Origin of the sequence: Streptomyces sindenensis (assembly GCF_014649035.1) — a bacterium.
GTDB lineage: Bacteria > Actinomycetota > Actinomycetes > Streptomycetales > Streptomycetaceae > Streptomyces > Streptomyces sindenensis.
Window position 1 is genome coordinate 1 of record NZ_BMSG01000036.1, and the last position, 56,926, is coordinate 56,926.

The following is a 56,926-nucleotide window of genomic DNA, read 5'->3' on the forward strand; positions in this document are numbered from 1 at the left end:
AAGATCACCGCCGTCGACTACAAGCAGCAGTTGATCAGTTACCCAACACTTTCTGAGGCGCGTACCCCAGGCTGAGCCAGTAGTGGAGGCCTTCACTGCCGAAGAGACCGCCGAGCGCGCCGAGCGCCACATAACGCCGCCAGGGTTGCGCACCGCGCCTCGACCACGCGCCCGCGATGCCGAACAGCGGCCCCGCGACACACGCCATGGCGAGCCAGAGCAGCGGAAAGGTGAGAGAGCCCATGCCGTCCCGCCCGAACTCGGCGTACCCGTAATAGCCGACGACGAGCCCGATCTCCGCCAGGGCTCCGGCTGCCGCCAGAACGCGATGGTCGTCGGTTCGGTTCGCGAGGGCGACCCCGGCGACGAACGCGAACACCGTCCAGACCGCTCCGGAGTTCGCCAAGTTGTTCCACGCCCCAGGCAGCCAGCCCTGCGACAGGTTTGTCAGGATGCCCCCGACGAGCCCGGCGCCGAGGCACAGAACGGACGCGCCGGGGACATTCTTCAAGCGCGGACGGGGTGGGGCGATCGCGTGGGTAGCAGCCATGCCCCGACTATACACAGGGTCTATACGCGCGGTTTATACGCGTGGTGCATAGTCGGACAGCGGCCGGGGCGGATGACGCCAGGGGCCGATCACGGCCACGTCCGGGTCGACAGCACCAGCAGATAGCCGTCCGGGTCCCGGAGCGTGACGCCCCAGGTGTCCCAGTACGGATTGTGCGCGGGTACCCGGGTGCCGCCGTGCTGTTCGAGCCGCCGCACCAGGGCGTCCGGGACCTCCTCCCCGAGGTAGACCACCAGCAGGTCCTCGGGCGTCGGGCGCGGTTCGACCGGGGCCGACGGGTCGTGGACGAGTTCCAGGTGCCAGGCGGCGTCGGGCCAGCCGACCATCAGCAGCGAGTGGTGGCCGGGGGTGCCGTCCGCCTCGTGGCGGTACTGGACTCCGAGGCCGAGCCCCGCGACCCAGAAGCGTTCGGCCGCCGCGAGGTCGCGGGACGGGCGGGCGATGCGCACGTGGGCCGTGGCGTCTGCCGGCATCGGGGGACCTCCTGGTGGGGTGCGGGTCCATCGGTCGTGGAGGACCGCTCGTTCCCGGACCTTACGGAGCGAGGCGTCGCCTGCGCATCGGCCGGTCGCCCTACGACCCCGGCCGTAGATCGTGGTCGCCGATCGAGCGGCCGCGCGGGCCGACCCGTCGCCCGGAGGCGCGCGCCGCCCCCGTACGCGCCGGTCCGTCACCTCCCCGCGCGCTCGCCCGATTGCCGCGTCCCCTCGGCCCGGCCCTGTCGTTGTCGGGATGTGACAGCTGAAGTCTCGCAGAGAAATGTGCCGACCCCATGAACGAAGAAACCATCCTGCTCAGGGACTTCCTCGCCACGATGAACCGCTTGCAGGCGGATTTCGAACGGCGACTCGACGGCATCGAACGCGACGCTCCGCCGGGGGCGCCATCGCACGGCGACTCCCGCGCGATGGCAGATCCCCGGCAGCCCTGGAGCAGTCGCGACCTGGGCCGCCCGCTCGGACTGGAGGCCATCTGGGCCGATGCCCGCCGGTCGCCGGTGGCGCGTGCGGACGGCTCCGGAGCACGACCCCGGATGGAGAAAGCATTCTTCTCCGGCTACCCCGACTGACCGGCCGACCCCGGCCCTGCTGGGCGACCCCGACCCTGCTGGGCGACCCCGGCTCTACTGGGCGACCCCGCCCCGCCGGGCCGCTCCCCGCCGGGATTCCGGAGAAACGTTCCCGCCCTCGCGGGAGCGCCCCTCCCCCCGTCCGGTCAGACAGCACGCGGCTCGCGCCGCATCACCCACAGCACCGGGCCCCCGCCCGGCAGCGCCGCCTCGCCCAGCACCGTGAAGCCGAAGTGCTCGTAGAACGGCAGGTTGTCCGGCTTGGAGGACTCCAGGTAGACCGGCAGACCCGCCGCATCGGCCTGGGCCAGCCCGGAACGCAGCAGCGCCGCCCCGTGCCCCTGGCCCCGGGCGGCCGGGTCCGCGCCGACGACCGCCAGATACCAGTGCGGCTCCTTCGGGCCCTGCTCGGCGGCCGCCGCGACCGCGTCCCGGAACAGCGGCGCCCGGTCGCCGAGGATCTCCTCCAGCTCCGCGACCGTCTCCGCGTCGGGCACGGTCTTCTCCTGCCCCTCCGGCGCCACCCAGAACGCGGCCGCCGACGCGGTGCGCTCGCACACCCCGTGGCGGCCGTACTGCCGGGTGAAAATCGTGGTGAAGTACCGGACCAGGTCGGCCTCGCGCGAGGCCCCGCCGGGGAAGAACCACTCCATCATCGGGTCGTCGGCGAAGGCGCGGGCCAGGGTGCGGCTGATCTCCGGGGCGTCGTCGAGCGTGGCTGCCTGCGGAGTGTTCGTTATCGACATACAGGTCATTCTGCACGTTGATGATCTTGAGTCGGGAGGGGGGTCCCCGGCCCCGGACACCGTTTCCGGATTCCAGGGATAGCCTCGCGCCATGGATCGGCGACTGGCCGCGTACGCGGTGTGCATCAAGAACGGCCGGGTGCTGCTCGCGCTGGCCGTGGGCCCGGACGGCGACCGCACCTGGACCCTCCCGGGCGGCGGGGTCGAGCACGCGGAGGACCCGTTCGACGCGGTGATCCGGGAGGTCGCCGAGGAGACCGGTCTGGAGGCCGTGGTCGAGCGCCTGCTCGGCGTGGACTCACGGGTGGTCCCGGCGGGCGAGCGCCGCCGTCCGGGCGAGCCCGAGCTGCAGAACGTCGGCGTCTTCTACGGTGTCCGTGTCACCGGCGGCACGCTCCGTCCCGAGCCGAACGGCGACACCGCCGGGGCCGTGTGGACTCCGCTGTCCGGGGTCGCCCGCCTGCGCAGGTCGTCCCTGGTGGACATCGGGATCACCCTGGCGCAGAACCTCCCGCCCACCGGGCACGTGGACGCTGTCCCCGTCGGCGGGCTGGTTCAGCACTGAGGAGGACCGGGCGACGGTGGCGCGTGCCACGGAATCACCGCCCGGCCGGATCAGTGGCGGCTGGAGATCCAGGCCCAGATCGCCGCCACCACCACGCCCAGCAGGACCGCGCCCGCCACGACCGCCAGTAGCACCGTCAGCCCGCAGCCTCCCGCGATACCGGCATGCACCTTCGCCTTGAGCGCCTCGGCCTCGGCGTCCGGGTTCCGCTCGGACTCCTCGCCGCCGTACCAGTCGTATCGCCGCATCATCGCCCCCGGGGATCGAGGCCAGCCTAGAACCGGCGACCGGCACGGCCTCCTCCGGCCCTCGGTACGCGGGCGACCGAGCAGGCAGACGCCACAGGCCCCCGCCCGTCGGCCGACGGGCGGGGGCCTGTCTCGTGGGCCCGGAGTGGCGCTACGCCTTGCGCTGCATCGACGAGCGGGCCGGGTTGGCCTGCTCGGCCGCCTTCGGGTCCTTCTCGCCCGCCTTCGCGCGGACGCCCTCCTCGATGCGCTTGCCGATGGTGCCGTCGATGTTGGACCAGTACTGGAACGCCCGCTGGAGCACCGGCTCGGTCACCCCGTTCAGCAGGTGGCCGACCACGTTGTCCACCAGCCGGTCCCGTGCCGCGTCGTCCAGGACCTCGCGAACCATCGTGCCGGGCTGGCCCCAGTCGTCGTCCTCGGCGTGGTCGACGTAGGCCGCCCGGGTGATGTCCCCGTCCGCGTACCAGCTCGGCGGGGTGCCGTAGCGTGCCGTGTCGGCCGCCGGGCCGCCCTTGGAGTTGGGGGCGTAGACCGGGTCGGTGGTCTTCCGGTACGCCATCGCCCCGTCCTTGGAGTACGTGTGCACCGGCACGACGGGGGCGTTGACCGGCAGCTGCTGGTAGTTGCCGCCGATGCGGTGGCGGTGCGCGTCCGCGTAGCTGAACAGCCGGGCCAGCAGCATCCGGTCCGGGCTCGGGCCGATGCCGGGGACGAAGTTGTTCGGCTGGAACGCCGCCTGCTCGATCTCCGCGTGGTTGTCCGTGGGGTTGCGGTCCAGCGTCATCCGGCCGACCTCGATCAGCGGGTAGTCGCCGTGCGGCCACACCTTGGTCAGGTCGAACGGGTTGAACCGGTAGTCCTTGGCGTCCTCGTACGGCATGATCTGGACCTTCAGCGTCCAGCTCGGGAAGTCGCCGTCGCGGATGTGCTCGAAGAGGTCACGCGTGTGGTAGTCCGTGTCCGCCGCCGCCATCTGGTCGGCCTCGTGCTGCGTGAACGTCTCGATGCCCTGGTCGGTCTTGAAGTGGTACTTCACCCAGAACCGCTTGCCCTCGGCGTTGATCCACATGTACGTGTGCGAGGTGTAGCCGTTCATGTGACGCCAGGTGCGCGGGATGCCCCGGTCGCCCATCAGCCAGGTGACCTGGTGGGCCGACTCCGGCGAGAGGGTCCAGAAGTCCCACTGCATGTCGTGGTCGCGGAGGTTGTTGTCCGCCCGGCGTTTCTGGGACCGGATGAAGTGCTGGAACTTCATCGGGTCCTTCACGAAGAACACGGGGGTGTTGTTGCCCACCATGTCGTAGTTGCCTTCGCTGGTGTAGAACTTCACCGCGAAGCCGCGCGGGTCCCGCCAGGTGTCCGGGCTGCCCCGCTCGCCGGCGACGGTCGAGAACCTGATGACCAGGTCGGTCGTCGTGCCGGGCTGGAAGAGCGCGGCCTTCGTGTACGCGGAGACGTCTGCGGTCACCTCGAACTTGCCGAAGGCGCCGCTGCCCTTGGCGTGCGGCTGGCGTTCGGGGATGCGTTCGCGGTTGAACTGCGCCATCTGCTCGATCAGGTAGGAGTCCTGGAGCAGGATCGGCCCGCCCGGGCCGACGGTGAGCGAATGCTCGTCGCTCTCCACCGGGGCACCGGAGTCGGAGGTGGTCGGCTTACGGGTCGTGTCCGTCATGTCCTCGTGTCCTCTGGTCGGTCGTGCGCGGGCGTCGCGGCCTCGGCTCGGCTCTGCCCGACGGCTACCCTGTCGCGCCTTTGCCAATGTAGGCATATGCGGACGAATCGTCCCGTCGAGCCATCGCGGCCGCCGGGGTCATCGGGACCTGTTCCCCGCGATCAGGCGGTAGAGGACGAGGAGGATCACGGAACCGACGACTGCGGCGATCCACGTCGACAGGCTGAAGAACCCGTCGATCGAATCGACCCCGAAGATCACCTTGCCGAGCCAGCCGCCGAGCAGGCCGCCCGCGATGCCGAGCAGCATGGTGATCAGGCAGCCTCCCGGGTCCTTGCCCGGCATCAGCGCCTTGGCGATGGCGCCCGCGAGCAGGCCGATGAGAATCCAGGCGATGATGCCCACGAAAGTCTCCCTCTGTGTTTCCTCTCCCGGCGTCGTCGTTGCCCCGGGCACCCTCCGCGTATCCCACCGAACGGAACTCACACATCCACCGGGCGAAGTCCGTCACCCCCGCGGCCCGTCAACCGCCCGCCCCCGTTACGCCGGACGGGGGTGGGCCGTGGAGCCGCCCGCCCGCGCACGGAGCGACGTCACGCGGGGGCACCGAGCGGCGGGTGCTCCAGCACGCGGGGCTGGTACTCGACCATCTGGGTGCGGCCGTCGAAGGTCCGGTGCCCGATCATCTCCAGGGCGACGTCCGGATAGCCGTCGTAGATGCGCTCCGAGCCCGTGGCCCCGGTGATCACCGGGAACATCACGACGCGGAAGCGGTCGACGAGCCCGGCGCTCAGCAGAGACCGGCACAGCGTGAGGCTGCCGATGGTGCTGAGGAGCCCCGAGCCGTTCTCCTTCATCGCACGGACCGCCTCGACGGGGTCTTCGCGGACGAGCGTGCTGTTGGCCCACGTCAGCGGGTCCTCCAACGAGGAGGAGAACACCACCTTGGGCGCTCGCGTGAGCTGGTCGACGGACGCGTCCTCCTCGGCCCTGAAGTCGTCCTGTCCGCCGGGAACCTCACCGGCGGCGAAGCCGGACATCAGGCGGTAGGTCTTCGCCCCCATGAGGTAGGTGACCTCGGGCTGCTCACCGAGCCAGGCCAGGTACTCCGGGCCCTCCAGGCCCCACCACCCGGGCCAGCCCTCTCCTGACGCACAGCCGTCGAGGGAGGTGATGAAGTCGACGAGAAGCTCCGACATGGCGGTGTCCTTTCCTCGGATGACGACCCTCGGGCGCCCTGAACTCGCCCTTGGCCGTCATCAACCTCGGGTGTCACGTACGTGGACCGGTCCCGGGCTGCGAACTCATCGGGCCCGTTCGATTCTCGACGGCGGAGAGCCGCTACGCCCGCCGGGCCGCCACCGCCAGCCGGGTGTCCTCGGTGATCAGGTCTCCATTGACCGCGCTCGCCGCCATGAGGCCCGCCGCGGCGGCACCGATGACCTGCTCGGTGAGGCGGGTGACGTTGCCCGCCGCCCAGACCCCGGGGACCTCGGTCGCACCGGTCGGATCGGTCGGGATGTACGAGCCGATCACCGCCCCGCCCATCTCCTGCGCCACGGGCTCCAGCCCCAGCGACTCCAGGACCGCCGAGCGGGCGGTGAACCGGGCCTGCACGACCAGGGCCTCGCGCGGGACGACGCGGCCGGACGCCAGCTTCACACCGGTGAACCGGTCGTCCGCGACCTCCAGGCCCGCCACCTCTCCGTCCACGACCGCGACGCCCCGAGCGGCCAACTGCTCGTACTCCTCCTCCGTGGGCTCCGGGCCCGTGTGGAGGAAGAGGGTCACGTCGTCGCTCCACTGCCGCCACATCAGCGCCTGGTGCACGGCGAGCGGGCCGGTGGCGAGCACGCCGATCGGGCGGTCCGCCACCTCGTGGCCGTGGCAGTACGGGCAGTGCAACACCTCGCGGCCCCACCGCTCGGCAAGACCCGGCACGGGCGGCAGCTCGTCCACGAGCCCGGTCGTCACCAGCAGCCGGCGCGCCTCGACGCTCCGGCCGTCCTCGGTCACCACCCGGAAGCCCCGCTCTTCCCCGTCCCCGGGCAGCCGCTCGGCCGAGGCCACCCGGCCCTCGACGATCTCCGCCCCGTACCCGGCGGCCTCGCCCCGGCCGATCGCCAGCAGCTCGCCGGGCGGGGTGGACTCGCGGCCCAGGTAGTTGTGCACGTGCGAGGCGGGAGCGTTACGGGGCTCCCCCGCGTCGATCACCAGGACCGAGCGCCGGGCCCGCGCCAGGGCCAGGGCCCCGCTCAGGCCGGCGGCCCCGCCGCCCACGATCACCACGTCGTACCGCTGCTGCTCCATGTCGCTCCTCCTCCGTCACGCGGCATGACCACCGCTCGATGACGAGAGTGCGCCCGTACGGCCGAAACGACAAACATCCTTGCCGAAACAGCAAGTCATACGATGCTGAACTCGCACCACACGATCTTTCCGGGGTTCCGCTCGGCCACGCCCCACTTGTCGGCCAGCGCGGCGACGAGCAGCAGCCCGCGCCCGCCTTCGTCGTCGGCCCCCGGCAGCCCGTCCACCCGACGCACCTCGCCGTCACCGCTGTCGTGCATCTCGACGCGGATGATGCTCTCGACCCGCTCCAGGTAGATGTGGAGCTTGAAGCCACGCCCCGGGGGCACGCCGTGCCGGAGCGCGTTGGTAGCCAGCTCGGTCACGCAGAGCAGCACATCGTCGGCCCGCTGCTCACACTCCCACTCGACCAGAGCCTTGCGGGCGAACTTGCGTACGACGGGGATCGACCTGCGCTCACGGCAGTAGAAGGCGGCACGGAAGTACGGGAGTTGGGTTGTCTCGTTCATGCTTCCACGCTCACACGGAGTTACTACGCTGCAGCAGAGCCGAGAGACGTACAAAAGCTTTTGTACGGGTTCTGACGGGTTGACAGCGGGACCGGAACGGGGAGAGCCAGGTCATGCAAACCGGAAAGCAGAGCAGCATCAGGCGAGTTACGTCATGGCAGCTGGTCGGGGCGCAACTGCGCCACCTTCGCAAACTTGCCGGGCTGACACAGGCCGCGCTCGCAGAGCAGCTCGGGGTGGGCGAGGACACCATCGCCTCGATCGAGCAGGGACGGCGGGCCCTCCAACTCGACCTGGCCATCCAGCTCGATGAACTGCTGGAGAGCAAGGGCCTGCTGCGGGTCGCTGTGGAGAGGATCCCGCGAAAGGAGCGCTACCAGGCCCTGGCCAAGGACTTCGTGCAGTACGAGCAGGACGCGGTGAGCCTGTTCTCGTACCAGTCGCAGCTCATCCCTGGACTGCTCCAGACCGAGGCGTACGCGCGCTTCATCTTCGGCTGCAACTACCCACCGCTCGAAGAGGACGAGATCGAGAAGCGGGTGGCGGACCGGCTCGGCCGCCAGAAGATCCTGGAGCGCAAGCCCCGACCCATCCTGCACTTCATCCTGGAGGAGAGCATCCTGCACGCCCAGATGGGCGACCCCGACGTCATGCGGGAGCAGCTTCTCCACCTGCGGCGCTGCATGGATCTGCCGTTCGTCACCATCCAGATCATGCCGCGCAGCACTCCTCGGCACGCCGGGCTCGCGGGGCCGCTCGTTCTGCTGGAGACGCCCGACCACGACGGGCTCGTGTACGTCGACGGCCAGCTGCGCGGAGAGCTGTACGACGAACCCGCCGACGTCAGCGCACTTATGCAGAGGTATGGGATGCTGCGTTCCCAGGCGCTCACCGTCGCGGAGAGCACCCGGCTACTGGACGCACTGCTTGACGCACTGCTTGGAGAGACATGTCCCGCGCCGCACACCCCGCCCCCGGTCCTACCGCCCTCCACTGGTTCAAGTCCAGCTACAGCAACGGTGACGGCGGCAACTGCATCGAAGTCGCCTACCACTGGCGCAAGTCCAGCTACAGCAACGGCGACGGCGGAGACTGCGTAGAGGTAGCCGCCCACCCCGCCGCCGTCCACATCCGCGACTCCAAGGTGACCGACGGTCCCGTCCTCACCGTCGAGCCCGCCACCTGGAGCGCCTTCGTCCACGGCAGCGGCACGGCCCTCTGAGCGCCCTACGGTGAACCGCCCCGGTCGCCGTCGCGGCCGGGGCGGTTCACCGTCCGCCCGCTGCCTCAGTAGCGCACCCACAACTCGTACACGCTCGGATTGCCCGCGAACGGGTTGCAGATGAAGACACGGCTCCAGAGGGCGTTGTCGGCGCCGGCGTTCCCCACCGCCTGACACTCCGCCAGGCTCGCGTGGTGGCTGCGGAGCCAGAAGCCGGGGCCGGTGGCGGAGGCGGTCGAGGCGGTGCCGAGGAGCATCGCTCCGGCGGTCGCCACGGTCACCGCGAGAGCGGCCATTCGTCTGCGCATGTCGGTAACTCCCTTTTCAGTCGACGCACATGACTGTGTGTCAGTGAATGAACGAGTCGAGCCGATCCGAACAGCGCGCGCCGCCAGGAGAAAGCTAGCGAGCCGGGCACGCCCGCACAATAGGTCTGGACCAATAGGTCACCGCATATGCCCCATGGCCGTAAACCTCTGTCGTGCCGCATATTGCGCTCGGCACGTCAGCTTTCGGCCGACCGCTCCACCGGGATCCACAGCTCCGCCTCCGCCCGCTTGCCGTCCTCCGTCAGCCGCACGCGCAGGATCTCCGGGCCGGGCCGGGAGGCGTACGGGTTCGACGGGAACCACTGCGTGAACACGTCCCGCCAGAGGTACTGGAGGGCCTGCGGGAACTCGCCCTCGCTCTCGAAGACCGCCCACGTGCCCGCCGGTACGTCCAGGGCGTCCAGGCCCTCCGGAGGCTCGGCCGCGCTCACCACCCCGTGCCAGTAGTCGAGTTCGGTGCCCTCCGCGCGGCTCGGGTCGAGCTGGTCGCTCACTCCGACGATGCCCGCCGGCTCCTGGTCCGAGAGGGCCGCGATGCGGTCCAGCTCCTCCCTGCCGATGCCCCGGATGAACTCCGCGATGGCCGGATTCGGTCCCTCGTGGACGAGCGGGACGCGGGCCTTCCTCCCGACCACCCGGAACGCGTTCTTCTCCACCAAGCCGTAGCGCATGGCGCTACTCCCTTCGACGACGAGTCGGAAGGTCAGGCGTTGCTGGGACCGCAGAACCGCGCCCGTGCGGCGTGCCTCGCCGGGGCCGACGCCGTGCACCGCCCGGAAGGCGCGGGCGAAGCCCTCCCCCGTGTCGTAGCCGTACCGCGTCGCCACGTCCAGCAGCGAACGGTCGCGGTCGCCGAGCACCTCCGCTCCCGCGACCGTCATGCGGCGACGGCGGATGTACTCCGACAGCGGGAGCCCCGCCAGCGCGGAGAACATCCGGCGGAAGTGGTACTCCGACGTCATCGCGATCCGGGCGAGGTCCGCCGCCTCGATGCGCTCACCGAGGTGGGCCTCGATGTGCTCCATCGCGTCGTTCAGCCGTTCCAGCAACTCCTGGCTCCTTCCCTTGCCCGTTCACCGTAGGGACGGGCCGTCCTGCCGGACCCGACCGTCCGTGCCCGGTTCGGTCGGACCGGCAGGAGAGCGCGGCGAGCCCCGGGCTCTCGCCCGGCCCGGGAACGCGGACAGGGGCGGCCTTTCGGCCGCCCCTGTCCCTCTTCAGCCCGTTCAGCTGAGCTTGGCGTCTTCCACGGTGCTGGTGACGGTGCCCGCGGTGGAGGTGGTCGCCCCGGCCGCGCCGTCGACCAGCTTGCCGAGGTCGCCGACGTCGTCCAGCGCGCCCAGGGAGACGGCCGGTTCGGCCGCGTGCGCGGAGTCCGCGCCTCCCGGGTGCGGGGCGATGGCGGCGATGACCGCTCCGGTGGCGAGGGTGACGGCGGCGAGTACGCTTCGCTTCTTCATGCCCCGTTCAACGGCCGGAACCCCGCAAAGGGCACGCCCCGATTCCTGGCGGCCTCGCCGTACCGGCTGATCGCGTCCGATTCCGCCTGGGCTCCGGTCGCCCTGTGCTCGCTGCCGGTCCTGGGGGCGGTGGCCGCCTGGTGCGCGGGCTGGAGGCAGGGGCTCGCTCACGTCACCCGTTGCGCATGTTCTGTGCACAACTCCCCCACATATGAATAAGGTTGATCGCGTTCGCATCGCAGATGCGCACATCGGTCAACTGACAAGGGGGGTCAGGTGTCCCGACACCTGTACACGAACAGCCGCAGCCGGCGTACCGGACGGACCGCAGGAGCGGCCGCCGTGGCGGTGGTCCTGGCGGCCGGGCTCGCCACCGCGCTGCCGGCCACGGCACACGCCACCGGGGAGGGGGAGGCGGCCGAGGTCCTGATACCCGCGCCCGACGCCTTCGGCGAGGGGCCGGAGAAGATCCTGGCGACCGGCAGGTACGGCGTGCTGCACCGCGAGGGCGGCGACTACCTCTGGACGAACTCGTACAACAGACAGACCAGGGTCGTCACCGAGCTGGCGGGCGTGCCGGAGAACCTGCTCGTGGGGGGCCACGACGAGCACAACCGGGCGATCTACACCCAGCAGCGCGCGGACGGCGGGACGGACATCGTCCGGATCGGCATCGAGGACCCGGCCTTCACCCACACCTCCACCGTGCCCGCCCAGTACCGCAATCTCCGCTTCGCGGCCGGCTGGACGATCGCCACCGTCGACAAGGGCGACGGGACGTACGAGATGCGGGTGCCCCGCGGCGGGGACCCGTCGGCGGATCCCCTCGTGCGACTGCCCGCCGGAGCGACCACGGACGCCGTGCCCGTGGTGCTCGGCGGGCAGGGCAGCGAGGTCCTCATCGGCTACCGGCTGGCGGACGGCTCACCGGGCTACGGCATCCTCACCGCGTACGACGGCCGGGTGAAGCCGCTGCCGGTGACCGGTGACGCGAGCAGCTTTCGCATCACCCAGATGAACGTCAGCTGGTTCTCGCGGAACGGCAGCGGGGGTCAGGGCGTCCGGATCCTCCCGCGCAGCGGCACGGGCACGCCCGTGGTCGTCCCGCTGGACACCCGGTCCCCGGACAGCGAGGTCACCGCGTTCGTGGTGCGGGACAGCATCGTCTGGCACGAGGGCCTCGGCGGCGCTCTGCGTCTGACGCCCCACGCCGGCGTGGACACCGAGCGCACGCTCCTGCCCACCGTGGAGTTCGCCCAGCTCCGGGCCGAGGGGTACGGGGGCGTACTGGCCCTGGGCACGGACGCCGACGGCGGCCGGGCCATCCACTCCTTCAGCCAGGACGGCAGCGGAACCGTCTTCGACCTGGTGATGCGGGAGGTGCCCGGGGTCAAGACGGCGGACGGTGAGATCGGGGCGCTGAGCCTCGATCGGGGGCGGCTGCGGTTCGTCAACTCACTGGCCGGGAAGGACACGTTGCACGGCAAGGCGGTCGGGACCGGCCTCGACCCGGTGGAGGGCGAGCGGCTCGCCGACTTCCCCGGTCTCGCGGCGGGCCGGTTCGCCGACGGTACGGACGAGGGCCTGGCCCGGCTGGTCACCGACCCGGCCACCGGCAGGGACGCGCTGGTCACCGGCGACGACCCGGAGCAGCCGTCCGAGGGCCTGGTTCTGCCCGGCACGGGCGGCCGGATCCTCGACACGTCACCGGAGTTCGTGCTGTACGAGGCGGGCGGGCGGCAGTACGTCGTCGACATCGCCCGCGACCTCGTCGTCCGGGACCAGCGGGCACAGGGCGCGGCACTGTCCGGGGACCGGCTGTACAAGTCGGCGCCGGGCAAGCCCGGCACGGTGAACGTCGTCGACCCGCGCGCCGGGCGGGCGGTCGGGAACCATGATCTGGGCGTCGACTGCGTGCCCTCCGAACTCCAGGTCAGCGGCAGCCTCGTGTACTGGAGCTGTGCCTCCCAGGACGCGGCGGGCGTGTACGACACGGCGACCCACCGCGACTACCCCGCCCCGGTGTCCCGGGTCCTGCTCGGCGACCGGTTCCTGGCCGTGCGCGAGGCGTCCGGGGATCTGCGCCTGACCGCCCTGCGGGCCGACGGCTCCACCGCCGGCCTGGGCACCGTCACGGGTCTCAAGCCGTCCACGGACGACGACGGGCGCGGCACCACCTGGACCCTGGACCCGGCAGCGGGCAAGCTCGCCTGGGTCGGGACCGACGACACCATCCACGTCACCGCCCCGCAGCAGGCCGTCTCCCCGCTGGGCGTCACGCACCTCGCCGTTCCCGCCACCGCGGCGGGTGCGTGGCACGCCGCCTGGTGGCTGTCCAGGCCGGCCGCGTCCTGGAAGGTGACACTGGTGCGCCGCTCGACCGGTGAGACCGTCCGCACCTGGACGGGCGAGGACACGCGCAGCACGGTACGGGTCGACTGGGACGGTACGTCCGGCTCCGGCGATCCGGTTCCGGAGGGCGGCTACACCTGGCGGCTGACCGCCGCACCGGCGGACGGATCGGGCGACGACGTCACGGCGTCGGGCACCCTGCGGGTCACGGCGGGCTGAGCGGGTAAGGCCCGGGGGCGGCTGTCCGCCGCCCCCGGGGCCCCGTGAGCCCCGGACCCCGGGCCCCGGCTGAGGGGATCGACCGGAACCCGGGGCGCTGAGGGAAGACCGTGGCACCGGGGCGGCTGCAAAGACCCCTGGGGCCAGGGCGGCTGCAAAGGTTCCTGGCGCCGCGGCGGCTGCAAAGGTTCCTGGCGCCGGGGCGGCTGCAACGGTCCCTGGGGCGGGGGCCCGGGCCTCCGAGGGTCTCAGAACCCTCCGCCGTCGAAGCCGCCCCCGAAGCCTCCGCCGTCGCCGAAGCCGCCTCCACCGAAGCCGGAGGAGTCGAAGTCGGAGCCGGAGAAGTCGCCACCGCCCCAGTCGCCGCCCGCGCCGCCGTCGCCGAAGTCACCGCCGCCGTACTCGGAGGCGTACGCCGGGGTGGCGAGCATCGAGCCGAGCATGGTGCCGACGAGGAGGCCGGGGAGCAGGCCGCCGCCGAAGTAGCCGCCCGCCCAGGGGCCGTACGCCGGGCCCGCCTCCCAGTACGGGCGGCGGTTGCCGTCACCGACGTCGACCGTCCGGCTCATGGGGTCCTCGCCCCGGCTGAGGCGGACCTCGTCCGCGCCGCAGACCGGGACCTCGCGGGCCGCGCCGCCGGACGGGGTCCAGAGCACGTCGGTGACCGAGGGACCGTGGCGCGGGTCGAAGAAGCACGGCGGGCGGCGGGCGGGGATCGCCCTGCCGGTGCGGCGGGCCTCCAGGACCGCGAGGGAGTGGCGGCCGTCCTCCAGGGACTGGGTGACCCCGCGCACGTCCGAGGGGTGCGTGGCCCGGTCCATCCTGGTCTTGGCGCTCTCGTAGGAGTCCAGGGCCCGTTCGTAGTCGGCGCGCATGGTGTCGTCCGCGCCCTTCTCGGCCGGGTGGAAGTCCAGGCGTTCCAGGGTTTCGCCGTACGCGGTGATGTCCTCGTCGACGACCACCCGGAGCTTTTCGAGCGCGATGCGCTCCTCTTCCTCCTTGCGGCGCTTGTTGCGGCGGGAGATCGCGTACGCGCCGGCGCCGCCCGCCGCGACGAGTGCGCCGAGCGTGATCAGGCCGCCGACCGGGGTCCCGGGCCCGTCCGCCGCACCTCCGCCGCCGGACCAGGAGGCGGGGGCGGTGCCCCGGGCCTGTTCGACGGCGCGGTCGACGAAGGCGTTGAGCTGGGCGTCGGCGTTGCCGGCGGTGGTGGGGTTCTCCACGGCGGCGGTGAGGTTCTCGACCGCCCGGACCGGCATGACCTGCGGGTCCGCGCCCGCGTCGAAGCCGTCGCCGAGGCGGATGGCGTAGACGCCGGTGATGCCGGTGTCGCTGCGCAGGGTCCGGAGGAGGCCTTCCTCGGGGAAGGCGGGGGTATCGGGGAGGACGGCGACGAAGACCGGCTTGCCGGCGTTCGTGATCTTGTTCTCCAGGGCCTTCTCGTCAGCGACGGAGAGCTGATCACGGGCGCCCGGGTCCACGTACACCGGGTCGTCGCGCAGGGCCTGGGCGGCGTCCTGGACGGTGGCGGCCGGGGCCGCCGACGCGGGAGAGGTCAGGGCGAGAGCCGCCGCTGCGAAGATGAGCAGCAGGCCCGCCAGCAGCGCGGGGAAGAGCCTTTTCCTCATACTTCACGCTACTCCAGGCGGGCGACGAACGCCGTCGCCCGCCCGGAGAGCGGGTGCCTACGCGGCCCGGTAGGCCGTGCGCAGCTTGGCCACCGCGCCCGTCAGATCGCCCTTGAGCAGCAGGTGGTCCGCCTCCGCGAAGGGCCCCGCGACCGCCTGGCCGAACGTCCCGCCGATCTTCTGCTGGACCAGCAGCCGGGCCTGGTCCACGATCGCCTTGCCCGCCGGGGTCTTCCCCAGCTTCGCCTTCTCGGCGACCTGGGCGGCCACGGCGAGGGCCGTGAGGGTCAGCTCACCGCCGGCCGGGGGCTTCTTCAGGGTGGTCAGGCCCCAGCCGTACGGGAACTGCGGGTCGTATGTCCGGTCCCCCACGTTGATCGGGAGCTGGGCCTGTGACTTCGGCCAGGTCACCGGGAGCTGCCCGGTGAAGGCGCGCTTGCCGTAGAGCACGTCGGCCACCCCGTCGCCCTCGGAGCCGGGCAGCCAGGAGGCCACCAGGGCGTTGATCTTCCCGAGCTGGTCGCCGATGAGCTGCGGGCGGCCCGAGACGATGAGGACCGCGCACTTCATCGCCGCGCAGACCTTGTCGACCGCCGCCTTGTCGGCCGCCGTCAGCTCCAGGTCGTGGCCGTTGCCGACGTCCCCGATGCCTTCGGCGTACGGGGTCTCGCCGACGACCACCACACCGACGTCGTAGCCGTCCGTGGCGGCCGAGGCGTCGCGGGAGTACGTGACGGAGTCGGGGTCCTCCGCCGCCTTCCTCATCCCCTCCAGGATGGTCGTGCCCGGGGTGATGCTGCCGGAGGAGCCCTGCCAGCTGATCGTCCAGCCGCCGGCCTGGTTGCCGATGTCGTCGGCGTTGGACCCGGCGACGTACACCTTCTGGTTCGGTTCGAGAGGCAGGACCGCCCCGTCGTTCTTCAGCAGTACCTGGGACTTCGCGACCGCCTCCCGGGCCACCGCGCGGTGTTCGGTCGAGCCGACCTTGCCGAGGTGAGTGGTGTCCGCGTACGGCTTCTCGAAGAGGCCCAGGCGGAACTTCTGGGTGAGGATGCGGGCGACCGCGTCATCGATACGGGCCTCGCTGATCCGGCCCGCCGTCACCTCGTCCTTGAGCGTCTTGGTGAAGTCCTGGTACGCCGTCGGGACCATGATCATGTCGAGTCCGGCGTTGACGGAGGTACGGACGTCGCTCGGGTAGTCGCCGGGGATCTGGTCGATGGCCTGCCAGTCGCTGATGACGAAGCCCTCGAAGCCCATCCGGTCCTTGAGGACGCCGTTGATCATCTCGGCGTTGGCGTGCATCTTCACCGGGCCCTGACCGTCGCCCAGGATGTCGAGGGAGGAGTACGAGGGCATGATCGTGCCGACGCCCCGCTTCACCGACTCCTCGAACGGCGACAGGTGCACCGCCTCCAGCTCCTGGCGGGTGACCTTGGTGATGCCCTGGTCGGTCGTGTACGAGCCGGTGGTGGAGGAGCCGAATTCGGTGCCGCCGTCGCCGACGAAGTGCTTGGCGCTGCCGAGCACCTTGTCGTTGCGGTGCAGGTCTCTGCCGGACGGGCTGCCCTGCATGCCCTGGATGACCGTCTCCATGGCCTCGACGAGGGCCGGGTCCTCGCCGAATGCCTCGTACGACCGGCCCCAGCGCTCGTCGCGGGTGACGCAGACGCAGGGGGCGAAGTCCCACGGGACGCCGGTGGCGCGGACTTCCTTCGCGGTGATCGCACCCGTCTTCTCGGCGCTCCTCGGGTCGCGGCCCGCGCCGATGCCGATGTTGTGCGGCATGATCGTCGCGCCGACGACGTTGTTGTGGCCGTGCACCGCGTCCACGCCGTAGATCAGCGGGATCTGGAAGCGGGTGGCCTGGGCGCGCAGCTGGTAGGCGTCGACCATCTTGGCCCAGGCGGCCGCCGTGTTCGGGGTGGGGACCGAGCCGCCGCCGGAGAGCAGCGAGCCGAGGTCGTAGGCGGCGATGTCACCGGGGGCGCGGAGCGCGTTGCGCTCGGCCTGGGTCATCTGGCCGGCCTTCTCGGCGAGCGAGAGGCGTCCCAGCAGGTCGGCGACCCGCTGCTTCACCGGCAGCTTGGCGTTCTGGTAGGGGAGTCCGTGGGCGTCGATGACGACCTGCGGGTTCTCCCGGGGGGCCTTCGCGCCGGTGACGGTCAGCTCCAGCGGGATCGTCTTCGCCTCGGCGGGCTTCGACGCCTTCGCCGTGCGGACGGTGACCTTGTGGGTGGTGCCGGACGCGGTGCCCGCCGGGAAGGTGTGGCTGCCGGTGACCGGGGTGTAGTCCTTGCCGGCCTCCGCCGTGCCGCCCTTGGTGGTGTACGCGACGGTGACCGGCTCCTCGGTGGGGACGGAGCCGGTGGTGGCGACGGAGAGCGTCAGCTCGGCGGTCGCGCCGTTCCTCACCGGGCGTACGGCCGTGTCGGTGACCACGCTCGCGGTGAGTGCCGGCTCCGCCTTGCCGTACAGCTCGACCGCGTCCAGCGCGAATTCGCCGGGCGCTCCACCGGGGAGGGTGAGGGCGTAGCCCCACATCTCGTTCAGGCCGAGGACCTGGTCGATGCCGCCGACGGGCTGGTAGTCGGCCCGGTAGACGAAGTCCGCGAAGGGGATCTCGACGAGGTGCCAGCCCTCCCAGTCGTCGGTGAAGGAGGTCGTCCACAGTTCGGACGCGCCGCCGTTGGCGCCGCCGTCCTTGATCTCGAAGTTGACGCGCTTGCCCGAACCGGGCGGCAGGGGTGCGGTGTTCTGGCCGTACCACCAGAAGCGGATGCCCTTGTGGGCGGTCCAGTTCTGCGGCGGGGTGTCCACGGCGAACTCATGGCTGAACCCGCCGTAGGCGCTGATGTCGTAGGAGCCTTCGAGGACCTGCTCGCCCTCGGGGGCGTCCGCGCGTTCGGCCAGTTCGAGCTGCGGGTGGTCGTCCGCGTCGCCGCCCCAGGTGAAGATGGCGTCGGCGGGCGGGGTGTTGCCGAGCGGCACCTCGCCCTCGAAGCGGTCGATGAGGACGGGGGCGGGTTCGTCGGCCGCGGCCGCGGGGCCGGTGGCCGATCCGGCGAGCAGGGTGGCCAGGACGGCCGCGGCGGCGAAGGCGGCCGTCGCGGGTCTGCTTCTGCCCTTGCGGGGGCGGGTGTGCGGAATGCGGGGCATCTGTGGGAGCGCTCTCTTTCCGGTGTCGGGGGTGCCGGGCGTTGTTACGGATCAGAGGGGCGGGGTGTCAAGCGGTGTCGGCGTCGCGGGTGAGGCGGATCGTGTCGCGGTACCACTTGGCGCTGTCCTTGAGCGTGCGGGTCTGGGTGTCGTAGTCGACGCGGACGATGCCGAACCGCTTGGCGTAGCCGTAGGCCCACTCGAAGTTGTCCATCAGCGACCAGGCGAAGTAGCCCCGGACGTCGGCCCCTTGGGCACGGGCCGCGACGACCGCGTCGATGTGGTCGGCGAGGTAGGCCGTGCGGTCGGCGTCGGGGACGGAGCCGTCGGCGGCGACGGTGTCGTCGAAGGCCGCGCCGTTCTCCGTGATGACGGTCGGCAGCCCGTAGTCGCGCTCCAGCCGCACCAGCAGGTGGGTGAGTTCGGTCGGGGTGATCTCCCAGTCCATCGCGGTGCGCGGCAGGTCGCGGTCCACGGCCCGGACGACCGGGAGTCCTTCGGCGTCGAGCGGTGAGCCGTCCTCGGTGACGCCGGAGAACTGCATGCCCCGGTAGAAGTTGACGCCGAGCACGTCGAGCGGGGCGGCGATGGCGGCGAGATCGCCTTCCTGGACCGGGAGTTCGATGTGCTGGGCGGCCAGGTCGGCGACGATGTCCTCGGGGTAGCGGCCGTGGACGAGCGGGTCGAGGTAGAGCCGGGTGCCCATGCCGTCGGCGCGGCGGCACGCCTCGCGGTCGGCCTCGCTGCCGGTCTCCGGAGTCGCCGTGCCGAGGTTGAGGGTGATGCCCAGCTCCAGCGGGTTGCTCCCGGCCGCCTCGCGCAGCGCACCGGCGGCGAGGCCGTGGCCCAGGAGCAGATGGTGGACGGCGGCCATGGCGTCGCCCGGGTCGCGGCGGCCGGGGGCGTGGAGCCCGTAGGCGTAACCGAGCATCGCCGAGCACCAGGGCTCGTTGAGCGTGGTCCAGTGCTCGACCCGGTCGCCGAGGGCCTCGTACGCGAGGGAGGCGTACTCCGCGAAGCGCAGGGCGGTGTCGCGCGCGGGCCAGCCGCCCGCGTCCTCCAGCTCCTGCGGCAGGTCCCAGTGGTAGAGCGTGATCCAGGGGGTGACGCCGCGTCCCTGGAGTTCGTCGACCAGCCGCTTGTAGAAGTCCAGCCCCTTCCGGTTGGCGGAGCCCCGGCCGCCCGGCTGGATGCGGGGCCAGGCGAGCGAGAAGCGGTAGGTGTCCACGCCCAGGCCCGCGATCAGCTCCACGTCCTCGGGCATCCGGTGGTAGTGGTCGCAGGCCACGTCACCGTGCTCGCCGCCCTCCACCGCCCCGGGGACCCGGCAGAAGGTGTCCCAGATGGACGGGGTGCGGCCGTCCTCGGCGGCGGCCCCCTCGATCTGGTACGAGGAGGTGGCGACGCCCCAGCGGAAGTCGGCGGGGAGCCCGCGTACCGGGGCCGGGACGAGGCTTCGCTGAGGGGTGGTGGCGAGGTTCATCGGTCTCCGTACGTGGCAGGGGAGGGGCCGGGTCAGGCGTGCAGATGGCAGGCGACCGTCCGGCCGGGGCTGTCGGCGGGCGGGGCGAGCGGCGGGATCCGCCCGGCGCACGGGGCGAAGGCCTTGCCGCAGCGCGGGTGGAAGGCGCAGCCGGTGGGCATCGCGGAGAGGTGCGGCGGGGAGCCGGGGATGCCGGTCAGTTCGCGGCGCGGGCCGTGGAGCGCGGGGAAGGAGTGGAGGAGCCCGTCGCTGTAGGGGTGGCGGGGGTCGCGGTAGATCTCCGCCGCGCCCGCCTGCTCCACGATGCGGCCCCCGTACATGATCGCGATCCGGTCCGAGAATTCGATCAGGAGGGAGATGTCGTGGGTGATGAACACGACCGAGAAGTTGAGCTGTTCCCTCAACTGGACGAGCCGTCGCAGGATCTGCCGTTGCATGACGACGTCGAGCGCGGTGGTCGGCTCGTCCATGATGACGATCTCGGGTTCCAGGGCGAGCGCCATGGCGATCATCACGCGCTGGCGCATCCCGCCGGACAGCTGGTGCGGGTAGGCGGCGAGCCGGTCGGCGGAGATGCCGACGAGCTCCAGCAACTCCTTGGCTCGGTCCGTGCGTTGGCGCTTCTTCAGCTCGGGGCGGTGGGCGGCGAGGACGTCGGTGAGCTGACTGTGGACGGTGTGCACGGGGTTGAGGGAGTTCATCGCCCCCTGGAAGACGATGGACAGCTCCTGCCAGCGGAAGGCGCGCAGCTCCCGCGGGGCGAGGGAGAGGATGTCGACGCGGTCGCCGCCGGGGCGGTGGTAGTGGACCTCTCCCCCGGTGATGACGCCGGGCGGGGACAGGAGCCGGGTCACGGCGTAGGCGAGCGTCGACTTGCCGGAGCCCGACTCCCCGGCCAGGCCGAGGACTTCGCCCCGGTTCAGGGTGAGGTCGATGTCGCGCAGGGCGTGGACGGCGCCCGCGTCGGTGCCGTAGTCGACGTTGAGTCCGCTGATGGTCAGGACCGGCTCGGCGCTCATGGGCGCGGCTCCTTGCTGCTGTGCTCGCGGGGTCCGTCGCCGGTGGACTTCCGGGCGACCGGGGTGAAGCCGACGCGCATCCTCACCTTCCGGGAGGAGCCGGTGGCGGTGCGCAGGCGGGGGTTGACGAACTCGTCGATGCCGAAGTTGATGAGGGCGAGCGCGGTGCCCAGCAGGGCGATGCACAGGCCGGCCGGGACGAACCACCACCAGGCTCCCTGGGCGAGGGCCTGGTTGGACTGGGCCCAGAAGAGGACGGTGCCCCAGTTCCAGTGGGAGATGTCGGCGACGCCGATGAAGGCGAGGGTGATCTCGGTGAGGACGGCGAAGATGACCGTGCCGACGAAGCCGGAGGCGATGACGGCGGTGAGGTTCGGCAGGATCTCGAAGAGGATGATGCGCGGGGTCGACTCGCCCGTGGCGCGGGCGGCCTCCACGTAGTCGCGGCGGCGCAGCGACAGGGTCTGGGCGCGCAGGATCCGCGATCCCCAGGCCCAGGAGGTCAGGGCGATGGCGACGGCGATGACGAGGTCGCCGGTGTCGGGGACGAAGCTGGCGACGATGATGATCAGCGGGAGTCCGGGCAGCACCAGGAAGATGTTGGAGAGCGCGGAGAGGATCTCGTCGACCGCTCCGCCGAGGAATCCGGCGCTGACCCCGATCAGGACGGACAGCGCGGTGGCGATGGCGGCGGCGAGCAGTCCGACGACGAGGACGCCCCGGGTGCCGACGAGGATCTGCGAGAAGACGTCCTGCCCGGTGTGCGTGGTGCCGAACCAGTGGTCGGCGGAGGGCGGTTGGAGGAGCTGGTCGCTCATGGCGTCGGGGTCGTAGGGGGCGAGCCAGGGCCCGGCGATGGCCAGCAGGACGAAGAACGCCAGGATGATCAGGCCGGTGCGGGTCTTCCCGCCGCGCAGGAACCGGAGCCGGGCCCGGCGGGTGGGGGCCGTGGGCGGGGGCGCGTCGTCGAGGGCGGCGACGTCGGTGGCGGTGATGGACATGGGGCCTCAGGCCTTCCGGATACGGGGGCGGGCGGCGCGGACGCGGGTGGTGGGCACGGGGCTACGCCTCCTTCCGGGTACGGGGGTCGAGGGCGGCGTAGACGAGGTCGGCGAGCAGGTTCGCGGCGAGGACGGAGAGCGTGATGATGAGGAAGACGCCCTGCATCAGCGGGTAGTCCTTGGCGCCGACCGCCTGGAGCAGCTGGAAGCCGATGCCCGGGTAGGTGAAGACCATCTCGACGAGCAGGGTGCCGCCGACGATGAAGCCGAGGGAGAGGGCGAAGCCGGAGATGTTGGGGAGGACCGCGTTGCGGGCGGCGTAGCCGAACATCACGCGCCGCTCGGAGAGCCCCTTGGCCTGGGCGACCATCACGTAGTCCTCGGAGGAGACGGTGACCATCATGTTCCGCATGCCGAGGATCCAGCCGGCGACCGCGCTGAGGACGATCGTCACGCCGGGCAGCACCGCGTGGTAGAGGGCGCTGGAGACGAACGGCCAGTCGAAGGCCGGGACGAGCGCGTTGTCGTAGCCGCCGGAGTTGGGGAACAGCGCCCACTTCTCGGCGAACACGGCGATGGCGACGAGACCCAGCCAGAAGTAGGGGATGGAGGAGATGAAGGTGGTGACGGGCAGCAGCCCGTCCAGCCACGAGCCGCGCTTCCAGCCGCTGTAGACGCCGATGCCGGTGCCGAGGACGAAGCTGATGAGCGTGGTGGTGCCGACCAGGGCCAGCGTCCAGGGCAGGGACTGGCCGATGACCTCGCTGACCGGGGTGGGGAAGAAGGTGAAGGAGAGGCCGAGGTCGCCGTCGAGGAGGTGGGCCCAGTAGTCGGTGTACTGCTGCCACATCGACTGCTGCTCGTCGAGGCCGAAGAGGGCCTTGAGCGAGTCGATGGCCTTGGTGTCGAGCTGCCCCTGGTAGCGGCTGAGGAGGGCCTGTACGGGATCGCCCGGCATGAGCCGGGGGATGAGGAAGTTGATGGTGATCGCGGCCCACGCGGTGACGGCGTAGAACGCGAGGCGCTGGAGGAGGTACTTCACCGGGTGGCCTCCTTCGCAACCGTGCGGACCGCCACCGGTTCCGTGCCGTTCGCGGCCGCCCCCTCGTACAGCCAGCAGGCGGCCCACTGGCCCTGTGGCAGGTCGAAGCGCGGTGGCAGTTCGGTGCGGCAGCGCTCCATCGCCTGCGGGCAGCGGGGGTGGAAGCGGCAGCCGGCGGGCGGGGTGATCAGGGAGGGCGGTTCGCCGGTGCCGGTCTCCTCCTGTTCCTCGTCGGCGGCGATCCGGTCCGGGTCGGGCGCGGAGGCGATCAGCAGCTGGGTGTAGGGGTGGGCGGGGTGCTGGGTGACGCGTTCGCTGTCGCCGCCCTCGACGATCCGGCCCGCGTACATGACGAGGGTGGTGTCGGCGAAGTAGCGGGCCGAGGCGATGTCGTGGGTGATGTAGAGGATCGCGAGGTGGAGGCGTTCCTTGAGGTCGCGCAGGAGGTTGAGGACGCCGAGCCGGATCGACACGTCGAGCATCGAGACGGGTTCGTCGGCGAGGAGGACCTGCGGGTCGGCGCCGAGCGCCCGGGCGATGGCGACGCGCTGGCGCTGCCCGCCCGACAGTTCGTGCGGGAACTTGTCCAGGAACTGCTGCGGCGGGGTCAGCTGGACCCTGCCCAGCAGGGCGGCCAGGTTCTCCTCCAGCTCCGCCTTCCCGTTGCCCGCCCGGCCGTGGATCTTCAGGGCGCGGGTCAGGTGGTAGCGCACGGTGTGCACCGGGTTCAGCGAGGCGAAGGGGTCCTGGAAGATCAGCTGGACCCGGCGGACGTAACGGCGGAAGGACCGGCCACGACCGGCGGCCACCGGCTGGCCGCCGAGCCGTATCTCACCCGAGGTGAGCGGATAGAGCTGGGCGAGCAGGCGGGCGACGGTGGACTTGCCCGAGCCGGACTCCCCCACCAGAGCCGTGACGGTGCCGCGTCTCAGCCGGAGCGAGACGTCGTCGACGGCGTGGACGCTGCGGCGCTCGCGGGCGAACAGGTCGCGTGCGGTGCGGCGCAGGGGAAAGTGCTTGGTGACTCCGCGCGCTTCCAGCACCACGTCGGTGCCGGTGGGCGCGGGCTCGGAGCCGGTCCGCGCGTGCTCGGGCTGATCGCTGGTCATGGCCGGTTTCCCGTCTTCTTCCCGTCCGGTCTTTCCCCGTGCCTACTTGGTGGAGGGCTTGAGGTTGAGCACGATCTCCAGCGCGGTCCGCTGGGTGTGCTGCGGCGGGGCGTAGGGGTCCGCCTCGGTGGGCCAGCCGATCCAGTTCTTCGTGGAGTACTCGGCCCCGATGGGCGCGGCGGCCGTCGGGATCATGGGGGCCTGCTCGACGAAGATCTTCTGGAGGGTGTTGAGGGCCTTGGTCCGGGCGGCGTCGGTGGTGGCGCCCGCGTACTCCTTGAGCGCGGCCGTCGCCTCGGCGTTCTTGAAGCGGCCGAAGTTGCCCGCCTGGGAGCTCTTGCCGATGGGCTGGACGATCGCCCCGTCCATGATGTTCTGGTACATGTCGTAGGGCGTGGCGCCGCTGTTGGTCCAGTGCAGGGTGGCGTCGAAGTTGCCGTTGGCCACGTCGGTGCCCCAGGCCTCGGCGGTCTGGGTCTTGACCTTGGCCTCGATGCCGAGTTCCTTGATGTTGTCCTTGATGATCGCGAGTCCGGTGATGTAGTCGTTCCATCCGGCCGGGTCGGTGAGGGTGAGGGTGACCGGCTTGCCGCCGGGGTCCTTGAGCACGCCACCGCTGAGCTTGAATCCGGCCTCGGCGAGCAGCTTCTTGGCGCCGGCGACATCGGGCTTGGTGGTGGCGTTCTCGAACTCGGGGGCGAGGAAGGGCTCACCGGCGGGGAGCGGGATGCCGGTGGGGTTGGTGATCTCCGGGTAGAGCGTGGCCTGGGCCTGGACGTGGATGGCCTTGCGGTCGACGACCATCGCCATGGCCCGGCGCAGGGCCGGGTTGTCGAAGGGCTTGCGGGTGGTGTTGAACCACAGTCCGTGGACGCCGAGGCCGGAGGGGAACCAGAGGTGGTGGTTCTTGGGGTCCTTGTCGAGGAACAGCTGCTTGTGGTTCGGCATGAAGACGAAGGACCACTCCATCTTGCCGGTGGCCAGCGCTGTGGTGGCGGCGCTGTTGTCGTTGTAGGCGGTGTAGCGCAGCTCCTTGACCTTGGTCTCGCCGTTCCAGTAGGTCGGCGTGGCGGTCAGGGTGGTGGTCTGCGGGGTGAACGTCTTGAGCTTGTACGGTCCGGAGCCGACCGGGTTGCGGTTGGGCCAGGTCTCCGGGTTGTCGACCTTTTCCCAGATGTGCTTGGGCACGATGAAGGTCTGGATGATCTTGTTCTGGTTGACGAACTGGCTCTCCTTGAACGTCAGCACGACCTGCTTGCCCTTGACTGCGACCCCGTCGAAGGGGACGCCGTCGCCGTTGAGCGCCGGGTGCTTCTTCAGCAGGTTGAAGGTGAACTCGACGTCGGCGGCGGTCAGGGGCTTGCCGTCGGCCCACTCGGCCCGCTCGTCCAAAGTGAAGGTGACCTTGGTGAAGTTGTCCTCCCAGGTCCACTCGGTGGCGAGCCAGGGGTCGGCCTTCTCGGTGGGCCGGATCATGTTCGTCATCGCCAGCGGCTCGTAGATCATGTGGCGGTAGCCGAGGACCGCTCCGGCCGAGGTCGTCAGGAACGGGTTGCTGTTGTTCGTCTGCGGCCCGTCCGGTTTGCCGAGGGTCAGTACACCGGCGGCCCCGCCGCCCTTGTTGGCACCCGAGTTGGCGTTCGAGCAACCGGCGGCGAGCGCCACCACGACGGTGGCTGCGGCGACCGCTCTGAGGGTGGTGCGACGGCGTACGGACATGGCGACTCCAGGAAGGGGCTGCCGGGTCTGGGAGATCCCGGCGGGCGGAAAGTGCGAGGCGGGGCGCGGCCGGGCGGCCGGGTCCGTCACGGCGCCGAGTGGCGCACGACCAGTTCGGTGGGCAGCACGGCCGGTCCGTCGGGTACGGGCGTGCCGGCGAGGTGGGAGAGCAGCATCCGGGCCGCCGTCTCGCCCATGCGTCGGGTGGGCTGGCGCACGGTGGTCAGCGGCGGTTCGGTGTGTTCGGCCATCGGGATGTCGTCGAAGCCGACGACGGCGATGTCGTCCGGGACCCGGCGCCCGGCGGCCCGCAGGGCGCGGAGCACGCCCGCGGCGCTGATGTCGTTGTGCGCGAAGACCGAGTCGAACGTGACGTCCCGCGCGAGGAGTTCCTCGACGGCGAGCCGGCCGCCGCGTTCGGTGAAGTCCCCTTCGACGACCAGATCGGTGGGCAGGACGGAGCGGAATCCGTTGAGCCGGTCCCGTACGCAGCCGAAGTGCTGGGGGCCGGTCAGGACCAGGGGCCGGGTGCGTCCGGCGGCGTGCAGGTGGCGGGCCGCGGACGCGCCTCCCTCGTGGTTGGTGGTCACGACGGAGGGGAACTCGGGGTGGTGGCCGCGGTCGTCGATGAGCACGATCGGCAGGCCGTCGCGGTGCAGTTCGGTGAGGTGGCCGAGGGTGTTCTCGGGTTCCACGACGACGAGCCCGTCGAAGGCGCGCGCGGACACCTGGCTGGTGAAGCGCTGGACGGACTCGGCCCCGCGGTTGCAGGTGAACAGCAGCAGCCCGTGGTCGGCCGCCTCGACGGTGTCGACGACGCCCTGGAGCAGTTCGCCCATCCACGGCCAGGTCAGCGAGGGCACGAGCATCCCGACCGTACGGCTGGAGCCGCGGGCGAGACCGACGGCACCGGAGCTGGGTACGTAGCCGAGCTGTGCGATCACTTCACGAACACGGGCGGCCGTGGTCCGGTCCACCTCGCCCTTGGTGTTGATGACCCGGGACACGGTGGTCTTGCTGACGCCGGCCTCACGGGCGACATCGGCGATGGTGACGCGCATCCGGTCCTCCAGGGGGCCAGGCGGGGCGGAAGAGGGCAGGCGGGGGCAGGGCGCGGGCAGGCTTGGGGAGAGATGCTCCGGTACCGGTTCCGGAACCGGTACCGGCGTTGCGGCGTGAGTTAACCGCGCCGACACAGGGCCGTCAATACTTCACGTCGAGATCGGTCCGGACCCATGGAGCAGCCGAGCGGTGACATGCCATGCGTTCACCTCTTGAACGATCAACCCCCACATGGAAGCCTTGAAGCGGTAAGCCCCCGACACCTCGGCTTCTCCCAACGGGCTCACCCATCGTTCCGCTCAGTGCATGTAATGACGGGGCCCATCCACGGTCGACTCGCTACGCTGAACGGGTTCTCTAGGATCATTGAGGGGCGGGACCCATGCGTGCGCTGCGCGTCCGACACATCCAGGATTCTCTTTCGCGGGACTTCGAGAACCTGATCGACCTATCGGACTATGAAGGAAGGCCTGCCGAGCAGCGCCAATCCGCCTTCTTCAGTCGCGCCCTCGCCGCCCGGGCCGTCCAACGCTACACCGGCGCCACGCCGGTCGAGGCGGCGAAAAGCGTGGTGGACGGATTCGGTGACAATGGCATCGATGCGATTGCAATTGATGAGGAAAATCGACGTATCGTCCTGGTTCAGTCGAAGCTCGACAACTCAGGCAACGCCGGTCTTTCCCAAGCAGATGCCCTCAAGATCAGAAACGGATGTGGAGATCTCTTCAACATGCGTTTTCATCGCTTCTCTGAAACTCTTCGAGAGCGACAGGAAGCAATTTCTGCCGCACTCAGTGATGCGGCTGTGACCTTCATCGTTGTCGTCGCCACCACTGGCCGCAGCACACTGCCCAATGAGGCTCAAATCGTCTTCGACGACTTTCTCGAAGAAGTGAATGAGAACGACCCAGTGGTCTCGCTCGAAGTGCTGGGACTCAAGGAATTTCATTCAATGGTCGTCGAAGGGACTGCAGGTCCGAGTATCGACATCACGGTACCCATCGAACAATGGGGAACAGTAGATCTTCCGTTCCAGGCGTACTACGGATTGGTCCAGGCATCCGAGATCGCCTCTTGGTACGAGCACCACGGGGACCGACTGTTCTCGCAGAACCTCCGCAAGTCCCTCGGAAACACCGACGTGAACGAAGGCCTGACAGCCACTCTCTTGAATCAGGGGCAGCACTTCTGGTATTTTAACAACGGAATCACCGCTCTGTGTCAATCCGTCAAGAAGACCCCTCGGGGCGGGGCCACTCACGCTTATGGAGACTTCGTGGTCGACGGTGTGAGTGTAGTAAATGGCGCACAGACGGTGGCAAGCATCCATCGGGCTGCAAAAAAGAGCGAGGCCGCGCTCGCCGATGCTCGGGTGTGGGTTCGCTTCATCTCTCTGGAGGGGTGCCCTCCAGATTTCGCCATCGACGTAACCCGGGCGACCAACACGCAGAACAGTGTCGAGAATCGGGACTTCGTCGCATTGGATCCACAGCAGGAACGCCTACGCCGTGACATGCTCCTGTCCCTGCACAAGCAGTACTCGGTGAAACGGGGTGAGAGCGCCCCCGCAGAGGCTGACGGATGCACAGTGGAGGATGCCATCGTTGCGCTCGCTTGTGCGCTCGACAACCCCTACTACACAGTCATGTCGAAAAGCTCCGTGGGTAGGCTCTCCGAAAACACGGAGAGAGCGCCCTATGTAAACCTCTTCAACGGGGGAACGACTGCGCACCGAGTGTGGCGTTGCGTTCAGGTAATGCGCGCAGTCGAATCAGACCTGCAGGAGCGCCGCCCATTTCTCTATGACCGCGAGTTCGCCATCGCTACGCACGGAAACCGGATCATCCTGCAGCTGGTTTTCAGTCAGCTCAACCTCTCTAAAGTCAGCGACCCGCAGTACAACTGGGACGGCGAACTCGCCAGAATTCACAGCGTAACGGGTAAGGTGCTCGATGCCCTGATCGCGGCTATCGAGGATAGTTACCCAAGCAACTATCTCGCGCCTCTTTTCAAGAACACGACCAAGTGTCGAGACCTCGTCGGTCAAGTCCAGCAGAAGCTCTCTGCCAGCTGAAAGGCTGGGTGGGTGGTGTCGCGCCGGGCGCGACACCACCCACCCGGCGGGCTACTCCGTGGGCTCCACGCCCGCGCGCAGCAGTCCGTAGGTGTACGCGTCCTCCAGGGCCTGCCAGGAGGCGGCGATGACGTTCTCGGCCACCCCCACGGTCGCCCAGTCGCCGGTGCCGTCGCCCGTGGTGATGAGGACGCGGGTGGTGGACTCGGTGCCGGTGCGGCCCTCCAGGATGCGGACCTTGTAGTCGATCAGCTCCAGCTTGGCGAGCTGCGGGTAGATCCGCTCCAGGGCGACGCGCAGCGCCCGGTCCAGGGCGTTGACCGGGCCGTTCCCCTCGGCGGTGGCGACGATGCGCTCGCCCTTGGCCCAGAGCTTGACCGTGGCCTCGTTGGCGTGGGTGCCGTCGGGGCGGTCCTCGGCGATCGCCCGCCAGGACTCGGTACGGAAGTAGCGGCGGGCCCGGCCCTCGACCTCGCCGCGCAGGAGGAGTTCGAAGGAGGCGTCGGCGGCCTCGTAGGTGTAGCCCTGGAGTTCGCGCTCCTTGACCCGGTCCACGACCCGGCCGACCAGGGCGCGGTCGTCGCCGAGGTCGATGCCGAGCTCCTTGCCCTTCAGCTCGATGGAGGCGCGGCCCGCCATGTCGGAGACCAGCATCCGCATGGTGTTGCCGACCAGCTCCGGGTCGATGTGCTGGTAGAGGTCCGGGTCGACCTTGATCGCGGAGGCGTGCAGCCCGGCCTTGTGGGCGAAGGCCGAGACACCCACGTACGGCTGGTGGGTGGAGGGGGTGAGGTTGACGACCTCGGCGATGGCGTGGGAGATCCGGGTCATCTCGGCGAGCGCGCCCTCGGGCAGCACCTTCATGCCGTACTTGAGTTCCAGGGCGGCGACGACGGGGAAGAGGTTGGCGTTGCCGACCCGTTCGCCGTAGCCGTTGGCCGTGCACTGGACGTGGGTGGCGCCCGCGTCGACGGCGGCCAGGGTGTTGGCGACGGCGCAGCCGGTGTCGTCCTGGGCGTGGATGCCGAGCCGGGCGCCGGTGTCGGCGATGACGGTGGAGACGACGGCCTGGACCTGGGCGGGGAGCATGCCGCCGTTGGTGTCGCAGAGGATGACGACCTCGGCGCCCGCCTCGTGGGCGGTACGGACCACGGACTTGGCGTACTCGGCGTTGGCCCGGTAGCCGTCGAAGAAGTGCTCGCAGTCCACGAAGACCCGGCGGCCCTGTTCGCGCAGGTGGGAGACGGTGTCGCGGACCATCTCCAGGTTCTCCTCCAGGGTGGTGCGCAGGGCCAGTTCCACATGGCGGTCGTGGGACTTGGCCACCAGGGTGATCACCGGGGCGCCGGAGTTCAGGAGCGCTTTGACCTGGGGGTCGTCGGCCGCGTTGCCCCCGGCTCTGCGGGTCGCGCCGAACGCCACGAGCTGGGCGTTCTCGAAGGTGATCTCCTTCTGGGCGCGGGCGAAGAACTCCGTGTCGCGGGGGTTGGCCCCCGGCCAGCCGCCCTCGATGTAACCCACACCGAAGGTGTCCAGATGACGGGCGATGGTCAGCTTGTCGGCGACCGTCAGGTTGATGCCCTCACGCTGAGCACCGTCGCGCAGTGTGGTGTCGAAGACATGGAAACTGTCGTCGGTGGCGTTGGCCTTGGTGGTCATGCTGATCTGGCTCCTGTCGGATGAGTGGATCCGGACGATCGAGTTCCACTTGCCCCCATCATCCCGCTTGCCTCGTTCCGACCCGGATGCGGGCCGGAAAACGAAAAAACCCCTCGCGGGTGCGAGAGGTCTGCGCGCGGGTCTGGGGCACGGTGGCCGTGCCGTACGGGGTGGTACGGAACGGTCACTGCGGACCGGCGCGCCTGCTGCCAATAATCATGACGAACGAGGACACGGCAGCAGTCTGGCACAGCGCGGGCCGCCTGACGGCGGTGTCTCAGGATGCGGTCGTGACACCGGTCGCATCCTCAGGTGGCGCCCGGTGACAGCGTCTCGTCCAGGAACTCCGCCGCCTGGGCGAGCACCTGCGCACGGCCCGTCCCCGGGATGCCCACCGTGACGTGGATGCTGAACCCGTCCAGGAGCGCCCGCAGCCGGGCGGCGAACCGGTCGGCGTCCACCGGGCGGAACTCGCCGCGCGAGACCCCCTCGGCGAGCAGCGCCACCAGGTCGCGGTGCCACGCCCCTTCGATGGCGGCCTGCCGCGCCCTGGCGTCGTCGTCGGCGTTCTGCGAGCGGCCCCAGACCTCCAGCCAGAGCGTCCAGTGGGGGTCGCGGTGCCCGGCCGGGAGGTAGAGGCCGATGTACGCGTCCAGCCGTTCGCGGGCGCTCCCCGGCCGGGCGAGCAGGGCGCGACGCTCGGCCCCGAGGCGGTCCTCGCTCCACTCCAGGGTCCGCAGGAGCAGTTCGTCCTTGGTGCGGAAGTAGTAGAGCAGGTGCCCGCTGCTCATCCCCACGTCCCTCCCGAGCCCGGCCATGGTCAGCCCGTCGAGTCCGCGCTCGGCGATGGTGGCCATGGCGGCGGCGAGGACGTCCTCGCGGGGCGGGGCGGCGTGGTGGGTGCGACGGGGGGCGGGGGGCATGAGGGCTCGGACCTTCGGCTGCTGGGTTCAGCTCTTCGGCTGCTGGGCTCAGATCTTCGGCTGCTGCTGGGTGATGCAGTGGATGCCTCCACCGCCGGCGAAGATCGTACGGGCGTCGACGAGGGTCACCGTACGGTCCGGGAACAGGCCCCGGAAGACCGCGGCGGCTTGCTCGTCGCGCGGGTCGTCGAAGGCGCAGAGGACCACGCCGTCGTTGCAGAGGTAGTGGTTGATGTAGGAGTAGTCGACCCACTCGCCGTCCTCGTCGCGCAGCACGGTGGGCGCGGGCACCTCGACGACCTCCAGGGCGCGGCCCCTGGCGTCGGTGGCGGCGCGCAGGACGGCCAGCAGCTCCCGGGTGACCGCGTGGTCGGGGTGGGCGGGGTCGGGCTGGACGTGGGCGAGGACGGTGCCGGGGCGGGCGAAGGCGGCGACGATGTCGACATGGCCGAGCGTGCCGTACGTCCCGTAGTCGCCGGTCAGCCCCCGGGGCAGCCAGATCGCCTTCTCGGTGCCGAGGCGGGCGTGGATCTCGGCCTCGAGCTGCTCCTTGCTCCAGCCGGGGTTGCGCTCCTTGCCGAGCTGGACGGTCTCGGTGAGCAGGACGGTGCCTTCGCCGTCGACGTGGATCGCCCCGCCCTCGTTGACGAGCGGGGAGCTGTGGGCGGGGGTCCCGGTCAGCTCGGCGACGGCCCGGGCGATGTGCTGGTCGCTCTCCCAGCGGGCCCAGCCCTGGGCGCCCCAGCCGTTGAACGTCCAGTCGACGGCGGCGAGGGTGCGGCCGTCGGTGACGAAGGTGGGGCCGATGTCCCGCATCCAGGCGTCGTCGAGCGGCCGTACGACCAGCTCGACGTCGGGCCCGAGCAGCGCCGCCGCCCCCTCCTCCTGCCCCGGCCCGACGACCATCGTGACCGGCTCGAAGCGGCGCACGGCCCGGGCGACGGCGGCCCAGGCGCGGCGGGCCTCGGCCAGCTCGGCGTCGGAGGCGAAGGTGGGGTTGGGCCCCGGCCACGCCATCCAGGTGCGCTCGTGCGGGGCCCACTCGGGAGGCATGCGGAAGGGGGCGGGGGCGGTCGGCATGGATACTCCTGGAACGAGGATTTAGAGCGCAACTCTAACTGTATTCCATGCGGTCCGGAAGTCTCGCCGATCCCTGGTTCGAGCAGCGCTCAATATGCCGGGGACGGAAAAGGCCGCACCGGCAGCGGAGCCGGTGCGGCCTTTTGGGCCGGGGGAACCCCTCAGCCGAGCGGGTGCATCCAGCCGTGGGTGTCCTCGACGACACCGCGCTGGATGTCGAGGAGGCGCTCCCGCAGCTTCATGGTGACCTCGCCGGGCTCACCGCCGCTCTGGGTCCACTCGCCGCCCTCGGACTTCACCAGGCCGACGGGGGTGATGACGGCGGCGGTGCCGCAGGCGAAGACCTCCAGGAGGGTGCCGTTCGCGGTGTCGTCGCGCCACTGGTCGATGGAGATCCGGCCCTCCTCGGAGCCGTAACCGAGGTCGCGGGCGACCTTGAGGAGGGAGTCACGGGTGACACCGGCGAGCAGCGAGCCGGTGAGGGACGGGGTGACGATCTTCTTCGAGCCGTCCTCCTGGGCGTACACGAAGTACAGGTTCATGCCGCCGAGCTCCTCGACCCACTTGTGCTCGACCGCGTCGAGGTAGGCGACCTGGGCGCAGCCGTGCGCGGCGGCCTCGGCCTGGGCGAGGAGGGAGGCGGCGTAGTTCCCGCCGGTCTTGGCGTCGCCCATACCGCCGGGGACGGCGCGGACGCGGTTCTCGGAGAGCCAGATGGAGACCGGCTTGACGCCGCCGGGGAAGTAGGCGCCGGCGGGCGAGGCGATGACCAGGAAGAGGTACTCGTTGGCCGGCTTCACGCCGAGGCCGACCTCGGTGGCGATCATGAACGGGCGCAGGTAGAGGGACTCCTCGCCGCCGTGGGCCGGGACCCACGCCTTGTCCTGCTGAACCAGCGCGTCGCACGCCGCGATGAACGTCTCGACGGGCAGCTCGGGCATGGCGAGCCGGGCGGCCGAGCGCTGGAAGCGGCGGGCGTTGGCGTCGGGGCGGAAGGAGGCGACCGTGCCGTCGGGCTGGCGGTAGGCCTTGAGCCCCTCGAAGATCTCCTGCGCGTAGTGCAGGGTCATGTTGGCCGGGTCCAGCGACAGCGGGCCGTAGGGGACCAGCTGGGCGTCGTGCCAGCCGCGGCCTTCGGTCCAGCGGATCGTCACCATGTGATCGGTGAAGTGCCGGCCGAATCCGGGGCTGGCCAGGATCGCCGCGCGCTCCGCGTCGGACAGCGGGTTCGAGGAGGGCTTGAGCTCGATCGTGGGCGTCGTCATGAGTGCGTGTCCTTCACCGGTCTTGTGTGTGATGGACCGCGCTCACGCCACCTCGGCCCGACGCTTTTTGGTCAGGTCCTAGGACGTCCGAGCTTCACCGCGAGCCACGGCCCCGCGTTCGATTATCACTTGCGGGGGGCTGTGCACGAAATGGTGTGAATGCGGTCCAGAGGTCGATGGTGGCACCCGGGGGCCGCACAGGTGAAGCCGCCGGGCGCTGATGCGACCCGGCGGCTTCGAAGTGGAGTCGTCGGGTCAGCTCGCTACGCGTACCGCGAGGGCGTCGCCGATCTCGTCGGTCGTACGCGCAGTGCCCCCGTCGCGCTCCGCGAGATCGGCGGAGACGGCGTCCTCGATGCGCGTGGCCTCGGTGTCGTAGCCGAGGTGACGCAGCAGGAGGGCGACGGAGAGGATCGTGGCGGTCGGGTCGGCCTTGCCCTGCCCGGCGATGTCGGGGGCGGAGCCGTGGACCGGCTCGAACATCGACGGGAAAGCGCCCGTCGGGTTGATGTTGCCGGAGGCGGCCAGGCCGATTCCGCCGGTGACGGCGGCGGCGAGGTCGGTGAGGATGTCGCCGAAGAGGTTGTCGGTGACGATGACGTCGAAGCGCTCCGGCTGGGTGACGAAGAAGATCGTCGCGGCGTCGACGTGCAGGTAGTCGGTGCTGACCTGCGGGTATTCGGCGGCGACCCGGTCGAAGGTGTTCTTCCACAGGTGGCCGGCGTAGACGAGGACGTTGTTCTTGTGGACCAGCGTCAGCTTCTTGCGGGGCCGGGCGGCCGCACGCTCGAAGGCGTCCCGGACCACGCGCTCGACGCCGTACGCCGTGTTGACGCTGACCTCGGTGGCGACCTCGGCGGGGGTGCCGGTGCGCAGCGAGCCGCCGTTGCCGGTGTACGGGCCCTCGGTGCCCTCGCGGACGACGACGAAGTCGATGTCGGGGCGGCCGGCGAGCGGGGTCGCGGTGTTCGGGAAGAGCTTGGAGGGGCGCAGGTTGATGAAGTGGTCGAAGGCGAAACGCAGCTTCAGCAGCAGCCCGCGCTCCAGGACGCCCGACGGCACGGACGGGTCGCCGATCGCGCCGAGCAGGATGGCGTCGTGGTTCTTGAGGGCTTCCAGCTCCGCGTCCGGGAGGGTGTCGCCGGTGCGGTGCCAGCGCTGGGCGCCGAGGTCGTACTCCTTGGTCTCCAGCTTCACATCCTGCGGGAGGACAGCGTTGAGGACCTTGAGGCCCTGGGCCACGACTTCCTGGCCGATTCCGTCACCGGGGATCACTGCGAGATCGATGCTGCGAGACATGCCGGGAGCCTAACGGTGCGTCCCACCCCATGACATCCGACGTCCACCATTCGGACGGACGCACGAGTGTTCGGGGTGGGGTGGGTGGTACGGCGGAAGGGGCGGACGCGGCTGCGGGGACAGCGGCTCAGTGGCCGGTCTCGCCGCCGTTGTCGCGGCGGTCCAGGGCGCGCTGGAGGGCGGCGGCGGCGTTGCGGCGCTCGGCCTCGGCCTGGCGGGAGGTGTGGCGGACGCGGCGGACAGTGGTCTCGGCCATGATGGATCGACTCCTTGAGATTCCTGAGATCGCGTGGCACCGGCGCGGGCGGCACAGCGCCGCGCGGTGGCGGGAAAACGGGATCGGATTTCGAGGCGCCGGAAGGGGCGGGGAGCGTACGCGGCAGGGGTTACCTGCTCCGGGCGTGCGCCACCATCCGCCGGTCGCTCGATCGAGCGATGCGTTCGGCTTCTACCAAGTTAGGACAGTCGGGCCGTCCTGTCTCCACAGTTAGTCGGACTTCCTACTATCTGAGACGGCCTCTTGGATCGGTGCAGGTCACAGCCGTGGGAGCAGTCCGTCCGCGCGCGGCCCGGCGGCCCGGAGCGGCCAGGAGCGGCCCGTCGGCTCAGAGGAGGTCGCCGTTCCGCCAGTCGAAGGCCAACGGGCGGGCGGGCCCGGGGAGGGGGTGTCCGGCCGCCGGGCGGACGTAGGTGCTGCCCTCCTCCTCCGGGAGCGGGAGGGGGCCGTCCGGGCCGAGGGCGGCGAGCCGGCCCGGCCAGATCCGCCAGCCGCGCGCGGTGTACAGGGCCGCGCCCGCCTCGGAGGCGGAGAGGGCCCCGAAGTCGTGGGCCGCGTCGATGACGTGCTCCAGGGCGGCCATGACCCGGTGGCCGAGGCCGCCCCGTCGGTGGCCGGCGCGGACGGCGACGCCTTCGACGTAGCCGACCCGGTAGGAGCGGTCCGCGTGCAGGACCCGGCGCTGGACGACGGAGCCGTGGGCGAGCAGGAGGCCGTCCGCGTCCCGGATCAGGGCGTGGACGCCGCCGAGGGCGTGGTCCCAGTCCTCGGCGTCGAAGTCGCCGTCGAAGGCGACGTCGAGCAGGTCACGGATCTCCGCGCGCTCGGCGGCGGTCAGTTCGAAGGTGGGGGCGGTGCGCACGACGGGCTCGGTCATGGGCCCATCCTCGCGCGCGGGCGGCGCGAACCGCACATGGGTTGGCGGACCGCACCCGGATGACCCGCCCGGACCGGGGGCACGACGGTCCGGGCGGGCATCGGTCGCCCGCGGTACGGGAGCGGGTCGCGGGTCAGTGCACCGTCACGCCGTACGGGGCGCGGCTCAGTACACCGTCACGCCGTACGCCGAGAGCGCCTCGGTGACCGGCTGGTGGATGGCCGAGCCCGCGGTGCCCGAGCAGCCGGAGCTGCCGGAGTGGATGCCGAGGGCGACGGATCCGGCGAAGTGCGCGCCGCCGCTGTCGCCGCCGGCCGAGCAGGCGGTGGTGCGGACCATGTTGTAGACGGGCCCGTCGCCGTAGTTGACGGTGACGTTGACGGCGGTGACCGTGCCGGAGGTCAGCTTGGTCGTGGAGCCGCTCTTCTGGATCGCCTGGCCGACGACGGCGTTGGCGGCGGAGGTGATGTCGCGGCTGGAGCCGTTGTAGAGGTCGACGGTTCCGGCGGGCGAGGAGCCGTTGGTGTAGCGGACGATGCCGTAGTCGTTGGTCGGGAAGCTGCTGCCCTCGCGGACGCCGATGACCGAACCACCCGAGCTGGCGGACCAGTTGGCGGAGATGTTGGTGCAGTGTCCGGCGGTCACGAAGTAACGGGCCCCGCCCTTGGTGACGTTGAAGGCGGCCGAGCAGCGGCTGCCGCCGCCGTAGATCGCACCGCCGCCCAGCACCTCGCGGCGGAACTCCCCGGGGACGCGCTTGATCTCGACCGCGCCGCCGAGCCGTTCGGCGACGGCTTCGAGGCGGGCCATGTCCCGGGCGGAGACGGAGGAGTCGGCCTCGACGGCGACCCGGTTGGTGCGCGGGTCAATGCCCCAGGAGGTGCCGGTGATCTTGGCCTCGGCCTCCAGGGTCTCCATGGCGGCGTCGAGCTGGGCGGCGCTGCGGGCCACCCGGCGGACGGTGGCCCCGGCGGCTCGGGCCCGCTCCTCGGCCCGGTCGGTGGTGACGGTCACGACCAGCTTCCCGGTCTTCGCGTCGAGGTAGGTTCCGGCGGTGGCGGCACCGAGGGAGCGTTCCACCTCGGCGTCGAGGGCGTACGCGGACGGGGCGGGGATCGCCGAGGGGGCGGCGGTGTCGGCGGCGGTGGACGGGGCGGCTCCGAGGCCGAGGGCGCCGGCGACGAGCAGCAGGGAAACGCCGAGGCGCGCGCGGGAGTTGCGTCTCATGGGGGGAACTCCTTCTGAGGTGACGTGTGGGGACGTACCGAGAAGGAATTTGACATGCCCATTACCTAAACCACAAGACCGCGTGCCCCGGGGGCCGTTGGACGGACAGACCGCACCGGTCGCCCGTCACTGGTCGCCAGTCACCCGTCACCGGTCACTGATCGCCAGTCACCCGTCACTGATCACCGGTCACCGGACGCTGACCGGGACCGGCTCCGGGTCTGTCCGAAGTGCGGCTTCCGCCCGGCCGACCCCGCCGCGCACACTGCGGCCATGTCCGACACCACGCCCGCACCCGCGCGGTGGTCGCCCACCCATGGCGCCCCGTACCGCCCCACGCCCTACCGCCCCGAGCGGATCGCCCCCGAGGAGTCCCTCGCCCGTTCCGCCCGGCTGCGGGAACGCATGGACGGACGCAGGACCGTCCGCGCCTTCTCCTCCGACCCCGTCCCCGAGCAAGTGGTGCGCGACGCCATCGCCTGCGCGGCCACAGCCCCCTCCGGCGCACACCAGCAGCCCTGGACCTTCGTCCTGGTCAAGGACCCGGAGGTCCGCCGCCGGATCCGGGAGGCCGCCGAGCACGAGGAGCAGGTGAGCTACGACGGGCGGCTCGGCGAGGAGTGGCTGGCCGCGCTGCGCCCGCTGGGCACGGACGCGGTCAAGGCCCATATGACGGACGCGCCCGCCCTGATCGTGGTGTTCCAGCAGCGCTACTGGCTGGGCGAGGACGGCACCAGGCGCAAGCACTACTACGTGGACGAGTCCGTCGGCATCGCGGTGGGCATGCTGCTCACCGCCCTGCATCTGTCCGGTCTCGCCGCGCTGATCCACACGCCCAGCCCGATGCGCTTCCTCGGCGAGGTCCTGGGCCGGCCCGAGAACGAGAAGGCGTTCGCCGTGATCCCCGTCGGCTATCCCGCCGACGACTGCGAGGTCCCCGACCTGGTGCGCAAGTCACCGGATCAGGTGCTCGTGGAGATCTGAGGAACCTCACCCGGCCCCGTGAACGGTACGCGTACAGCCCCGTGAAAGGCACACGTGCAGCAGCCCCGTGAACGGCGCACACGCGGCCCCGTGCACGGCGCACATGGAAACCGCCCCCCGGCCGGCAGGGGGGCCGGTCGGGGGGCGGTGCTCTGAGGGGGTCCTGGGGAAGACCCCGGGTCCGGGGCGCCGCGCCGCGGCGCCCCGGGAGGGCGTCAGCCCTGGTGGGGGTAGGTGTAGTCGGTCGGCGGGACCAGCGTCTCCTTGATGGCCCGGGTCAGGGTCCAGCGCTGGAGGTTCTGCGGGGCGCCCGCCTTGTCGTTGGTGCCGGAGGCACGGCCGCCGCCGAAGGGCTGCTGGCCGACGACGGCGCCGGTCGACTTGTCGTTGATGTAGAAGTTGCCCGCGGCGTAGCGGAGCTTGTCCATCGTGTACGCGGCGGCCGCGCGGTCGCCCGCGATGACCGAGCCGGTCAGCGCGTAGTCGGAGACCGACTCCATCTGCTCCAGCATGGCGTCGTAGGCCTCGTCCTCGTAGACGTGGATCGCGAGGATCGGACCGAAGTACTCGGTCGTGAAGACCTCGTTCTCGGGGTCGGTGCAGACGATGACGGTCGGGCGGACGAAGTAGCCCACCGAGTCGTCGTAGGTGCCGCCCGCGATGACCGTGCAGGTCGGGTCGGACTTGGCGCGGTCGATCGCGGCCTTGTTCTTGGCGAACGAGCGGTCGTCGATGACGGCCCCGATGAAGTTCGTCAGGTCGGTGACGTCACCCATCTTGATGGAGTCGACCTCGGCCGCGAACTCCTCCTTGAAGCCGGAGTTCCAGATCGAGGCGGGGACGTACGCCCGCGAGGACGCGGAGCACTTCTGGCCCTGGAACTCGAAGGAGCCGCGGGTCAGCGCGGTCTTCAGGACGGCGCGGTCGGCGCTGGGGTGCGCGACGACGAAGTCCTTGCCGCCGGTCTCGCCGACGAGCCGCGGGTAGGTGCGGTAGTTGGCGATGTTGTTGCCGACCGTCTTCCACAGGTGCTGGAAGGTGGGCGTCGAGCCGGTGAAGTGGATACCGGCCAGGTCGCGGTGGTTCAGCGCCACCTCGGAGACGGCCTTGCCGTCACCGGTGACCAGGTTGATGACGCCCTTGGGCAGCCCGGCCTCCTCCAGCAGCTGCATCAGCAGCACGGCGGCGTGGGTCTGCGTCGGGGACGGCTTCCACACGACGACGTTGCCCATGAGGGCGGGGGCGGTGGGCAGGTTGCCCGCGATGGCCGTGAAGTTGAACGGCGTGATCGCGTAGACGAAGCCCTCCAGCGGACGGTGGTCCATGCGGTTCCACACGCCCGGGGAGTTGGCCGGGGGCTGCTCGGCGAGGATCTGGCGCGCGTAGTGCACGTTGAAGCGCCAGAAGTCGATGAGCTCGCAGGGGGTGTCGATCTCGGCCTGCTGGGCGGTCTTGGACTGGCCGAGCATGGTGGAGGCGGCCAGCGTCTCGCGCCAGGGGCCCGAGAGCAGCTCGGCGGCGCGCAGGATGATCGCGGCGCGGTCGTCGAAGGACATCGCGCGCCAGGCCGGAGCGGCGGCGAGGGCCGCGTCGATGGCGTCCCGGGCGTCCTGCTCGGTGGCCCCGGCGAAGGTGCCGATGACGGCCTTGTGGTTGTGCGGCTGCACGACGTTGACCCGCTCGCCGCCGCCCATCCGCTTCTCGCCGCCGATGGTCATCGGCAGGTCGATCGGGTTGTGGCTGAGCTCCTTGAGCTTCGCCTCCAGGCGGGCGCGCTCCGGGGAGCCGGGCGCGTAGGAGTGGACCGGCTCGTTGACCGGCGCGGGGACCTGGGTGACGGCGTCCATGAGTGCCTTGTCTCCTTGATGTCGGCGGGGGTGTGGGTCAGCCCGGGGGCCGCTCAGCCCTTGGTGAGGATCGAGCGGCCGAAGAACAGCAGGTTGGCCGGCTTCTCCGCGAGGCGGCGCATGAAGTATCCGTACCAGTCGGTGCCGTACGCCGTGTAGACGCGCATCCGGTGGCCCTCGGCCGCCAGCCGGACGTGCTCGTCGCTGCGGATGCCGTACAGCATCTGGAACTCGTACTCGTCCAGTTTGCGCCCGGCCTGGCGACCGAGCTCCTGGGCGATGGCGATGAGACGGGGATCGTGCGACCCGATCATCGGGTAGCCCTCGCCCTCCATCAGGATCCGGGTGATGCGGACGTACGCCTTGTCGATCTCGGCCTTGTCCTGGTACGCGACGGAGGCGGGCTCCTTGTAGGCGCCCTTCACGATGCGTACGCGGCTGCCCGCGGCGGCGAGGCGGCGGGCGTCGTCCTCGGTGCGGAAGAGGTAGGACTGGATGACGCAGCCGGTCTGCGGGAAGTCCTTCCGCAGCTCCTCGTGGATGGCGAACATCGAGTCGAGGGTGGTGTGGTCCTCGGCGTCCAGGGTGACCGTGGTGCCGATGGCGGCGGCCGCCTCGACGACCGGGCGGACATTGGCGAGGGCCAGCTCGTGACCGTTCTCCAGCGCCTGACCGAACATGGAGAGCTTCACGGACATCTCGGCTCGGGGGCCCAGGTCGAGGGCCTTCAGGCGCTCGATGAGCTCCAGGTAGGCGTCGCGGGCGGCCTCGGCCTGCGCGGGGGTGGTGATGTCCTCGCCGACGACGTCGAGCGTGACTTCCAGGCCCTTGTCCGCGGCGTCCTCGACGATCGGGACGACCTGGTCCACGGTCTCGCCGGCGATGAAGCGGTCGACGACCTGCTTGGTGCCGGGCGCGGCCGAGACGAACCGGCGCATCTTGTCGCTGCGCGATGCGGCGAGAATCACGGGACCCAGCACGGGGCACCTCCACGAATGACGGACGAGGGGCCGTAGTGGTACGAAACGAACGAACCGGTACGGCACGGATAACCACTGTGAAATCTAGGTACCCCGCGCAAGCTGTGCCATCGACACCTGTCACGCATCCGTGGCCGTCATCTCAGACATCTGTATGAGGAAGGCCGCGCGGAGGTGCAGAATGGCGGAGTGACAGGCGATTACCAGGAACTGGTCGACGAGATCTCGTCCCTCCTCGACGCCCCGGCCACCCTGGAGAACCGTGACTTCGGCCTGGTCGCCTTCGGAGCCCATGACAGCGACGACGACACGGCCATGGACCCGGTGCGCACCCGCTCGATCCTGACCCGCCGCTCCACGCCCGCCGTCCGCGCCTGGTTCGAGGGATTCGGCATCACCCGGGCCACCGGGCCCGTCCGGATCCCCGCCGCGCCCAAGGCCGGGGTGTTCCGGGACCGGATCTGCCTTCCGGTACGCCATCGGGGTGTCGTCCTCGGTTACGTCTGGCTGCTCGACGCGGACCCGGGCCCGACCGAGGAGCAGCTCGCCGCCGCGATGGAGGTGGCCGCCCGGATCGGGGCGCTGCTCTTCGACGAGGAGCGGGCGGGCGCGGACCTCTCGCGGGAGTTCGGCGCGGTGCTCACGGCGGGCCCCGGCCGGCAGCACGACACGGCCGTCGCCGCGCTGGGCGAGGCCCTGGGCCGGGACGCGGAGGGGCTGCACACGGTGGTGTGCGTGACGCCGTGGGCCGACGACACGCCGTCGGTACGGGGCGTGGCGTCGGCTGCCGCGCTGGCGACGGTCGCCGCACCGGGGGCCGCCGGTCCCCTGTCGCTGGCCGCGCTCGTCCGGCTGCGTTCGCCGGACCGCCTGGACCCGGCCCTGAGCGCCGCGGACCGGCTGCGCACCGGCGCGGACCCGGCCGTCACCGGGGGGATCGCCACGCCGCGCCGGGGCCTGGACACGCTGACGGTCTCCTGGCGCGAGGCGACGGCGGCGGCCCGCGCGGCCCGGGCCGAGCCCCGTCTCGGCCCGGTCGCCCGCTGGTCGGCGATCGGCGCGTACCGCCTGCTGACCGCGCTCCCGGGCACCGGCACGGACCCCGGGGACCCGGCCGTCGCCTCGCTGCTGACCCCGTCGCACCGGGAGCTGGCACACACGGCGGAGGTCTTCCTGGACTGCGCGGGCCAGGCTGGCCGGACGGCCGCCGCCCTGGGCATCCACCGCCAGACGCTGTACTACCGGCTCTCCCGGATCCAGCAGATCACCGGCCTCGACCTGAACGACGGGGAGGACCGGCTGCTGCTGCACATGGCGGTGAAGCGGGCGCGGCTCTAGGTGTATTGATCACGAGCGTTGTTAACGCCGGCCGGGGCGCAGGGCGTCCCGTCGCGGACGCGTCAGGAGCGCGTAGCACCCGGACGCGACGAGCATGCCCGCCGGAAGGGACAGGTCCACGCCGCCCAGCGCCGCCGCGACCGGCCCGGTGTAGACGGTGTCCACGCACAGCGCCGCGGCGGCGACACCCGCCGTGAGGGCGAGGGCTCCCGGCAGGTGGACCCCGCCCGTGTACCAGAACCGGCTGCCGCGGCTCTCGTCCGTCAGCGCGGGGCCGTCGTAGCGGTTGCGGCGCAGCAGGATGTCGGTGGCGTAGAGGGCGGTGCTGGGGCCGAGCAGGACGACGGTGAGCTGGAGGACGTCGCTCATGGTGTCGAGCAGGTCGGAGACCAGCAGGGCGTACAGGGTCAGGGAGACCGCCGCGGCCCCGTCCACGAGCACGCTGTACGAGCGTCGGATCCGCAGGCCCACGGCCTGGAGGGCGAGGCCCGCGCTGTAGGCGGTCAGGGCGTTGATGGCGATCGTGCCGAGGACCAGGGCCAGCAGGAAGGCGGAGGTGAACCAGCCGGGCAGGATCGATTCGAGCCCGGTCTGCGGGTCGCTCATGTCCACCGCCGTGGCCGCCAGCGCGCCGAGCGAGCAGACGACGACGCTGGGCACGAAGCCGCCGAGCGCGGTCCAGCCGACGACCGCCCGCTTCGATGTCGTACGGGGGAGATAGCGGGAGAAGTCGGCGCTGGTGGTGTAAGACAGCGGGCCCGAGGCGATGAGCGCGAGACCGGCGGCGAGCGTGGCCCACAGGGCCGTCCCGCCCAGGGGTTCGGCGGGCCGGTAGGAGAGATCGGCGTGGCCGAAGACGCTGAGGGCGACGACCGCGAAGGCGAGGGCCAGGACGAGCGTGATCGGCAGGTAGAGCTTCATGATCGCGGCGTGCCCCCAGACGCTGATGACCAGCGTCAGTGCGGCGATCACCACCACGACGGCGGCCGTCACCCCGTCGCCGGGGGCGATGCCCGCGCGCTCGACGAGCGCGGTGGCGGCGCTCGCGGCGGCGGCCAGGTTGAGGGCGAAGTAGCAGACGGAGATCGCCCAGCCGACGACCGCGTTGTTGACCCGGTTGCCGCGCACACCGTAGATCGCCCGGGTGATCACCTCGCTCGGGGTGCCCGAGGCCGGTCCGGAGAGCGCGAGCACCCCCGTGAGCAGCCAGAACAGATTACCGGCCACGATCACCGCGAGCGCCTGCGCCAGGGTCAGACCGATCAGGACGAGCACTCCGCCGGCCAGCAGGCTCAGGTAGTTGACGTTGGCGGCCGCCCAGACGGCGAACAGTTCGCGCGGTCGTCCGCGCCGGTCGGCGTCGGGGATGTGGTCGATGCCGTGGGCCTCGATGCGGGCCGCCGCACGCTCGGGGGCGGAAGGGGCTTCCACCGGGCGAGGGGCTCCCGTCGCCGGAGCGGCTTCCGCCGGGGCGTACGCGGGGTCGTGCCGACCCGGTACCGGGTCGGGAATCGTGGACGCCATGGGCCCTCCGAGTGCTGGTTCGTACCCGCCTGCTTGCTTATTGGTCGCACACTCAATAACGTTCACGGCATGTCGTCAAGCGTTCAGCGCCCCCGTGTTCGGAAAAGCCCTGCCGCCCGGCGAGCGGAGATCGTCGACACGGCCGCCGCCGTCGCCCTCGCCGAGGGGCTGGAGTGCGTGACCCTGCGCCGGATCGGCGACGACCTCGGCGTCCGGCCGGGGCTGATCAGCCACTACTTTCCGTCCGCCGAGGAGCTGGTGGCCGAGGCGTTCGGCACCGCGGCGAGCGGTGAGCTGGACGCACTGCTGCCCGAGGGCCCGCCGGGCATCTCCCCGGTGCGGCGGCTGGCGGGCTTCCTCGGCCGAACGACGGGCGAGGAGTACGACGCGATCAGCCGGCTCTGGATCAACGCCCGCCACCTCAGCCGCTACCGGCCCGCCCTGCGGGACCGGGTGGCCGAACAGGAGGCCGCCTGGCGCGGACGCCTGGAGAGCCTGATCCGGGAGGGCGTGGAGCGCGGCGAGTTCCGCACCCCGGACCCGTCGGTGACGACCGTTCAGATCCTGGTCGTGCTGGACGGGCTCGGCGCCCACGCCAACACCGACACGAGCGGGCGGCCCGCCGCAGTGGCCCGGATGGCACACATCACGGCGGAGCGTGAACTGGGCCTGGCCGAGGGCGCGTTGAGCGGTCCGAGCGCCTGAGCGCCCGCACCTGGCCGCCTGCGCCCGACCGTCTTTCGCCCTTCGCCTTTCGCCCTTCGCCTTTCGCCCTTCGCCGACCGCCTTCCGCCTCCCGCCTCCCGCCGACCTGCCTGGCTGCCTAGCTGCCTGGCTGCCTGGCTGCCTAGCTGCCTGCCGTCCTACCCACCTGCCTCCCGAGCACCCTGGAGCCACCGTGCGTACCTCTCTCGTCCTCCTCTCCGCCCGACTCCTCGACCCGGTCACGGGCCGGGTCCTGCCGGAGACCGCGCTGGCCGTGTCCGGCGGACGGACGTCCGCGCTGGGCGGCGACCGGGAGATCCGGGCGCTGGCCGATGCCTCGACCACGGTGATCGACCTCAAGGGCGCGGTGGTCACCCCGGGCCTGGTCGACGGGCATCTCCACCCGGTCTCGGGGGCCGAGCTGACGCACGGACTCGACCTGTCCGGCTGTACGGACCTGGCGGGGGTGCGCGCAGCGCTCGCGGGCGAAGTGCGGCGGCTGGCCCCGGGCGCCTGGCTGCATGCCTGGGGCCTGGACCCGAACGTCTTCGGCGACGCGCCGGTGGAGTCCGCCGCCCTCTCCCCCGTGCTCGACGGCGTACCGGCCCTGCTCCAGCTCTTCGACGCCCACTCGATGCTGGCCAGCCCGCGCGCGCTGGAGCTGGCGGGGGTGGCCGGCCCCCGGACGTTCGACCAGGCCGCCGAGGTGGTCTGCGACGTGGCGGGGCGGCCGACCGGGCTGCTGCTGGAGGACGCCGCCTGCGAACTCGTCGAGCGGGCCGCGCCCCGGCCCACCCGTGAGGAGAGCCGCGACCGGCTGGCCGCCGCCCTGCGCTCGATGGCCGCCGCCGGGCTCACCGGCGGCCATGCCATGGACGCGAACGGGGACAGCCTCGCCCTGTACGCCGAACTGGACGCGGCGGGCGATCTGCCGCTGCGGCTGCGGGTCGCGCCCTGGTGCCAGCCCGGTGCGGACGCGGACGCGGTACGGGAGCTGATCGGGCAGCAGGGTACGGGCGGGACCCTGTGGCGGACGGCGGGCGTCAAGCTGTTCATGGACGGCACGATCGACAACGGCACCGCCTGGCTGGAGCGCCCCGACTGCCACGGCGAGTCCACCCACGCCTTCTGGCCCGACCCCGAGGTCTACACCCGGGTCGTCGGGGAGCTGCACCGCGCCAGGGTACCCACCGCCACCCACGCGATCGGGGACGCCGCCGTACGCCACGCCCTGGACTCGGTCGCGCAGGCCCGGACCGCCGGAGGCCCTGCCGTACGCCACCGGATCGAGCACATCGAGACGGTGCCCGACGACACCGTGGCCCGGTTCGCGGAGCTGGGCGTGGTCGCCTCCATGCAGCCCACGCACTGCTGCGACTTCACCCGGGCCGACCACACCGACAACTGGTCGCGGCGGCTCGGCGAGGAGCGTGCCTCCCGGGCCTGGCGTTGCCGCGACCTGTGGGACGCGGGCGCGCGGGTGGTCCTCGGCTCCGACTGGCCGATCGCGCCCTTCCCGCCGCTGGGCGTCATGGCGGGCGCCCGCCACCGCCGCCCCGGCCGCGACCTCACCCAGCCGCCGCACGGCCCCGGCCAGGCTCTCACCGCCCTCGAAGCGCTCCAGGGCATGACGGTCAACGCCGCCTGGGCGGCGGGCGACGAGCACGAGGCCGGCCGGCTCGCCGTGGGCAGCCGCGCCGACTTCACGGTCTTCGCGGACAGCCCCCTGACCACCCCTGCCGTCGAGCTGCCGGGCCTGCCGGTGCTGCTCACGGTCGTCGACGGCCGCACCACCCACCGCGACGCGGCGCTCTGAGCGCTCCTCACGCGCCGGTGCCGCGGGCGCTACTTGCCGAAGCGGCGTTCCCGGCCGGCGTACGAGCGCAGCGCACGCAGGAAGTCCACGTGCCGGAACGCCGGCCAGTAGCAGTCCACCCAGTGCATCTCGGCGTACGCGGACTGCCAGAGCAGGAAGCCGGACAGGCGCTGCTCCCCGGAGGTGCGGATGATGAAGTCGGTGTGGTCGGCCACGGGTGAGTAGAGGTGGCGGGAGATGTCGTCGATCCCGAACCGGGCGACCAGTTCGGCGGGGTCGCCGCCGGCCGCGATGTGCTCCTCGAAGGCGCTCTTCACGGCGTCGACGATCTCGCGCCGGCCGCCGTAGCCGACCGCCACGTCCACCTTGAGGCCGCCGCGCCCGGCCGTGGCGGCGGTGGCCTCCTTGAGCACCCGGGCGCTGGTGCCGGGCAGCATGTCGAGGGAGCCGATCGCCCGGACCTCCCAGTCCCGGCCCTCCGCCGTGATGTCCCGGACGGTCTCCTCGATGACCTCGATCAGCGGGCCGAGCTCCTCGGCGGGGCGGCCCAGGTTGTCGTCGGAGAGCATGAAGAGGGTCACGTGCTCGATCCCGGCGGCCGCGCACCAGCCGAGGAACGTGGTCACCTTGGCACCGCCCGCGCGGTAGCCCTCCCGGACGTCCGTGTGCCCGGCCTCGCGGGCCCAGCGCCGGTTGCCGTCGACCATGATTCCGACGTGCTGGGGGCGCGGCAGGCCCACCAGGGTGGCGGCGAGCCGACGCTCGTACACCGCTTCGACGGGCCTTCGGAGGAACAGGGGGAGCAGCTTCATGAACCCTCTCCGGCACGGGACAGCGGCACGGGACAGCGGCACGGGACAGCGGCACGGGACAGCGGCACGGGACAGCGGATGTCGACGGACCCTATCAGCGGCTCGGGAAGTGGCGTCGGTCCGTCCCGGACCGGGGCTTCCGGAGGCCGGACCGGCTCGGTGCGGGCACAATCGAAGTGCTGCATCGAAGTGCTGCTCCGAATGCCCCCTGCGCGAAAAGGGGTACCACGTGGACCACCCTCCCGGCCGGCCGGGCACACCGCTCCGTGCCGCACTCGACCGGCTGCCCGTTCCACGGATCCTGCGGCGCGCCGTGGGCGCGGCCACGGCGATGAGCGGCACCCGCCGCCTGGAATGGCTCAACGCGGCGGGCGCCCACATCGGTACCACGCTCGACCTGGACCGGACCGCCCAGGAGCTCGCGGACTACGCCGTACCGGAACTGGCCGACGCGGCCGCGGTCGACCTGCTGGAATCGATCCTGCGCGGAGGCGAGGGGGAACGGAGCGGATCGGCCGACGCGCCCCTGACCCGGGCCATGGCCGTGGCCCACATCGACGAGCTCAGGAACCTGGAACCGGACCCGGTGGGGGAGCTGACCACCGCCCACCCCTCCAAGGTGGCCCATCGGTGCCTGACCACGCGCCGACCGGCCCTGGTGCGACGCATCGCACCGGAACAGTACGAGTACATCGCCCCCACCTCGCACGCCGCCCTCGTCCTGCGCCGCGCGGGAGTGCACAGCTATCTGGCGCTGCCCCTCGTCTCCCGGGGTGTCCTGCTGGGACTCGTCGACTTCCTCCGGTCCGGGGACCGGCCACCGTTCTCGCACGCCGACGTGGCTCTCGCGTGCGAGCTGGCGGCGAAGGCCGCGGTGTTCGTGGACAACGCCCGCCTGTACGGGCGTGAGCGCGCGGCCGTCGTCGAGCTGCAACGCGCCCTGCTCCCCCGCGCCGCTCCCTCCACGCCGGGCCTGCGGGTCATGTCGAGCTACCGCCCCGCCGTCGACCCCGGCGGTGTGGGCGGCGACTGGTTCGACGTGGTGGCCCTGCCGAGCGGACGCAGCGCCCTCGTCGTGGGTGACGTGATGGGCCACGGGCTGGCGGCCGCGGCGACCATGGGCCGGCTGCGCTCCGTCGCCCGTACGCTCCTGGGACTCGACATCTCACCGGAACGCGTACTGGCCCGGCTCGACCTGGCCGCCCGCGACCTGGAGGAGGACCAGGTCGCCACCTGCCTGTGCGCCGTCTACGACCACGCCGAGCGGACGTACCGGATGGCCAGCGCGGGCCACCTGCCGCCTTTGATGATCGACGCCGCCGGCCGGGCCGCCTTCCTGGACGTGCCCCCGGGCGCCCCCCTGGGCTCGGGGGTCATCCCCTACGACGAGGTGACGGCGAAGGTGCCGGAGGGCAGCCGCATCGTGATGTACACCGACGGGCTGATCAAGAACCGGCACGAGGACGTCGATGTTCCGCTGGAACGCCTGCGCGCGTCGGTCGACGGCCCGCCGGCCGCCCTGGCGGACACCTGCGAGGCGATCTGGACCGGGACCGACAGCTGCGGTGGCGGGCGATTCGACGACGCCGTCATGCTCATGGCGGAGACCCTGGCGCAGCCCGACGCGGAAGTGGTCGTCTGGTCGCTCCCGGACGACGGGTCGGCCGCCGGGGCGGCGCGCCGTCTGGTCCGCGCCCAGCTGGAACGCTGGTCGCTCTCCGAGCTGATGGACGTCACCGAACTGGTCGTGAGCGAACTCGTCGGCAACGCCCTCCGCTACGGCGGCGGGCCGAGCGGGCTGCGCCTGCTGCGCCACGACCGGCTGTGCGTCGAGGTCTCGGACATCGGGCCGGATCTGCCCCAGATCCAGCACGCCCCCCTCAGCGCCGAGGGCGGCCGGGGGCTCCAGCTGATCAACATGCTCTGCCGCCGGTGGGGCTCCTGCCGGACGCCCGAGGGAAAGGTCGTCTGGGCCGAGCAGGACCTGCCCGCTACGACGGCGAACTCCCGTCGCTCGCCGCCACAGCCCGGTCGCTGACCAGAGCCGCCAGCACCAGCGGCTGGTCACCGTCGCTCCGTCCGAGCGTCAGGGCGATCCGACGGCCGGTGGTGCCCACCGGGCCCCACACCACCAGGTCCCCGTACAGGTCCTGCCGGAACAGGGCCTCGACCAGCGGGTCCACCGCCGAGCCGCCCTGCCACCGCAGCAGCGGCCCATGCAGGGGGACCTCGGTGTGCGGGCCCCAGCGGTGGCCCAACTCCTCCGCCAGGGACCTCAGACGGGCCTCCGCCGCCTCCTCCGCGTCGCTCCACTCGGGGGCGTACACACCGGTCATCGGGTCGCCCTCCCAGAGCGGCACGACACGGAAGCCGGGCCCCTGGGTGGCGGTCCACTCGCCGGTCGCCGGGTCGCCCAGCGCCTCCGTGGGGCCGGTGGGCGGCAGGGGGGCGGTGAGGAGTTCCCCGACCTCGGTCAGCGCCCGGCCGAGATCGAAGGGCTGTCCCGCCCGGGAGGTCACAGCACCGCCCGGTCCATCGGGCGGGGCAGCGGCGCCAGGGCCCCCGCCTCGCGGAGCCGCTCGTACACCCGCACCACGGTCGCACTGTCACCCGGGGCCGCGATGCTCAGCAACTCCCCGCCGCCGGGCAGCGGTTCACGGACGGTCTCCAGGTCGTCGGGGACGAGGGCGGCGCGGGCCGGCGAGAGGTATCCGGTGCGTCCGACGACGGGGGCGCCGACGGAGTAGCCGGCGTCGTCCTCCAGCGCGTCCAGCACGTCGTCGTCGCTCACGTCGCCGAAGTCCGGCTCCCACACCCGGGCGACGAGGGAGAGCAGCGCCTCCTCGGGCACCACTGCCTCGTCCGGGGCGTGCAGGATGATCGCGAGCGACTGGAGCAGGAACTCCGGCGCACCGCCGGCCAGTCCGCTGACCTCGGCCTGCCAGCCGGCCGCGCCGGTCCCGACGAGCCGCAGCCCGGTCCCGGTGCGGTCCGACCAGTCGGTCGCGCTCTGGGCGGTACGGAGCGCGCCGAGCAGGGCGTCCCGGTCGGCGGTGAAGGCGGTGGCGGGCCCGCTGCCGTGGACCTGGCTCCAGACGTCGGCCGCCTGCGGGACCAGCTCGGCGATCCCGTCGAGGGTCCGCAGCCATCGGTCGGCCACCGCCTCGACCGGCTCCGGCCGGGGACCCCAGAAGCCCCGCACTACACGTCGCATGCTCGTCTCTCCTCCGTCGGCCTGCCCGCTGCACGTGGCTCCCCCGGCCGGCCCGGCGGCCGGGGATCACCACGCGTTGCAGGCTACTCGGCCCGAAGCCCCCGGGCCGGGTAGGAACTACTCGTCGAAAGCTCCCGGCTTTCTGGTGCTGTCGCCCGGGTGGGGCTTGGTGTGCACCACCTTGATCGGCAGCCCCTCGTCACGGAACGCCTTGCGGGCGGCCTTGGCCACGTCCGGGTCGGAGAAGTGCCACTCCACGCTCCGGCCGCCGGCCGCCTCGACCTGGGCGCGGGCCTCGGTGACGAACTTGTCCTTCCCGGACGGGGTCAGGGAGCCCCTGTCCGACTGGGACAGATAGCTGCCGTACCCGTTCTTGGCCTCCAGGAACGTCTGGCGGGAGGAGTCCCAACCGTCGTACTCCACCGCCGGTTTGCCCTCGCGCGGGTGCGGGACGACGTACTCCTGGCCGCGGTTGGTGCCGGTCACCTGCTCCTGGTAGCGGAGCCAGGACTCGTTCTTCCAGTTCGGCGCGGGGTTGCGGTCCCGGCTGGCCCAGTAGCCGTCGCCCCCGTCGGCGTCGCCGAACGTGCGGTCCTTGAGATCGTCGGCCCAGGACGGCGGGTTGTAGTTGCGCGGGTCGGAGGTGTCGTTGCGCTGCGGCTCCGGGTACTTCTTCTTGTCCGCCTCCGCCCGGCGCGCCCGGTCCGGCTCCTCCAGCCGCTTCTGGTCCAGGTGCGCCTGGCGTTCCGCCGCCCGCGCCTCGTCGGCCGCCTTCTTGGCCGCCTCGTCGCAGCCGCCCTCGGCGAGGACGATCCGGCCCGGGGAACCGCCCGCGAGCACGCCGGTGCCCGCGCCCGGCACACCGCCGGACCCACCGCCACCGCCACTTCCGCCGCCGCCTCCGTACGGCACCCTGGGCGGACCGCCGGCGATGACGCAGCCGGTGCGGCGCGCCGCGTCCTCGGCGCTGTCCGCCGCCTCGTCGGCCTCCTTCGCCGCCTGGCGTACGCCGTCGAGGTCGCCCGCGTCCGCGGCCTGGCGGGCCCGGCGGGCAGCGGCGCTCGCATCGCCCGCCGCGTCCGCGATCTCGGAGGCCACGTTGCCGACCTTGCCGAGCTTGCCGGCCTTGCCGACCACCTTCGCCACGTTGTAGCCGGGGATGAACAGCGAGCCGACGTTCCAGATGACATCGGTGACGGCCCGGGTCTTCTCGCCGTTGTTCCAGCGCTCGCGGACCTCGTCCCCGACGAAGATGTCGTCCCCGACCGTGATCACCGTGTTGACGGAGGCCCCGCCCCAGTCCAGGAGCGCGCCCAGGTAGTCGCCGTCGGCCCACTTGTCGCCCGCGCCCTCGGAGTCGGTGACCCACTGGTCGCCGAGCTGCTTGCCGTAGTCGACCAGGCCCGACCAGGTCTCCGGCTTGAACAGGTCGACGATGCCGGTGATGTCGCCCCAGATCCCGTCGACCACCAGCCCCTTGAAGACCTGGGTCGTACGGTCCCAGGCGCAGCCGAAGAAGCCCCAGCCGCCGCAGTCCTCCTGCTCCTCGGCCTGCTCGCCGCCCTCGCCCTCACCGTCGCCGTCGTCGGACGCCTGTACGTCGTAGGCGGCCTCGGGCTCCTCGTGGTCCTCCGAGTAGGTGTCCTCGCCGGTGCCGGGGCGGCCGTCGTCGGGGCCTCCGGTGCCACCGGAGGAGTCGGCGCCGCCGGTGCCCCGGGTGCCTTCGGAACCGCCGGAGCCCTGCGTGCCGCCCGTACCCTCCGGGCCTCCGGCGCCCCCTGTCCCGCCGGAGCCGCCCGTGCCGCCGGAACCCTCCGTCCCGCCCGTACCGCCCGTCGCGTCGCCGCCGGTCGAGCCGCCCGTGGTGGTACCACCCGTGAGGGTCGAACCACCGTCGGATCCGCCTCCGTCAGCGCCCCCGTCAGCGCCCCCGTCGGCCCCGCCGTCCGCGCTCCCCGACGTACCGCCGTCCGCGCCGCCGCCCGGGTCGTCTCCCGCGACGGTGTCGCTGCCACCGGGCGACACCGGGCACGAACTGCCCGTCAGCGAGCAGATCGCGGACTGGAGCCCCTCCGTGATCCGGCCGCCGAGGCCACCCACCGTCAGCGCCCCGATCAGCGCGACGACGATCAGGACCAGGCCCAGGTACTCCAGCGCGGACTGCCCGCGGTCCCGGCGCCAGGTGATCATGTGCGGGAGCGAGAACTTCGGCGGCTCCCCGCGCTCCCGGGGCGGCAGCAGGAACCACGCGCGGCTCTGCGGGCGGCGCAGCAGCACCAGGATCACGACGGGCAGCACCAGCTGGGTGAACCCGTCCGGCGACCCGTCCGACACATTGCCGAGGCCACCGATGATCAGCCAGATCTGGACGGCGACGGTCCCCCACAGCACGCGTCGGCCGCCCGTACGCAGATGCCGGGCCAGCAGGGCGCAGAGCACCCCGGGGGCGGACGCGTACAGCAGGATGCCGAACACCTGGGCGCCCATGGCGTCGGCGGCGAGCGCCGAGCCGGAGAGGCCGACCGCGCCGAGGACCGTCGCGCCGAGCAGGACCAGGAGCAGCACCCGGACCAGGGCGAGCGGGCCGGGGAGGTCACGCCGGGGGGCGGCGGCCGGAGCCGGGCCTCCCGCTACGGGTATGCCACCGACAGCAGACATACGTGATCCGACCCCCGGCGCCCATAAGTGACATGACAACCGGTCACCCTAGGGTCGGGGGGCCTCGCGCGTCGTGGGCCCCAGGACCCAACCCCGGGCCCATAGGGGTGCATGGGCCGGCCGGCCGGCCGGAGGAGAAACAACTGCCGGGCACCCCGGTGGAGGGGCGCCCGGCAGCCGGGGTCGTACAGGTGGGTCAGTCGGTGAGGTTCACCGAGCGGGCCGAGGACGCGCCGATCTCCTCGGCGATCTCGGTGAGCACCGGCTGCGGGACCGTCTCGTCGACGGTGAGGACGACGAGCGCCTCGCCGCCCTCGGCGGCCCGCGAGACCTGCATGCCCGCGATGTTCAGCCCGGCCTCGCCGAGGATCTTGCCGACCGTGCCGACCACGCCGGGACGGTCCTGGTAGCGCAGGACGACCATGTGGTCGGCGAGCGCCAGGTCCACGTCGTGCTCGCCGATGGCCACGATCTTCTGGAGGTGCTTCGGGCCGGCCAGCGTGCCGGAGACCGCGACCTCCTCGCCGCCGCCGAGCGTGCCGCGCACGGTGACCACATTGCGGTGGTCGGGCGACTCGGAGCTGGTGGTGAGGCGGACCTCGACACCACGCTCCTGCGCGAACAGCGGGGCGTTGACGTAGGAGACGGTCTCGTCGACGACGTCCTCGAAGACGCCCTTGAGCGCGGAGAGCTCCAGCACCTTCACATCGTGCTGGGTGATCTCGCCGTACACCTCGACGTCGAGGCGGGCCGCGACCTCGCCCGCGAGCGCGGTGAAGATCCGGCCGAGCTTCTCGGCGAGCGGCAGACCGGGGCGTACGTCCTCGGCGATGACGCCGCCCTGGACGTTGACCGCGTCCGGGACCAGCTCACCGGCGAGGGCGAGGCGGACGGACTTGGCGACGGCGATACCCGCCTTCTCCTGGGCCTCGTCGGTGGAGGCGCCGAGGTGCGGGGTGCAGACGACCTGGTCGAACTGGAACAGCGGGGAGTCCGTGCAGGGCTCCTTCGCGTACACATCGAGGCCGGCGCCGGCGACGCGGCCCTCCTTGAGGGCGGAGTACAGCGCCTCCTCGTCGACGATCCCGCCGCGCGCGGCGTTGACGATGCGGACCGACGGCTTCACCTTGTGCAGCGCCTCGTCGCCGATGAGACCGAGGGTCTCGGGGGTCTTCGGCAGGTGCACGGTGATGAAGTCGGCGACCTCCAGCAGCTCGTCCAGGCTGAGGAGCTTGACGCCCATCTGCGCGGCGCGGGCCGGCTGCACGTAGGGGTCGTAGGCGACGATCTTCATGCCGAAGGCCGACATGCGCTGGGCCACCAGGACGCCGATGCGGCCGAGGCCGACGACGCCGAGGACCTTCTCGCTGAGCTCGACCCCGGTGTACTTGGAGCGCTTCCACTCGCCGTTCTTCAGCGCGGTGTTGGCCTGCGGGATGTTGCGCGCGGTGGCCACCAGCAGACCGCAGGCCAGCTCGGCGGCGGTGACGATGTTGGAGGTCGGGGCGTTGACGACCATCACGCCGGCCTTGGTGGCGGCGGAGACGTCCACGTTGTCCAGACCGACGCCCGCGCGGGCCACGACCCGGAGCTTCCTGGCGGCGTCGAGGGCCTCGGCGTCGACCTTGGTGGCGGAGCGCACCAGGATCGCGTCGACGTCGGCGATCGCGGGGAGCAGCTCGGCGCGGTCCGCGCCGTTGCAGTGCCGGATCTCGAAATCCGGACCCAGGGCGTCGACCGTGGCGGGCGACAGCTCTTCAGCGATGAGTACGACAGGTTTCGAGCTCACGTGAGTCCTCACAAGTCCAGTGCGGACGGCCGTCCCGACGGCCGCAGGCGGTGGAGGGGCTAGCCGCGTGGTAGACGCACGACACTGTGGGCCCTGACGCGTGTATGTGTTGAGAAGTGTAGTCATGCGACGGGCCGGTTACCGCGCCCCCGTGGAAGGATCACCCGCACGAGGGTGGACGTGGTGTACAGCCGTACGGAACGCCCCCGGGGTACTGCGGAGCGGGGCGGGTCCGCCATGGTCCCGCCCCGCTCCCCCGAGGCCTAGGCCTCTTCGTCGTTCACCCAGCTCATGAGCTTGCGCAGCTCGCGGCCCGTGGTCTCCAGCAGGTGGTCGCTGTCGGCCTTCTTGTACTCGTTGTACTTGGGCAGACCGTTGTGGTACTCAGCCATCCAGTTCTTGGCGAAGGTGCCGTCCTGGATCTCGGCGAGGACCTTCTTCATCTCGGCCTTGGTGGCGTCGGTGATGATCCGGGGGCCGGTGACGTAGTCGCCCCACTCGGCGGTCTCCGAGATGGACCAGCGCATCTTCTCCAGGCCGCCCTCGTACATGAGGTCGACGATGAGCTTCAGCTCGTGCAGGCACTCGAAGTACGCGATCTCGGGCTGGTAGCCGGCCTCGGTCAGCGTCTCGAAGCCGGCCTTCACCAGGGCGGCGGTGCCACCGCAGAGGACGGCCTGCTCACCGAACAGGTCGGTCTCGGTCTCCTCGGTGAAGGTGGTCTTGATGACGCCGGCGCGGGTGCCGCCGATGCCCTTGGCGTACGACAGGGCGAGCTCCAGGCCCTTGCCCGTGGAGTCCTGCTCGACGGCCACGATGCACGGGACGCCGCGGCCCTCCTCGTACTGGCGGCGGACCAGGTGGCCGGGGCCCTTGGGGGCGACCATGCAGACGTCGACGTCGGCCGGGGGCTTGATGAAGCCGAAGCGGATGTTCAGGCCGTGGCCGAAGAACAGCGCGTCGCCCGCCTTGAGGTTGTCCTTGACGGACTCCTCGTAGACCTGGGCCTGGATCGGGTCCGGGACGAGGATCATGATGACGTCGGCCTCGGCGGCCGCCTCGGAGGGGGTCACCACGCGCAGGCCCTGCTCCTCGGCCTTGGCCTTGGACTTCGAGCCCTCGTGCAGACCGACGCGGACGTCGACGCCGGAGTCGCGGAGCGACAGCGCGTGGGCGTGGCCCTGGCTGCCGTAACCGAGAACCGCGACCTTGCGGCCCTGGATGATGGACAGGTCGGCATCGTCGTCGTAGAACAGCTCGGCCACTGGGTCTTCTCCTTGGTGTGCAGGTGTTGCGTCCCACCGTACGGCGGGTGCGTCGTGTGCGTTGTCGGGTCTCGCCATGCGAGCGGAGTGCGGGACCGGCCGTCGCGCGGCAGGCCCCCGGGCTCCGCCCGGGGTCCGTCCGCTCAGGCCGAGCGGTCGAGGGCGCGCAGGGACCGGTCGGTGATCGAGCGCGCGCCGCGCCCTATGGCGATGGTGCCGGACTGGACGAGCTCCTTGATGCCGTACTGCTCCAGCATCTTGAGCATCGCCTCCAGCTTGTCGGCCCCTCCGGTCGCCTCGATCGTGACGGCCTCCGGGGAGACGTCGACGGTCTTGGCACGGAACAGCTGGACGATCTCGACGATCTGGGAGCGGGTCTCGCTGTCGGCGCGGACCTTCACCAGGACGAGCTCCCGCTGGATCGCAGCGGACGGCTCGAGTTCGACGATCTTCAGGACGTTGACCAGCTTGTTGAGCTGCTTGGTCACCTGTTCCAGGGGCAGGCCCTCGACATTCACGACGATGGTGATGCGGGAGATGTCGGGGTGCTCGGTCGTACCGACCGCGAGCGAGTCGATGTTGAAGCCGCGTCGGGAGAACAGAGCGGTGATCCGGGCGAGGACACCGGGCTTGTTCTCGACCAGGACGGAGAGCGTGTGCTTTTCGGACATGGGAGTCGTTCTCTCTCTGTCTCTCAGTCGTCTTCGTTGTCGCCGAAGTCGGGGCGGACGCCACGCGCGGCCAGGACCTCGTCGTTGGAGGTGCCGGCGGCGACCATCGGCCAGACCATGGCGTCCTCGTGGACGATGAAGTCGA

General features: G+C 71.3%; 50 protein-coding genes and 1 pseudogene (1 of these 51 cut by a window edge). 11 read left to right on the plus strand and 40 right to left on the minus strand.

Annotated elements, in window-relative coordinates; genetic code table 11:
• Nucleotides 1–34: 34 nt before the first annotated feature.
• The gene (locus tag IE145_RS33550) at nt 35–550 is read right to left on the minus strand and encodes a DUF6518 family protein (protein ID WP_229825905.1); all 516 of its coding nucleotides are present in this window, start codon (nt 548–550) and stop codon (nt 35–37) included.
• Between the two features lie 89 nt (nt 551–639).
• Nucleotides 640–1,044, minus strand: a complete 405-nt coding sequence (locus IE145_RS28420; protein WP_189528298.1) for a VOC family protein — start codon at nt 1,042–1,044, stop codon at nt 640–642.
• A gap of 299 nt (nt 1,045–1,343) precedes the next feature.
• Here IE145_RS28420 and IE145_RS28425 point away from each other — a divergent pair, with 299 nt between their 5' ends.
• Complete coding sequence (locus tag IE145_RS28425) at nt 1,344–1,640, plus strand: hypothetical protein (protein ID WP_189528299.1); 297 nt, start codon at nt 1,344–1,346, stop codon at nt 1,638–1,640.
• A gap of 146 nt (nt 1,641–1,786) precedes the next feature.
• Here the strand turns inward: IE145_RS28425 and IE145_RS28430 are convergent, their stop codons facing one another.
• Nucleotides 1,787–2,395 (minus strand): GNAT family N-acetyltransferase, encoded by a 609-nt coding sequence (locus tag IE145_RS28430; protein ID WP_189528300.1) that lies wholly within the window; start codon nt 2,393–2,395, stop codon nt 1,787–1,789.
• Nucleotides 2,396–2,477: 82 nt separating this feature from the next.
• On the opposite strand from IE145_RS28430, the gene IE145_RS28435 reads away from it, so the two are divergent.
• Nucleotides 2,478–2,951: an NUDIX hydrolase gene (locus IE145_RS28435; protein WP_189528301.1), complete on the plus strand. Its 474-nt coding sequence runs from the start codon at nt 2,478–2,480 to the stop codon at nt 2,949–2,951.
• 50 nt (nt 2,952–3,001) lie between these two features.
• Here the strand turns inward: IE145_RS28435 and IE145_RS28440 are convergent, their stop codons facing one another.
• From IE145_RS28440 to IE145_RS28465, 6 genes are all read right to left on the minus strand, one after another.
• Entirely contained in the window at nt 3,002–3,202 is a 201-nt protein-coding gene (locus IE145_RS28440) for a hypothetical protein (protein WP_189528302.1), read from the minus strand.
• 148 nt (nt 3,203–3,350) lie between these two features.
• A complete protein-coding gene (locus IE145_RS28445) occupies nt 3,351–4,874 on the minus strand; it encodes a catalase (RefSeq protein ID WP_189528303.1) in 1,524 nt (507 codons plus the stop codon).
• Nucleotides 4,875–5,012: 138 nt separating this feature from the next.
• Nucleotides 5,013–5,279, minus strand: coding sequence for a GlsB/YeaQ/YmgE family stress response membrane protein (locus IE145_RS28450; protein ID WP_189528304.1), 267 nt, complete (start codon nt 5,277–5,279; stop codon nt 5,013–5,015).
• A gap of 188 nt (nt 5,280–5,467) precedes the next feature.
• Nucleotides 5,468–6,073, minus strand: coding sequence for a dihydrofolate reductase family protein (locus IE145_RS28455; RefSeq protein WP_189528305.1), 606 nt, complete (start codon nt 6,071–6,073; stop codon nt 5,468–5,470).
• Between the two features lie 142 nt (nt 6,074–6,215).
• A complete protein-coding gene (locus IE145_RS28460; protein WP_189528306.1) occupies nt 6,216–7,184 on the minus strand; it encodes an NAD(P)/FAD-dependent oxidoreductase in 969 nt (322 codons plus the stop codon).
• A gap of 95 nt (nt 7,185–7,279) precedes the next feature.
• On the minus strand, nt 7,280–7,693 hold the full coding sequence (locus IE145_RS28465) for an ATP-binding protein (protein WP_069741778.1): 414 nt from the start codon (nt 7,691–7,693) through the stop codon (nt 7,280–7,282).
• Nucleotides 7,694–7,806: 113 nt separating this feature from the next.
• Here IE145_RS28465 and IE145_RS28470 point away from each other — a divergent pair.
• A pseudogene (locus IE145_RS28470) lies at nt 7,807–8,601 on the plus strand (helix-turn-helix domain-containing protein); the annotation flags it as partial.
• A gap of 41 nt (nt 8,602–8,642) precedes the next feature.
• Complete coding sequence (locus IE145_RS28475) at nt 8,643–8,915, plus strand: DUF397 domain-containing protein (RefSeq protein WP_229825907.1); 273 nt, start codon at nt 8,643–8,645, stop codon at nt 8,913–8,915.
• Between the two features lie 65 nt (nt 8,916–8,980).
• Here IE145_RS28475 and IE145_RS28480 read toward each other — a convergent pair whose 3' ends face one another.
• The 3 genes from IE145_RS28480 to IE145_RS28490 form a co-directional block, all read right to left on the minus strand.
• Nucleotides 8,981–9,223, minus strand: a complete 243-nt coding sequence (locus IE145_RS28480) for a hypothetical protein (protein ID WP_189528308.1) — start codon at nt 9,221–9,223, stop codon at nt 8,981–8,983.
• A 197-nt stretch (nt 9,224–9,420) separates the two neighbouring features.
• The gene (locus IE145_RS28485) at nt 9,421–10,293 is read right to left on the minus strand and encodes an AraC family transcriptional regulator (protein ID WP_189528309.1); all 873 of its coding nucleotides are present in this window, start codon (nt 10,291–10,293) and stop codon (nt 9,421–9,423) included.
• Between the two features lie 177 nt (nt 10,294–10,470).
• Nucleotides 10,471–10,704, minus strand: coding sequence for a hypothetical protein (locus IE145_RS28490; protein ID WP_069741782.1), 234 nt, complete (start codon nt 10,702–10,704; stop codon nt 10,471–10,473).
• A gap of 276 nt (nt 10,705–10,980) precedes the next feature.
• Between IE145_RS28490 and IE145_RS28495 the strand changes: the two genes are divergently transcribed.
• Complete coding sequence (locus IE145_RS28495) at nt 10,981–13,275, plus strand: FlgD immunoglobulin-like domain containing protein (RefSeq protein WP_189528310.1); 2,295 nt, start codon at nt 10,981–10,983, stop codon at nt 13,273–13,275.
• Between the two features lie 248 nt (nt 13,276–13,523).
• On the opposite strand, the gene IE145_RS28500 is transcribed toward IE145_RS28495, so the two are convergent.
• The 9 genes from IE145_RS28500 to IE145_RS28540 form a co-directional block, all read right to left on the minus strand.
• Nucleotides 13,524–14,903: a hypothetical protein gene (locus IE145_RS28500; RefSeq protein ID WP_189528311.1), complete on the minus strand. Its 1,380-nt coding sequence runs from the start codon at nt 14,901–14,903 to the stop codon at nt 13,524–13,526.
• Nucleotides 14,904–14,960: 57 nt separating this feature from the next.
• Complete coding sequence (locus IE145_RS28505; RefSeq protein ID WP_189528312.1) at nt 14,961–18,062, minus strand: glycoside hydrolase family 3 N-terminal domain-containing protein; 3,102 nt, start codon at nt 18,060–18,062, stop codon at nt 14,961–14,963.
• Nucleotides 18,063–18,129: 67 nt separating this feature from the next.
• Nucleotides 18,130–19,545 (minus strand): GH1 family beta-glucosidase, encoded by a 1,416-nt coding sequence (locus tag IE145_RS28510; protein ID WP_189528313.1) that lies wholly within the window; start codon nt 19,543–19,545, stop codon nt 18,130–18,132.
• Between the two features lie 32 nt (nt 19,546–19,577).
• Nucleotides 19,578–20,564 (minus strand): ABC transporter ATP-binding protein, encoded by a 987-nt coding sequence (locus tag IE145_RS28515; RefSeq protein WP_189528314.1) that lies wholly within the window; start codon nt 20,562–20,564, stop codon nt 19,578–19,580.
• Nucleotides 20,561–21,565: an ABC transporter permease gene (locus tag IE145_RS28520; protein ID WP_189528315.1), complete on the minus strand. Its 1,005-nt coding sequence runs from the start codon at nt 21,563–21,565 to the stop codon at nt 20,561–20,563. The genes IE145_RS28515 and IE145_RS28520 overlap by 4 nt, the downstream gene beginning before the upstream one ends.
• A 61-nt stretch (nt 21,566–21,626) precedes the next feature.
• Nucleotides 21,627–22,607: an ABC transporter permease gene (locus IE145_RS28525; RefSeq protein ID WP_189528316.1), complete on the minus strand. Its 981-nt coding sequence runs from the start codon at nt 22,605–22,607 to the stop codon at nt 21,627–21,629.
• Nucleotides 22,604–23,716, minus strand: coding sequence for an ABC transporter ATP-binding protein (locus IE145_RS28530; protein ID WP_189528317.1), 1,113 nt, complete (start codon nt 23,714–23,716; stop codon nt 22,604–22,606). The genes IE145_RS28525 and IE145_RS28530 overlap by 4 nt, the downstream gene beginning before the upstream one ends.
• Before the next feature lie 42 nt (nt 23,717–23,758).
• Nucleotides 23,759–25,435 (minus strand): ABC transporter substrate-binding protein, encoded by a 1,677-nt coding sequence (locus tag IE145_RS28535; protein ID WP_189528318.1) that lies wholly within the window; start codon nt 25,433–25,435, stop codon nt 23,759–23,761.
• Nucleotides 25,436–25,521: 86 nt separating this feature from the next.
• Entirely contained in the window at nt 25,522–26,496 is a 975-nt protein-coding gene (locus IE145_RS28540) for a LacI family DNA-binding transcriptional regulator (protein WP_189528319.1), read from the minus strand.
• Nucleotides 26,497–26,879: 383 nt separating this feature from the next.
• Between IE145_RS28540 and IE145_RS28545 the strand changes: the two genes are divergently transcribed.
• The gene (locus IE145_RS28545) at nt 26,880–28,571 is read left to right on the plus strand and encodes an AIPR family protein (RefSeq protein ID WP_189528320.1); all 1,692 of its coding nucleotides are present in this window, start codon (nt 26,880–26,882) and stop codon (nt 28,569–28,571) included.
• Nucleotides 28,572–28,622: 51 nt separating this feature from the next.
• On the opposite strand, the gene cimA is transcribed toward IE145_RS28545, so the two are convergent.
• The 8 genes from cimA to IE145_RS28580 form a co-directional block, all read right to left on the minus strand.
• Nucleotides 28,623–30,230, minus strand: a complete 1,608-nt coding sequence (gene cimA / locus IE145_RS28550) for a citramalate synthase (protein WP_189528321.1) — start codon at nt 30,228–30,230, stop codon at nt 28,623–28,625.
• Between the two features lie 308 nt (nt 30,231–30,538).
• Nucleotides 30,539–31,153, minus strand: coding sequence for a TetR/AcrR family transcriptional regulator (locus IE145_RS28555; RefSeq protein WP_189528322.1), 615 nt, complete (start codon nt 31,151–31,153; stop codon nt 30,539–30,541).
• A gap of 48 nt (nt 31,154–31,201) precedes the next feature.
• On the minus strand, nt 31,202–32,233 hold the full coding sequence (locus IE145_RS28560) for an agmatine deiminase family protein (protein WP_189528323.1): 1,032 nt from the start codon (nt 32,231–32,233) through the stop codon (nt 31,202–31,204).
• 161 nt (nt 32,234–32,394) lie between these two features.
• Entirely contained in the window at nt 32,395–33,498 is a 1,104-nt protein-coding gene (locus IE145_RS28565; protein ID WP_189528324.1) for a branched-chain amino acid aminotransferase, read from the minus strand.
• Between the two features lie 255 nt (nt 33,499–33,753).
• Entirely contained in the window at nt 33,754–34,797 is a 1,044-nt protein-coding gene (locus IE145_RS28570; RefSeq protein WP_010056399.1) for a 3-isopropylmalate dehydrogenase, read from the minus strand.
• 127 nt (nt 34,798–34,924) lie between these two features.
• On the minus strand, nt 34,925–35,053 hold the full coding sequence (locus IE145_RS33795; RefSeq protein ID WP_010056400.1) for a hypothetical protein: 129 nt from the start codon (nt 35,051–35,053) through the stop codon (nt 34,925–34,927).
• 349 nt (nt 35,054–35,402) lie between these two features.
• Nucleotides 35,403–35,951 (minus strand): GNAT family N-acetyltransferase, encoded by a 549-nt coding sequence (locus tag IE145_RS28575; protein WP_189528325.1) that lies wholly within the window; start codon nt 35,949–35,951, stop codon nt 35,403–35,405.
• Nucleotides 35,952–36,116: 165 nt separating this feature from the next.
• Nucleotides 36,117–37,178 (minus strand): S1 family peptidase, encoded by a 1,062-nt coding sequence (locus IE145_RS28580; RefSeq protein ID WP_189528326.1) that lies wholly within the window; start codon nt 37,176–37,178, stop codon nt 36,117–36,119.
• 273 nt (nt 37,179–37,451) lie between these two features.
• On the opposite strand from IE145_RS28580, the gene IE145_RS28585 reads away from it, so the two are divergent.
• Nucleotides 37,452–38,162 carry a nitroreductase family protein gene (locus IE145_RS28585; protein ID WP_189528327.1) on the plus strand — a complete coding sequence of 237 codons (711 nt, stop codon included), beginning with the start codon at nt 37,452–37,454 and terminating at the stop codon, nt 38,160–38,162.
• A gap of 215 nt (nt 38,163–38,377) precedes the next feature.
• Here IE145_RS28585 and pruA read toward each other — a convergent pair whose 3' ends face one another.
• Nucleotides 38,378–40,009 (minus strand): L-glutamate gamma-semialdehyde dehydrogenase, encoded by a 1,632-nt coding sequence (pruA, locus tag IE145_RS28590; RefSeq protein WP_189528328.1) that lies wholly within the window; start codon nt 40,007–40,009, stop codon nt 38,378–38,380.
• 53 nt (nt 40,010–40,062) lie between these two features.
• Nucleotides 40,063–40,989 carry a proline dehydrogenase family protein gene (locus IE145_RS28595; protein ID WP_189528329.1) on the minus strand — a complete coding sequence of 309 codons (927 nt, stop codon included), beginning with the start codon at nt 40,987–40,989 and terminating at the stop codon, nt 40,063–40,065.
• Between the two features lie 189 nt (nt 40,990–41,178).
• Here IE145_RS28595 and IE145_RS28600 point away from each other — a divergent pair, with 189 nt between their 5' ends.
• Nucleotides 41,179–42,327, plus strand: coding sequence for a PucR family transcriptional regulator (locus IE145_RS28600; protein ID WP_189528330.1), 1,149 nt, complete (start codon nt 41,179–41,181; stop codon nt 42,325–42,327).
• 21 nt (nt 42,328–42,348) lie between these two features.
• Here the strand turns inward: IE145_RS28600 and IE145_RS28605 are convergent, their stop codons facing one another.
• Nucleotides 42,349–43,851, minus strand: a complete 1,503-nt coding sequence (locus IE145_RS28605; RefSeq protein WP_189528331.1) for a purine-cytosine permease family protein — start codon at nt 43,849–43,851, stop codon at nt 42,349–42,351.
• Nucleotides 43,852–43,920: 69 nt separating this feature from the next.
• Here IE145_RS28605 and IE145_RS28610 point away from each other — a divergent pair, with 69 nt between their 5' ends.
• Nucleotides 43,921–44,556 carry a TetR/AcrR family transcriptional regulator gene (locus tag IE145_RS28610; RefSeq protein WP_189528332.1) on the plus strand — a complete coding sequence of 212 codons (636 nt, stop codon included), beginning with the start codon at nt 43,921–43,923 and terminating at the stop codon, nt 44,554–44,556.
• Between the two features lie 193 nt (nt 44,557–44,749).
• Nucleotides 44,750–46,372 (plus strand): amidohydrolase, encoded by a 1,623-nt coding sequence (locus IE145_RS28615; protein WP_189528333.1) that lies wholly within the window; start codon nt 44,750–44,752, stop codon nt 46,370–46,372.
• A gap of 29 nt (nt 46,373–46,401) precedes the next feature.
• On the opposite strand, the gene IE145_RS28620 is transcribed toward IE145_RS28615, so the two are convergent.
• Nucleotides 46,402–47,184, minus strand: coding sequence for an isoprenyl transferase (locus IE145_RS28620; protein ID WP_189528334.1), 783 nt, complete (start codon nt 47,182–47,184; stop codon nt 46,402–46,404).
• A gap of 331 nt (nt 47,185–47,515) precedes the next feature.
• Between IE145_RS28620 and IE145_RS28625 the strand changes: the two genes are divergently transcribed.
• Nucleotides 47,516–49,222 (plus strand): ATP-binding SpoIIE family protein phosphatase, encoded by a 1,707-nt coding sequence (locus IE145_RS28625; RefSeq protein WP_229825918.1) that lies wholly within the window; start codon nt 47,516–47,518, stop codon nt 49,220–49,222.
• On the opposite strand, the gene IE145_RS28630 is transcribed toward IE145_RS28625, so the two are convergent.
• The 7 genes from IE145_RS28630 to IE145_RS28660 all read right to left on the minus strand — a co-directional run.
• Complete coding sequence (locus IE145_RS28630) at nt 49,176–49,703, minus strand: hypothetical protein (RefSeq protein WP_189528336.1); 528 nt, start codon at nt 49,701–49,703, stop codon at nt 49,176–49,178. The genes IE145_RS28625 and IE145_RS28630 overlap by 47 nt on opposite strands.
• Nucleotides 49,700–50,398, minus strand: coding sequence for a hypothetical protein (locus tag IE145_RS28635; RefSeq protein ID WP_189528337.1), 699 nt, complete (start codon nt 50,396–50,398; stop codon nt 49,700–49,702). Before IE145_RS28635 ends, IE145_RS28630 begins: the two co-directional genes overlap by 4 nt.
• Nucleotides 50,399–50,515: 117 nt before the next feature.
• A complete protein-coding gene (locus IE145_RS28640) occupies nt 50,516–53,056 on the minus strand; it encodes a Tox-REase-5 domain-containing protein (protein WP_189528338.1) in 2,541 nt (846 codons plus the stop codon).
• A 196-nt stretch (nt 53,057–53,252) separates the two neighbouring features.
• Complete coding sequence (gene serA / locus IE145_RS28645; RefSeq protein ID WP_189528339.1) at nt 53,253–54,845, minus strand: phosphoglycerate dehydrogenase; 1,593 nt, start codon at nt 54,843–54,845, stop codon at nt 53,253–53,255.
• Nucleotides 54,846–55,108: 263 nt separating this feature from the next.
• Nucleotides 55,109–56,110: a ketol-acid reductoisomerase gene (gene ilvC / locus IE145_RS28650; protein WP_006127786.1), complete on the minus strand. Its 1,002-nt coding sequence runs from the start codon at nt 56,108–56,110 to the stop codon at nt 55,109–55,111.
• 143 nt (nt 56,111–56,253) lie between these two features.
• On the minus strand, nt 56,254–56,781 hold the full coding sequence (gene ilvN / locus IE145_RS28655; protein ID WP_006127785.1) for an acetolactate synthase small subunit: 528 nt from the start codon (nt 56,779–56,781) through the stop codon (nt 56,254–56,256).
• A 23-nt stretch (nt 56,782–56,804) separates the two neighbouring features.
• A protein-coding gene (locus tag IE145_RS28660; protein WP_189528340.1) for an acetolactate synthase large subunit crosses the window boundary here: on the minus strand, nt 56,805–56,926 show its final stretch. The gene runs 1,726 nt beyond the window's last position; 122 of the gene's 1,848 nt are visible here — the last part of the coding sequence; its start codon lies off the right edge, out of view; it ends in the stop codon at nt 56,805–56,807.

Excerpts from the sequence above, each read along its gene's own strand:
- IE145_RS28425 (WP_189528299.1), top strand. The coding sequence starts at position 1,344 with ATGAACGAAGAAACCATCCTGCTCAGGGACTTCCTCGCCACGATGAAC.
- IE145_RS28625 (WP_229825918.1), top strand. The coding sequence starts at position 47,516 with ATGAGCGGCACCCGCCGCCTGGAATGGCTCAACGCGGCGGGCGCCCAC.
- IE145_RS28635 (WP_189528337.1), bottom strand. The coding sequence starts at position 50,398 with ATGCGACGTGTAGTGCGGGGCTTCTGGGGTCCCCGGCCGGAGCCGGTC.
- IE145_RS28430 (WP_189528300.1), bottom strand. The coding sequence starts at position 2,395 with ATGACCTGTATGTCGATAACGAACACTCCGCAGGCAGCCACGCTCGAC.
- IE145_RS28570 (WP_010056399.1), bottom strand. The coding sequence starts at position 34,797 with ATGTCTCGCAGCATCGATCTCGCAGTGATCCCCGGTGACGGAATCGGC.
- IE145_RS28620 (WP_189528334.1), bottom strand. The coding sequence starts at position 47,184 with ATGAAGCTGCTCCCCCTGTTCCTCCGAAGGCCCGTCGAAGCGGTGTAC.
- IE145_RS28515 (WP_189528314.1), bottom strand. The coding sequence starts at position 20,564 with ATGAGCGCCGAGCCGGTCCTGACCATCAGCGGACTCAACGTCGACTAC.
- IE145_RS28580 (WP_189528326.1), bottom strand. The coding sequence starts at position 37,178 with ATGAGACGCAACTCCCGCGCGCGCCTCGGCGTTTCCCTGCTGCTCGTC.
- IE145_RS28510 (WP_189528313.1), bottom strand. The coding sequence starts at position 19,545 with ATGAACCTCGCCACCACCCCTCAGCGAAGCCTCGTCCCGGCCCCGGTA.
- IE145_RS28565 (WP_189528324.1), bottom strand. The coding sequence starts at position 33,498 with ATGACGACGCCCACGATCGAGCTCAAGCCCTCCTCGAACCCGCTGTCC.
- IE145_RS28585 (WP_189528327.1), top strand. The coding sequence starts at position 37,452 with ATGTCCGACACCACGCCCGCACCCGCGCGGTGGTCGCCCACCCATGGC.
- ilvN (WP_006127785.1), bottom strand. The coding sequence starts at position 56,781 with ATGTCCGAAAAGCACACGCTCTCCGTCCTGGTCGAGAACAAGCCCGGT.
- IE145_RS28475 (WP_229825907.1), top strand. The coding sequence starts at position 8,643 with ATGTCCCGCGCCGCACACCCCGCCCCCGGTCCTACCGCCCTCCACTGG.
- IE145_RS28545 (WP_189528320.1), top strand. The coding sequence starts at position 26,880 with ATGCGTGCGCTGCGCGTCCGACACATCCAGGATTCTCTTTCGCGGGAC.
- pruA (WP_189528328.1), bottom strand. The coding sequence starts at position 40,009 with ATGGACGCCGTCACCCAGGTCCCCGCGCCGGTCAACGAGCCGGTCCAC.
- IE145_RS28520 (WP_189528315.1), bottom strand. The coding sequence starts at position 21,565 with ATGTCCATCACCGCCACCGACGTCGCCGCCCTCGACGACGCGCCCCCG.
- IE145_RS28435 (WP_189528301.1), top strand. The coding sequence starts at position 2,478 with ATGGATCGGCGACTGGCCGCGTACGCGGTGTGCATCAAGAACGGCCGG.
- IE145_RS28420 (WP_189528298.1), bottom strand. The coding sequence starts at position 1,044 with ATGCCGGCAGACGCCACGGCCCACGTGCGCATCGCCCGCCCGTCCCGC.
- IE145_RS28560 (WP_189528323.1), bottom strand. The coding sequence starts at position 32,233 with ATGCCGACCGCCCCCGCCCCCTTCCGCATGCCTCCCGAGTGGGCCCCG.
- IE145_RS28640 (WP_189528338.1), bottom strand. The coding sequence starts at position 53,056 with ATGTCTGCTGTCGGTGGCATACCCGTAGCGGGAGGCCCGGCTCCGGCC.
- IE145_RS33795 (WP_010056400.1), bottom strand. The coding sequence starts at position 35,053 with ATGGCCGAGACCACTGTCCGCCGCGTCCGCCACACCTCCCGCCAGGCC.
- IE145_RS28605 (WP_189528331.1), bottom strand. The coding sequence starts at position 43,851 with ATGGCGTCCACGATTCCCGACCCGGTACCGGGTCGGCACGACCCCGCG.
- cimA (WP_189528321.1), bottom strand. The coding sequence starts at position 30,230 with ATGACCACCAAGGCCAACGCCACCGACGACAGTTTCCATGTCTTCGAC.
- IE145_RS33550 (WP_229825905.1), bottom strand. The coding sequence starts at position 550 with ATGGCTGCTACCCACGCGATCGCCCCACCCCGTCCGCGCTTGAAGAAT.
- IE145_RS28505 (WP_189528312.1), bottom strand. The coding sequence starts at position 18,062 with ATGCCCCGCATTCCGCACACCCGCCCCCGCAAGGGCAGAAGCAGACCC.
- IE145_RS28490 (WP_069741782.1), bottom strand. The coding sequence starts at position 10,704 with ATGAAGAAGCGAAGCGTACTCGCCGCCGTCACCCTCGCCACCGGAGCG.
- IE145_RS28500 (WP_189528311.1), bottom strand. The coding sequence starts at position 14,903 with ATGAGGAAAAGGCTCTTCCCCGCGCTGCTGGCGGGCCTGCTGCTCATC.
- IE145_RS28465 (WP_069741778.1), bottom strand. The coding sequence starts at position 7,693 with ATGAACGAGACAACCCAACTCCCGTACTTCCGTGCCGCCTTCTACTGC.
- IE145_RS28480 (WP_189528308.1), bottom strand. The coding sequence starts at position 9,223 with ATGCGCAGACGAATGGCCGCTCTCGCGGTGACCGTGGCGACCGCCGGA.
- IE145_RS28445 (WP_189528303.1), bottom strand. The coding sequence starts at position 4,874 with ATGACGGACACGACCCGTAAGCCGACCACCTCCGACTCCGGTGCCCCG.
- IE145_RS28575 (WP_189528325.1), bottom strand. The coding sequence starts at position 35,951 with ATGACCGAGCCCGTCGTGCGCACCGCCCCCACCTTCGAACTGACCGCC.
- IE145_RS28610 (WP_189528332.1), top strand. The coding sequence starts at position 43,921 with ATGTCGTCAAGCGTTCAGCGCCCCCGTGTTCGGAAAAGCCCTGCCGCC.
- IE145_RS28455 (WP_189528305.1), bottom strand. The coding sequence starts at position 6,073 with ATGTCGGAGCTTCTCGTCGACTTCATCACCTCCCTCGACGGCTGTGCG.
- IE145_RS28440 (WP_189528302.1), bottom strand. The coding sequence starts at position 3,202 with ATGATGCGGCGATACGACTGGTACGGCGGCGAGGAGTCCGAGCGGAAC.
- IE145_RS28535 (WP_189528318.1), bottom strand. The coding sequence starts at position 25,435 with ATGTCCGTACGCCGTCGCACCACCCTCAGAGCGGTCGCCGCAGCCACC.
- IE145_RS28460 (WP_189528306.1), bottom strand. The coding sequence starts at position 7,184 with ATGGAGCAGCAGCGGTACGACGTGGTGATCGTGGGCGGCGGGGCCGCC.
- IE145_RS28530 (WP_189528317.1), bottom strand. The coding sequence starts at position 23,716 with ATGACCAGCGATCAGCCCGAGCACGCGCGGACCGGCTCCGAGCCCGCG.
- IE145_RS28555 (WP_189528322.1), bottom strand. The coding sequence starts at position 31,153 with ATGCCCCCCGCCCCCCGTCGCACCCACCACGCCGCCCCGCCCCGCGAG.
- IE145_RS28540 (WP_189528319.1), bottom strand. The coding sequence starts at position 26,496 with ATGCGCGTCACCATCGCCGATGTCGCCCGTGAGGCCGGCGTCAGCAAG.